We start from the raw sequence: 49,786 nt of genomic DNA on the forward strand, positions 1-49,786 counted from the left end.
AAAGCCGAAGGGAACAATTCAAACCCCGTCTTTGATCGCAGCGAGGCAAATGCCATTTCTACACCAAAAAACAGTGCTGGAAATTCGCCGAGTTGTGCTAATAATTGTTTTTCGCCTAGATGAATATGCTCACAAACCCATTGTAATTTTTCTTCGAATTGCGGAACATCATCATAGCTTAATCCCTCAAACATACCGCATTCTCCGTAACCTCTTTTACCCTGATGTTCAAGTATCAAAAACCAAGTATTTTTGATTTTTAAAACCCCACGAGAAGTGCCTCCTGGGGTTTTAAATTGTAATGAATGTTTTATAAATCTTGCTTTCAATGAGTTTACTTTTAAACGTTTACACTTTCACCAATGGGCAACAAAATCAATTCTTTTTTCTTCATTTTAAATTTCTCAAGCGCTAAGTCATGGTCAATTTTAATCACATCAAAAGTATCATAATGACAACCTAATACTCTGTTGCATTCAATAAAATCGCTTGCTAAAATAGCGTCATCTACGCCCATTGTAAAATTATCACCAATAGGTAAAACAGCTAAATCCACTTGATGCCTCAAAGGGATTAATTTCATATCGGCATGCAATGCAGTATCTCCCGCAATGTAAAGACATTTTTCATTGGCTTCAATGATGAATCCTCCGGGTTGCCCTCCATAACTACCATCTGGAAAAGAACTGGTGTGTACGGCATTTACATATTTTACGGTTCCAAAATCAAATTCCCAGCTACCACCGTGGTTCATAGGGTGTACGTTAATACCTTTTGCTTGGTAATGATTGGCAATCTCAAAATTACTCACCAAGGTTGCCTCATTTTGCTTAGCTATTGCCTCTGCATCTAAGGTATGATCTTGATGCGCATGGGTTAGCAACACATAATCGGCTTTTAAATCTTGTAAATCTACTTTCTCATTTGCCAAAGGATTACCCGTAATAAAAGGATCTACAATGATATGTTTACCATTGATCTCTAATGCGAGGGTATTTTGCCCGTAAAATGTAATTTTCATATTTTTTGTTTTTTATTGTCTTAGCTGATGGCTAAAAATAAGCAATAGCACTTAGAATTTAAATGAATTAAAAAATTTATAACAAATTAAATCCACGCAAGTAACAAATAAATTAGAGCAATTATAAAGGTACTTAAGGCAACTTTCTTTAATTCTGGATCTAAAGTTTTTGGCTCTTCGTGTTGTACCACGGTATATAGATGCTTAAATAGAAGTATAAATGGAATTAAAGCTAAATTAAATTGAATAGGTAAATTGTAATTAAACAACAAAAAGCACAAAAAGGCTAACAAAATTAGACCAATATGGTAGTTTGTTGCTTTACGGATGCCCCATTTAACCACCAAAGTGTTTTTATTGGAATTGGCATCACTCAAACGATCTCGCATATTATTTAGGTTAAGTACTGCTACGCTCAAAGCTCCTACCGCAATGGCTGGTAAAAAATAAGTGAGTTTTATTTGATGCGTAAATAAAAAGGCACTACCTACGACAGCTACCAAACCAAAAAATAAAAATACAAAGACATCTCCTAAGCCTCTATAACCGTAAGCACTTTTACCAACGGTATATTTAATAGCAGCGGTTATGGCAGCTATTCCCAAAAGGAAAAAGAAAATGCTTAAGGTGAAATTTTCACTTCCGAAAGCTGAGTAAATCAGTAAAACTGCAAAAGCTAAAGACAAAAGGCTACAAAAAATCATTCCTATTTTCATTTGCTTGTCGGTAATGATGCCACTTTGTAGGGCTCGCATTGGCCCTACCCGTTCTTCATTATCGGTGCCTTTAACACCATCACCATAATCGTTGGCGAAATTAGAAAGTATTTGCAAGCACAAGGTGGTACACAAAGCGTAAATAAAAATAGAAAGTTGAAAATCTTGTTCAAGGTGGGCCAATACCGCTCCCAATAAAATTCCCGAAATAGATAAGGGCAAAGTACGCAAACGAGCGGCTTTTACCCAAGTGATAGCTTTTTGCATCAGGCTCTTAATTTAATTAGCAGTTCTTTATACAACTCTGCTGCGGGTAAATTTTGTGCTCCTACTCCTTTCGCTTTCAAGTCGAGTTCGCGCAAACTTGCCACAATGGCACTTACACTTTTCATAGAATAAGCTTGAGCTCCCAAAGTAAAATCTTTGACAAAAAAGGGCGAAATACCCAGTGCACTAGCCACCTCATTGCGACTACTTTTATTTTTTAAACCATGAAATAGCAATAATTTTGAAAAGAAATTATATAAAACAGGGATAGTTTTTAATATGGGATGCTCTTTGCTGTTTTGGGCATAGTAATTTATGATTCTAAAAGCTTTTTTTTGGTCCCTACTAATCAGGGCTTTTTGAAGTTCAAAAGAATTAAAATCTTTACTTATTCCTATATTCTCTTCAATTATGGCTGGAGTAATTAAACTGCCTTCTGGCAAAATAAGGCAAAGTTTATCGAGTTCATTATTAATTTTACCTAAGCTAGTTCCTAAAAACTCAGCTAGAAGCATTGCCGATTTGGGTTCTATGCGGTAGCCTCTTCTCGCTACTTCCTCAATTATCCAGCCCGGCACCTTATCTTCATACAAGGGTTTACTTTCAATTACAACTCCTTCTTTTTTAATGTTTTTATATAACGCCTTGCGCTTATCGATGCTTTTGTATTTATAGCAAAGTACCAATATGGTGCTTTCTTGCAGTTGAGGAATAAAACTATCCAGATTATATATGCTCTTATTTAACTCTTGTGCCTCCTTAATAATAACCACCTGATGTTCTGCCATCATTGGGAAGCGTTTCGATTCACTAATGATTTGGTCTACTTCAATATCTCTTCCGTATAAAACCACTTGATTAAATGCGCGCTCTTCTTCCGTAAGGGCATGCTGGGCTATATATTCGCTTATTTTATCAATATAATATGTCTCTTCACCCATAAGCAAATAAACCTTTTTAAACTTTCTTTGCTTTAAATCGCGAAGTACCGCGTTTATTTCTTTCATTCTCTATAAATTAAAATTTGTTGCTGGCTTTCGCCGGATTTATTAAGCGATTAATAAGCAATGCACAGGCAAATTATATATTTTTGCTGCTATGACAGCCTTAAATTTTCCTACCTATTCATTTAGGTTCAAAAATAAACAAAATAAAACAGCTATTTTTGATAGCATTCGTAAAAAGTTTATAATACTTACGCCCGAAGAGTGGGTTCGGCAACATGTGGTTCATTACCTTCACTATGAAAAAAATTATCCCTGGTCAATGATCAATGTAGAAAAGCAAGTATTAGTAAACCAGTTACCAAAACGCTATGATGTGGTAGGTTTTAAAACCACAGGAGACTTACAATTAATTGTAGAGTGCAAAGCACCTAAGGTAAAAATCACCCAAGAAACTTTTGATCAAATTGCTCGCTATAACTTGAGTCTCAAAGCAGACTTTTTGATGGTTACTAACGGGCTGTCGCACTATTTTTGTAAGATGGACTACAATAAACAGCAATATAATTTTTTACCTGAACTCCCTATCTATAAATAAAAGCAATGAAAAAAGTAGCTGTAGCTGTGCTAAACTGGAATGGTCGTGATTTATTAAAGCGGTTTATACCCGATTTAATAAAGTATTCACCCGAAGCCACTATCTATGTTATTGACAATGCGTCTACAGATGATTCTGTAACCTTATTAAAAACCGTTTTCCCTAGTGTAAAATGCATTCAACTCAGCTCAAATTTAGGATATGCAGGTGGTTATAATTTAGGTTTAAAACAAATTAATGAAGAAATCTTGGTTTTGCTAAATAGTGATGTTGCAGTTACTCCAAATTGGTTATTAGCCTTTTTAAGCAGGTTTGATGAGGATGAACGCGTTGGTATTCTACAACCTAAAATTAAAGATTTAAAAAATCCTACTTATTTTGAGTATGCTGGAGCAGCAGGAGGTTATATAGACCAATTGGGCTATCCCTTTTGTAAAGGAAGAATTTTTAATACCCTAGAAAAGGACGAAGGTCAATACAATTCAAATTATCCAATTTTTTGGGCAAGTGGTGCGTGCTTGGTAGTACGCAACAATCTTTTTAAACACCTTGGTGGTTTTGATGAAGATTATTTTGCCCATCAAGAAGAGATAGATTTTTGTTGGCGTGCACAACTTCAAGGATTTTTAGTTGAGTACTGCTACCAAAGCGAAGTATACCATTTAGGTGGAGCCACCTTAGCAAGTGCAAATCCTAAAAAAACATTTTTAAACTTCAGGAATTCTTTATACAATTTATTGAAAAATCAATCCTTGCCACAAGCCTTAATCACCATTTTTATTCGAATGATACTAGACGGATTGGCTGGAATTCAATTTTTAATAAAAGGTAAAATCAATCATTTCAAAGCTATATTACAGGCCCATTTTAGTTTTTATAAAAACTTTAATCACATCAACAAAAAACGTAAAACCATTCGGCACACCCAACAGGTTAAACCTAGTAATTTCTCTATAGTCTACAAGTACTTTGTACAAAAAAAGAAAAAGTTTAACCAGTTGTAAGTTGCCATTAAAAATTTGTTAATCCGCTTAAAAGACTCGGTAAAATAATTAACTTTGGCTTTTAAATTATACACAAACAAACATACTATGAAACGTATTTTTTTAGCTACAGCAGCCATTACATTATTGTTTTCTTCTTGTGTTTCTAAAAAGAAATATGCAGAATTAGAAGCCAAGCAACAAGAAACTAAAGATTTATTAAACACAGCAACCGTAAAACTTAATTCTTGCCTTGAAGATAAAGAGTCTCGAATTAGTTCTTTAAATGAGCAAATTAGCATTCTGAAAAATACTAACTCTGCATTATTAAATAATCAAGGCGATCTTGCTACGCTATCTAAAAAAGGAGCAGAAAACTTAGAGCGATCATTAGAAAGCATTAGAGAAAAAGATTTACAAATCAAGACGATGCGTGATGCAATCAACAAAAAAGATTCTGTCACTTTAGCTTTAGTTACCAGCCTAAAGGGAGCATTGGGCGACTTGAACGATGAGGATATCCAAATCAACGTAGAAAAAGGAGTAGTATTTGTTTCTATATCTGACAAACTTTTATTTAGAAGTGGAAGTTACCAAGTTTCTAATCGTGCAAAAGAAGTGTTAGGCAAAGTAGCTAAAGTGGTTAAAAACAAACCAGATTTTGAGTTTATGGTTGAAGGCCATACCGATACCGACCCTATTAGCAATTCTTGTATAAAAGATAATTGGGATTTGAGTACAAAGCGTGCAACTTCTATTGTAAGAATCTTACAGAATGAGTTTGGTGTAGACCCAGCTAGGATGACTGCTGCTGGCCGTGGAGAATATGTGCCTGTCGCTGGAAATGATACCGCTAGCGGTAAAGCTGCTAACCGAAGAACACGTATTGTAGTACTTCCTAAGTTAGATCAATTCTATAGTATGATTGAAGAAGGAATGAAAAAAGCAAAATAAGCTAGAAAAGCAGAAAACATAAAAATCCTGAGTTTTTCGACTCAGGATTTTTTTTTGTTTTTTTTACATTAATCCGTAAAAGAATAATCGCTCTATTGTTTTTAAAATCTGTTATCTCCGTCAAGCAGATTTCCCAAACCACCTAAAATACTTCCTTCTCCTTTATCTTTTCCTCCTCCTTGAGGTGCTGCAGCAAACACACGACTGGCTAATCTACTAAACGGTAAAGATTGGATGTAAACCGTACCTGGTCCTGTGAGCGTAGCAAACACCATTCCCTCTCCTCCAAATAAAGTATTCCGAATACCTCCAACAAATTGAATATCATAGTCTACACTAGCATCAAAACCTATGATGCAACCAGTGTCGACTTTTAATTTTTCACCCGGAGCAAGTTCTTTAACCGCCGTAGTGCCGCCCGCGTGTACAAAGGCCATCCCATCACCCTCTAATTTTTGCATTATAAAACCTTCACCACCAAAAAAGCCTCTTCCAATTTTTTTCGAAAATTCAATTCCGACTGAAACACCCTTGGCCGCACATAAAAAAGCATCCTTTTGGCAAATAAACTTATGATTAAAACGATTAAGATCTATAGCTATTATTTTCCCAGGATACGGAGAAGCAAAACTTACCTTTTTTTTTCCGGTAACAACATTTTGAAAAGCAGTCATAAATAAACTTTCCCCAGTTAGTAGTCTTTTACCAGCGCCTAATACTTTACCAAAAAAACCGTTATTCTTATCAGAGCCATCACCAAAAATGGTATCCATTTGAATTCCCTCATCCATCATCATAAAAGAGCCAGCTTCTGCGACCACCGCTTCTTGCGGGTCTAGCTCTATTTCGACATATTGCATTTCTTCTCCAAAAATTTGAAAATCGATTTCGTGTGCGTTTCTTATCATAATAGTTAATTTTTAAATATAGAATGGTATTAAAAAAACTTGAGGCTTTTTCAGCATAAATCATAGCAACTTACCAACATCGTTACAAACCTTAATTACCTATAAAAATACAATTAATTTAAAAGAAAATTAATCGTATTTGATATTTAGCTCATAAAATTTAAATTATAAATAAAAAACCCGCCAATAGGTAGGTTTAATTTGAATTATATACTTCAATAGATTATGCTAATTCCAATGCAATTTCAATCATTTGATTAAAACTGCTAGCTCTATCTTCTTGAGAGGTTTCTGCTTTGGTAACCAAGGAGTCGGAAATGGTAAGAATAGCCAAAGCTTGAACGTTAAATTTGGCTGCTATGGTATATAAGCCAGCGGTTTCCATTTCTACACATAAAACCCCGTACTGCGCCCATTTTTTATAATAGTTGGGATCATCGTCATAAAAAACATCACCAGATAACACATTACCGGCTTTAAAAGCAATATTCTTTTGCTTTGCTACTTCAACCGCCTTTAGGAATAAATCGGCGTTTGCTGTAGGAGCAAAAGTTGCCTGACCAAAGTTATTTTTGTTCATTCCAGAAGTAGTAGACGCCGCCATAGCTATTACAATATCACGCAAATCAATGTTTTCTTGATAAGCTCCAGCCGAGCCTACCCGAATAAGTTTTTTAACTCCATAATCGCGAATCAACTCTGTACAATAAATCAAGGCCGAGGGTATACCCATACCTGTACCTTGCACCGAAATTCTTTTCCCTTGGAAAGTTCCAGTAAAACCTAGCATTCCTCTAACTTGATTATAGCATACTACATCTTCTAAAAAGGTTTCGGCAATCCATTTTGCTCGTAAGGGGTCTCCTGGTAGGAGAACAGTTTCGGCAATATCCCCTTCTTTTGCCTCTAAGTGAATACTCATAATTTAAATATCGGTTACTATTTTAATCCCTGAAGAGGTACCTATCCGTGTTGCTCCCGCTTCAATGAATTTTTCGGCGGTGGCTCGATCTCTTATCCCTCCACTCGCTTTTACTTCAGCTTTTTCTCCCACACAAGATTTCATTAGTTTTACGTGCTCTAAAGTAGCTCCTGCGCTACCAAAACCCGTTGAAGTTTTCACAAAATCTGCTTTAGCAGCCACGGCCAACTCACAGGCTTTTGCAATTTCCTCTTCTTCTAGGTAGCATGTTTCTAAAATAACCTTTAACGTCTTATCACCTATAGCCTCTTTTACGGCGGCAATATCTTCTTCTACAGCTGGATAATTTCCTGATTTCAAATCGCCCAAATTCAGCACCATATCAATTTCTTGTGCACCATCTGCCACAGCCTGCTTGGCCTCAAAAACTTTGGCTTTGGTATGCATTGCCCCTAGCGGAAAACCTACAACTGCTGCTACCTTTACATCAGAATCTTTTAAAAAACTTACGGCTTGTTTAACCCAACAACCGTTAACACAAATAGCAAAAAACTCATTTGCTTTAGCCTCTTTACATAGTTGTTCAATTTGCTGTAAGCTCGCCGTTGGTTTTAATAATGTATGATCTATAAATTGTTTCATGCTTATAAGTTAGATTGAATTAATTGTTTTAAGTCGTTTGCAGATACTACCCCAGATTGACGCCAAACCGGATTAGCATTTTTAAAAAGAATTAAAGTAGGTACCCCACGCACTTGAAACTTTTGAGAAAGATTTTGATTCTTGTCTACATCTATTTTTATTATTTTAACCGCTTCACCAACCTCTTTTTTCACCTCTTGTAAAATGGGGTTCAAGGCCTTACACGGCCCACACCATGTGGCATAAAAATCTACTAAAACAAGTTGTTTACCTTGTAGTAGCGAATTAAAATTAGTTTTCATAAATTTACGTGCTTATAGACAAAGTTACTAAATTTAGTAGGTTGCTCAAATGATAAATATCAACTAAGCTTTCTGATTTTTTTCTAATGATATTTTATGGAAAAATTTGCCTCTCAAAACAAAGACATATTTAAATTGCTTTTTGAAACGGTTTCAGAAGGTATTGTTGTTGTTAATAAAAACCGAACCATTGTAGCCAGTAATACTTCTGCCAATGACTTATTTCAATACCAGGCTGGAGAGCTCAAGGGCAAATTACTAGAAGTATTGATACCAGATCGTTATAAACATGCTCATACCAAGTATGCTAGTAATTTCATGAGAAATCAAGAGAAAAGACGTATGGGCTTTGGACGAGATCTATATGGTAAAAAAAGAGACGGAAGTGAATTTCCTATTGAAATTGGTCTTAATCCTATTCAATTAGATGGCGAAACCTACATAATGGCTATGATAATTGATATTAGTGTCCGTAAAAAATCCGAATTAGAGATAAGGGAATTAAATTCCCGTTTAGAAGATATGGTAGCTAAGCGGACTTTACAGTTGCAACAAACAGTAAACAACCTAAAATCTGAAATTTCAAAAAGACTTGAGGCAGAAAATAGAATAAAAAATGCACTGCAAAAAGAGCGAGAATTAAACGATTTAAAAACCAAATTTTTATCTATGGTTTCGCATGAGTTTAAAACGCCTTTAAGCGGTATTTTAACCTCGGCAACTTTAGCGGGAAAGTACACTCTAGAAAATCAGCAGGATAAAAGAGATAGACATCTTAGAACGATAAAGTCAAAAGTGAAGTACCTTAATGATATATTGACTGATTTCCTTTCTCTAGAAAAGATTGAATCCGGTAAGGTAAGTTACTCCTTTACTCAGTTTCCTTTAAGTAAAGTTATCAATGAGGTGATTTATGAATCAAATATGGTTCTTAAGAACGGTCAAAATATCAAGTACCCAGAAAACATCGATGGCATAGAGATTTATTTTGATGAAAAAATTTTAACCCTAGCGTTAACCAACTTGGTAAACAATGCTATAAAATACTCAGAAGAGAATTCTGAAATCAATATTCAGTTCGATCAAGATGAATCAGATTTCTATATAGCTATTATTGACGAAGGTATTGGGATTCCTAAAGAGGAACAAAAGTTTATTTTTGACCGCTACTTTAGAGCAGAGAATGCTTTGATTGCAGAAGGAACAGGAATCGGCTTAAATATAATTAAAAACCACCTCGAAAATTTGCAAGGTGATATTTCATTTAAAAGTATAGAAAATAAAGGCAGTACATTTACCTTAAAAATACCTAAAAACCCACAAAAAGGCAGATGAAAAAAATATTATTAATAGAAGACGATCAAGCTTTAAGAGAAAATACAGCAGAACTTCTGGAATTATCTGGATTTGAAGTTATAACGGCCAAAAATGGAAAATTAGGGCTAGATCTGGCGCAAAAAAGCCTCCCTCAAATTATTGTTTGTGATATAATGATGCCAGAACTTAATGGATATGAAGTTTTAAAAGCCTTAGGAGAGCATGAAGAAACAAAATCAATTCCGTTTATATTTTTATCTGCAAAAACAGATCATACCGAAGTGCGTACAGGTATGAATCTCGGAGCAGACGATTACCTCACTAAACCCTTTGAGGAAGAAGATTTATTAGCGGCCATAAATAGTCGTATAGCTAAATCTTTGCTGCTAGAAAAAAGAAATAAAGACTCTGCAGATTTACCTCAAGAAGCTCTGGATTTACGGAATTTAAATGAACTGAAGAATTACTTTTACGACTTTGGTGAAGAGATAGAAGTAAAACGAAACAGATTCATTTATCAAGAAGGAGAACATGCAAATTTTATTTACCTTATAATTAAAGGTGTGGTAAAAACACAACGCATGGCCGTTAATGGAAAAGAGCTTATTACTGCTCTTTTTCAAGCAGATGATTTTTTAGGCTTCTCTTCTTTTGATGAAAATACCGCCTATGAGGAAACAGCTACTGCTGTAGAAAACTGCCTACTTACCCGAATTTCTAAAACAAAACTTAAAGAAATATTGGTGGTAAATAAGGAGTTAGCTTTAGAACTGATGAATGTTATGAATGAAAAGTTATCAAATACCAAATTACAACTTTTACAAATGGCATACGGTTCGGTGAGAAAAAAAACAGCGCAAACCATCTTACAGTTTTTAGAAGTTTTAAACCCTAAGCAAGAAGAGACCATAAAAATATCGCGAGGTGATCTAGCTAGTGTAGCTGGTATTGCCACTGAGAGTTTAATTAGAACTTTATCACAATTTAAAAAAGACGGATTGATTGATATTGATGGTAGAAATATTAAAATATTAGATAAAAAGGGACTTTCTTGTGTAGAATAATTCAAAACTGATTTTTGTCATTCTTTAACTTGTCTCATCCTCATACTTTTGCTGTCAAATTAATTGAGTGATGAACATTTTAATCCCAACAGATTTCTCTGAAAATTCTTGGAACGCTATACAGTATAGTTTAGCATTCTTTAAGGAGGTAAATGTTGTTTTTCACATCGTTCACGTTGAATCTTCCACTCAAGAAGAAGAAAGCCTTGAGTTTTCAGGAAATATAGCTATTGATAAAAAAATATCTGTTGGTGAAGATAAATTAAAGCAGCTTAAAGAAAAGATTGCCAAAAATTTTCCGCTACAATCAGAACAAATAAATTTTCATATAGAAACTGGTTTTTTAATTGAAACACTACGACAAATCGTAAATCAGTTGAAAATAACCTATATTGTAATGGGTACAAAAGGTGTTTCAAATAATGAAAAGTGTCTTATTGGCACCAACACGGCAGATGTAATTAAGCGTATTCAATGCCCAATCTTGGTGGTGCCTGAAAAAACTAAATACAAAAAACCGAAGCAAATAGTTTTTCCTACAGATTTTTCGAATTTTAGCAAAGAAAGAGTGTTTAGAAATCTAGCCGAAATTCTTCATTTAAATCATTCGGCTTTAAGTGTCCTATATGTAGCCAAAAAAAACGATTCGCTTACAGCTTTCCAAAGTAGTAATAAAGCACGTTTAAAAGAATATATTAGGTACTTGCCCCATAGTTTTCAATTTACCGTAAAAAACTCACTTTGTAAGGCCTTACAAGAGTTCATTAATTTGGAAGACATACAGATGATAGCGCTTCCTGCCAAAAATGTTTATCTTTTTCAAAACTTGCTTTTTCAACCTGTTGAAAAAAATATTACTTACCCGAAAGAAATACCCTTTTTGGTTTTACACGAATAAAGATGAAAACACAAAGCTTAATACAAAAATACAATATTCCCGGCCCAAGATACACCAGTTATCCTACCGTACCTTACTGGGACGAGTCCAGTTTTACTGCTAAAGCCTGGGAAAGTACATTTATAAAATCTTTTAAAGAAAGTAACGCACAAGAGGGAATCAGTATTTATATACATTTACCCTTTTGTGAACAACTCTGCACTTTTTGTGGGTGCCATAAAAGAATTACCAAAAGACACGAGGTAGAAACTCCATACTTAGAAAGTGTTTTAAAAGAATGGCGTTTATATTGTAATTTACTTCCAGCCCAACCAATTATTAAAGAATTGCATTTAGGTGGAGGAACTCCAACTTTTTTTTCGCCAGAGAACTTAAAGCAACTAATAGAAGGTATTTTTAAACTTGCTTCACGAGCTGAAACTTATGAATATAGTTTTGAGGGGCATCCTAACAATACAACCAAAGCACACTTACAAACTTTATATGATTTAGGTTTTAGACGCGTTAGCTATGGGGTACAAGATTATAATCTTAGAGTACAAAAGGCTATTAATAGAATACAACCTTTTGAAAACGTAAAAAAAGTTACAGAATGGGCGCGCGAAATAGGCTATACTTCGGTAAGTCACGATATTATTTTTGGTCTACCTTTTCAAAGTACCGATGCGGTTAAAGAAACTATTTTGAAAACCAAAGAACTATTACCAGACCGCATTGCCTTTTATAGTTACGCCCATGTGCCATGGATTAAAGGGAATGGACAGCGTGGCTTTAATGAGAACGACCTGCCTAAAGCAACGGTTAAACGAGAGCAGTATGAGTTAGGTAAGGCTTTATTAGAGGAAATTGGATACATTGAAATTGGTATGGATCATTTTGCACTGAAATCTGACTCAATGTATATGGCAATGCAAAATCATAAACTGCACCGCAATTTTATGGGGTATACCGCTTCAAAAACACAATTAATGATTGGTTTAGGGGTATCTTCTATAAGCGACAGTTGGTACGGATTTGCACAAAATGAGAAACGCGTTGAAAAATACCAGGCAATGGTTGAAGAAGGGATAATACCCGTAGTAAAAGGACATATATTAAACCAAGAAGACCTAGTAATTCGCAAACATATCTTAAACCTTATGTGTCAATTAAAGACAAATTGGGAAAATGAAGTAGATTATTTTGAAAAACTACCCGATAGCTTGCAACTTCTAGATGAAATGAATAGCGATGGACTAATTCGTATCACTGGAAAAGAGCTAGAAATCACCCCGGCAGGCCGAGCCTTTGTACGTAACGCTTGTATGGCTTTTGATTGGCGTTTGCAACGTAATAAGCCTGACACTAAATTATTTTCTATGACAATATAGTTTTTTAAGTTAAGTTTCTGTTTAATTAGTTTGAAAAAAAGCCAGTTTTGCATAAAACTGGCTTTTTTATTGATTACTTATTTAAGTTATGATTCGATTTCATCAAGCTTTTTGAGTGTACTTTCAAATTGTTTAAGATTTAATTTTATATCTCCATTTTCTAAGTTTCCAACCAATTTCATTAGCTCCCCAACATTCATCTTTTCACCCAAAACCCTTGCAACAATGAATCCCTTGTCACTATCGTTACCAAAAAACACCACCTCATCAATAGCCTTTTCTTCTCCTAAATAAGCAATTCGCATACCTTTAGTAGTATTTCCAATTTTCATAAGTAATTTATACTTCTCTTGGGATAGTATTTTGTTTAAAACAGCCACCTCACTTTCATAATTAGCTGTATTAGATCCGTTTAACGGATAAGCTAAAACGCTAACTTTTTTTATGCTCTCTATGGCTTCTTGGTCTGCATTGGCCAGCTCATCATTAAAGCTTAAAAACATACCAGCTGGTAAATCTACCATAACGTAGTTCTCATTATTTTGGTGGTTCACAAAATACTTTTGCAAGGTGGGTTCTTGATTACAACCGCTGAATTGTACACCTAAAATCAGTAAAAAGAATATTTGAAAAATTGATTTCATATTATTTGATATTTTTTAATTGTTTAGCCCCAGGAACCTTTAAATCATTGGCTAATTTTGAAACTTGTTTTAAATCTATATCTCCTTGAATGCTCATTACTACGGTAATGGGCTCACCCTCTTCTTGCCCGGTCATAAGCATTAATAATTCACTTACAAAACCCTCCTTGCTTCCTGGTTTAGAATAAAACTTTACTTGCAAACTCTTTTCTTTAAAACGCATAAGCTCTTCTACCTGACTAGATTCAACATAGCTGTTAAAATCGGTATTCATATCGGTACCAATTTCTACATTGTTAGTGGTTAACACTTTAATATCCTTAAGATTTTCAATTAAATCAATATAAGCTTGGGTTTCTTGATCTTGCGTATCTAAGTCTATTTCAGATAGCAGTTTAAACATATTCTGGGTAATCACCATGGCGCTTACCTCTTTCATCGATTCATACTTGGTAAAGTTGGCCTGCCCCCAATTTAGGATAGGGTAAAGACAAAAAGCCAATAGAAATACAATTTTAGTTTTCATAGTTTTTTAATTTTTAATTTTAATAATTTTTTCTGTGGTTGTTGGCAATACTTTAATATAATTTAATTTCATTCGACTAGCTTTGAGCGCTTCAGGCAGCAAAGCCAATAAATCCTTAGAATTTTCGTAGGCCAATTTCTGATTAGCATAAGACACTTTTTCTTTTTGTGGCTGTGGCCAGAAAAAAAAGCCTCCCAGCGCCGTAAAACCAATGATAAGCACCGCTGCTATCTGACGGTAATACCACTTTTTCTCTACCTTAGGTTGCGGTAATGGCTCTATATATTCCTCTTGCCTTGCCGCCTCCTGCCAGCTAAAAATAGGCTTATATTTAATTAAGTGTGGCGCAACCGATTCTTGTTTAAAATATGCTTTCAAAACCGATTCTTCTTCACGGCTTGTTTCGGCTTCTAGATATTTATCAATCAATTCTTCTATCCTATTTTCTAACTCCATATTCATGTTGCTTTAGCATTGCTGTTCTTATTTTTTTTCTAGCACGTGATAAACATACGCGCATAGCCGTAGGCTTTAAACCGCTTATTTTTTCCATTTCATCATAGCTATATTGTTCGACATCGCGCAATTGAATTAAGAGTTGCTCCTGCTCACTTAGATTACTAATAATTTTTTGAACCTGCTTGAGTTCATCTTTTGCCTCTATTTGGCGCTGCAAAGAACTCTGTTGGTTGTCTTCATAGTTGGTATGCACTAGGCGCACTTGATTATTGCGTTTAGCCTTTAATTGATCATAACTATAATTCTTAGTCATGGTCATTGCAAAAGCTTCAGGTGAATGATACTCTTTTAATTTGGTCTTGATTTTCCACAATTTCAAAATCACCTCTTGAGTAGCATCGTGAGCGGCATCCTTTGATATTAATAGGCGTAGCGATAGGCGGTACATTTTATCTTTAACGCCAGTAATAAACTCTAAAAATTCTCTTTCGCTCAAAATACTTTGCTTTGTATAGTTGTAACGATTCGCTATATTTTTTGTTACAAAAATCTATTTGTTTTTAATTTGTAGCTATCTTTAGGCATAAAATTAAAGCTAGCTATGAAAAGAAACCTTTATATCCCTCTATTTTTACTAAGCCTCTTCACAAGTTTAACCAGCTGTTTTTCAGATTTAGACGACGAAGTAATTCCAGCTTCTAGTGAAGAGATAAATGACTTTATTTATAAAGGATTAAATCAATTTTACCTATATAAGCCAGATGTGCCACAATTGGCCAATAATTACTTTAATGATAATGCCAGTTACCGCACATTCTTAGAAGGTGAGGCTAATCCTATCCAATTTTTTGAAAGCTTATTGAGTAATAGAGATCGCTTTAGTTTTATAGTTAGTGACTTTAGAGCATTAGAAAAAAGCTTCAACAATATAAGCCTTACTACGGGTATGGAATTCGGTTTAGTAAGAATCTCTGGCACCAGCCGCGTATTTGGATATGTACGCTATGTTTTACCCAATACTCCCGCTGCCAATAAAGGTGTTGCCCGTGGTATGCTTTTTGACAGGATTAATGGAATTGATTTAAGCGAAAACAATTACCAAGAACTGCTAAACCAAGATAGTTACAGTATTGGCTTGGCAGAGTTAAAACAAGGACAGTTAGAACGTTTAGACCAGCAAATAGAGCTAAACATGATTGAGTATACAGAAAATCCTGTTTTTATAAGTAAAGTAATTAATAGTGGACAAACCCCAGTAGGCTATCTTATGTATAATGGTTTTGTTACCAGCTTTGAAAATGAACTAAATACAGCTTTCGCTGATTTTAAAGCCGCTAATATTCAAGAATTGGTGATTGATTTAAGATATAATCCAGGAGGAAGTATTGAAATGTGTAATGATTTAGCCAGCATGATTACCGGTCAATTTAATCAAGAACTTTTTATTACCCAGCGCTACAATAGCAATTTTGAAGATGTACCGCGTTTTTTCAACAACAAACTTAGTAATGGTGCAAGTATAAACAGTCTTAATTTAAATCAAGTTTATGTACTTACTACTTCCAATTCGGCATCAGCTAGTGAGTTATTAATCAGTGGGTTAAAGCCTTATATCAACGTCATACAAATTGGCGACAGTACCAGAGGAAAGTTTGAAGGCTCAGTTACCTTATACGATTCTGACAACTATTCCAGAAATGGTTCTAATCTTTCTATTAATCACAGTTACGCTATGCAACCTTTAGTATTAAAATCTATCAATAAAAACGGTTTTACCGATTATTTTAATGGTATAGAACCACAGCTTTTTATAGAAGAAGATTTCGGGAACTTAGGCGTTTTAGGAGATGAGCAAGAGCCCCTTTTAAAAGCGGCTTTAGATGATATATCTGGTGTTGGAAAACCGACTCCTATTGTTAGAGAATTTGATGTAAAACATTTGTATAATAGTAACCAAAAATTAAACTATTATAATAAGATGTTTATTGGCGCTCAAGAACTCCCTTAACCAACTTTTTATTGCCTTATTTAAGTAAAATCCCCTTCTTAGCCATAAACTAAAAAGGGGATTTTTATGCATTATAATTTACTTGCAAAAGTTATTTAAGCGAACTGGATATTATTAATCGTTGAACTCAACTCCGTTTGCCCCTATTCCTGTGGTTATACTTTGAATAAGTTCACCTTCTAGGTTGTAAATCATCACATCACTATTTTCGGTAAAACCATTAACATCGGTATAAAAAATATGATCTTCTTCTACGGCAAATCCGTAACCAACACCCCAACTTGCTCCATCTGCATTGGTATCAACCAAGGCGGTTTCGGTCATTATATCGGCATTGGCAGCATTTTTATAGATACTGCTTCCCTGGATGAAATAAATAAAATTATCTTCAACATCAAATTTTGAAACTCCAGTGAAACCATCTGCAAAAGGAATGGTAGTAATTTTTTGTTTTGAATTGATATTAAACTTACTTACCCCTGATTGGTGCAAAACATAAAGAATATCGTCTTCCTCTTCTATAGCCTTGATGTTATCGGGTAAACTTATGGCCTGCTCCACACTAAAGTCTGATACTTTTATTGGTGTTATTTCTTTTCCTGTACCAAAAGAAGCGTTTTGAACAAATAAATAGTTGTCTGTCAGTTCTAATTGCTCTACACTCTTGTTCAATTCTATTTTTCGTAATAAACTAAAATCAGTTAAAGAATAAACTGTAATCGATTGTGAACCGCTGTTGCTTATATACAATACATTATCATCTGCCGCAGCAAATCTTGGTAATTCAATTTCTTCACTTATCGTGGCTACTTTTTCAAAAGTAAATCGGTTAACCACCTCTATTTTATTGCTATTGTTAAGTACTAAAAATGCTAAGTCTTCATTAGTCGTAAAATGATTGAGTACATCACCTAAAGGATTCCCATTATTGGCGTTGGCATAAATACCATTTTCTAAGGTAGCAAAATCGGCACTTAAAAAACTTAAACTAGCAGTTGGCGACCCAAAATTACCTTCGTTTGAAATAATATAGCCCAAGTCGTACTTACCTTGCGGGGTAGATAGACCCGAGTTATCGTCGTCGTTATTACAAGAAATAATAGTTAAACTTACTGCAACTAGCAGTATCCAAGATTTAAAAAAATGTTTCATAAGATTTGTAATTATAAAATTAGATTAAAAAAAATTTCAAAATTTCTTCCTGGCATTGGCTTATAATTAACCACAAAATAATTTTCATTGCTAAGGTTACGCACCCGTGCCCCTAACTCCCAATTTAGAGTATTTGATGAGTTATAACTCAAACTGGCCTGGGCAACAGGATAAGCTTTAAGGGCTGTTTCTTGGCTATTATTGGTTTGGGTATATACTTTACCAGTATAAATTGTTTGAGCAATGAAATTCCAGTTTTTATAAATTAGGTCTAATTTAACGGTCAACTTATGCTTAGGAACATAAATAAGCGTATTCCCTGTTTCTAAATTAGTAGCTTCGGTAAAGGCATAGATACTTTTTATTAGAAATTCAAATTTTTTAAAGGTAGTTTTATAGGCTGCGTTTCCTTCAATCCCTCTCGTGCGCACCTTATTTGTATTTAAAGGTTTCCACACCCCAGCTTCGGCTGGCAACCACCTTATCATATCGCTGATTTTAATGTTATATCCGGTTAAACCGAATTGCCATCTTTTGTGTTTAAAACTATAACTCGCTTCAAATTGTCTTGAGGTCTCTGGTTTCAAATCTAAATTACCAGCACCGGGCCAAAATAAATCGTTAAAAGTAGGTATGCGGTAATTTTTTGAAAAACTAGCTTTTATACTATGATTTCTTTTCAATTGGTATTGAGATCCTATTTGATAAAGTACGGGCATATCAAAATCTTTTGTGTGCTGCAAGCTTACTTGAGCTTGATAGATCAAATTTTTTGAAAGATTTTGTTTAAGAAAAAAATAAGCCTTACTAATATCGCGCGAAGCAGTAGTAATAGCTGTACCTTCTGCCCAATCTTTGCGTAAATTTAAACGAACCTCTGTATACAAGTTTTTATTCGGTTTAAAACCAGTTTGAAGTATACTCACTAAAGATTTGGCGGTGCCGTGATCTTTTAAATTTGGCCGCTCTATGTTTTGAAAATAGGTATACTTTTCTTGTAGGTAGGCACTGCGCGCTTTGGCACTCCATTTACCTTTTACATATTCCCAAGCAAGTTGGCTTTTATAATTCTCATCCTGATATTTGGTTCGGATTTGAGTGGATTCTAAAATAGGGAAATGTCGTTCGCCATTAAATGCAGTTGAATAAAAAGTAAGTTTATGAAAATTATTAAGCTTTACAGAAGCATTGAAATAAAAATTTAAATGATTAAAAGCTGCATTTTCATTTTTGGCATTAGAATTAAAAAACGGATAATCATTTTCAGATTGCACGTAATTACCGCCCACTTGAGCACTAATTTTTTGGTTAGACCATTGATAATCTAAACTTTGGTTAAAAGTGGCAAAACTACCTAAGGAAGAGTTTAAGGAGAGTTGATGGCCTTTTTCAAAATCAAGTTGATTCTGCAGTAAGATACTTCCTCCAATTGCACCCGAGCCTAGTTGCGCCGAACCACCACCAGATCGAACCAAAATATCGGAATATCCATGTGCCGAAAGAGTATTAAAGTCCACCTGCCCCAAAAAGGTAGAATTTACGTTTATACCATTCCATAAAACCGCTGTTTGCTGCGCCGTTGTACCTCGAAAACTAGGTGAAGAAACCATACCTAGGCCATTCTCTTTAAAAAAAATAGGCGTTTCAAAATTCAGAACATCTGTGAGTTGTGGTCGGTATTTCTTTATCTCACTACTTTTGATTTCGACAATATTTTGGCCTACAGATTGGGTTCTAATATTGCTTGCTTTAAGCACAACAGAATCGAGCAATTCTCGCTTTTGCGCGTGAACAGTATGACCAAAAAATAAAAGTAATATTAAAAATAAAAATTGCCTCATAACCTATACTTGCTTATCCCGAGCAAATTGATTTAAAAAATTACTTCTGGCAGGTCTCCTGGCTTGCGTCTTTGTAAAAAACCTTCCCATCATAAAGACAGTGGTATTGAAGAAATATTTACAAAGCGTTATAAAACTAAGCTTACAGTTGCGGGAACAGCTTCCGATTCTAACGGAATTCCCTTTTAATAAAATCGGATTGACATCTCGATTTTAACCAAAATTTGGGCAAATATAAACATTTTTTACACCGAGGTGTGGTTAAAATGAAATAATATTACTTTTGCATAAAGTTCAAACTATGCGTCAATTCTTTTTTTGTGTTTTAATTCTTACAAGCTTATTAAGTTGTAAAAAACAAACTTCCGCTTCAGCTACTCATGCCCCACCGCTTCAAAATAATAACGAAGCTTTAAAATTAAAATATGCCAATGGTTTTGCGGTAAACAAATACGATGATTACACTTTACTATCTGTTAGTCAACCTTGGCCAAAAGCTCAAAAAGTTTTTATTTATGCTATAGCCAAAAATAAAACCAAGATTCCAGATAGTGTAACCTATGATGCTTTCGTACCACGTTCTTTAAATCGGTTAATTGTTACTTCTACTACTCATATTCCGGCACTAGAATCTTTAAAACAATTAGACAAGCTCATCGCTTTTCCTAACTTAAATTATATTTCTTCACATACTGTACGTGAAAAAATAAAAAGAGGCGAAGTTTTAGAAGTAGGAAATAAAAATCAGTTAAATACAGAGCTAGTATTAGCATCACAACCAGACGCGGTTGTGGCTTCGGCTATCAATGCCAACAATAAATCATACAGTACTTTAGAACGCAATGGGATCCCTGTTATTTATAACGGAGACTGGGTAGAAGAAACCCCTCTTGGTAAAGCCGAATGGATTAAGTTTTTTGGCGTTTTATTAAATCAAGAGCAACAAGCCGATTCTATTTTTAACCGTATTGAATCAAATTACCTTAATGCCAAGAAAATAGCTAAAAAAGCTCTTTCAAAACCTTTAGTCATTAGCGGTAGTTTATATAAAGATGTTTGGTATGCCCCCGCGGGAGACTCTTGGCAGGCACAACTAATTCAAGACGCTAACGCCAATTACGTTTATAAAAAAACCACAGGAAACGGAAGCCTTTCTCTGGCGCTAGAAGAAGTTTTGGCAAAGGCACAAGAAGCCGATATTTGGATTTCCCCAGGTAGTTTTACAAGCTACAATGCTTTGATTGAAAGCAATCAACATTACAGTCAGTTTAGCGCGTATCAGAATAAAGAAGTATACAGTATTGCTTTAACCACTGGAGAAACAGGTGGAGTGCTGTTTTATGAACTGGGCCCCAACCGACCCGATTTAATATTAAAAGATTTGATTAAAATATTTCATCCCAATTTGGTCGATTATGACCTTACATTTTTTAAGCCTTTAAATCCATAATATTGTGCAAAAACCTAAACGCTTGCTTTTTTTGGGTATTCTACTCGTCATAATTTTCTTCCTGATCAACATTAGTTTTGGTTCAGCCGCTATTCCTTTTGAAGAGGTACTCAAAATTCTTTCCTTTCAAGCCGAAGATTCTGTCGAGAAATACATCGTACTTTCTTATCGCCTTCCAAAGGCAATTACAGCAATTTTAGTAGGATCTGGTCTAGCTTTAAGCGGATTGTTGATGCAAACCCTATTTAGAAATCCACTGGCCGGGCCTTATGTATTGGGATTAAGCAGTGGCGCCAGCTTGGGAGTAGCTTTGGTTATATTGGGAAGCCAATTTCTGGGTGGTTTATTAACCATAAATTTATTTAACAACACGAGTATTATCATTGCGAGTAGTTTAGGAAGCTTTTTGGTTTTATTGGCTGTATTAGTAGTAGCCAGGCGGGTACGAGATACCATGGCTATTTTAATAATTGGTCTTATGTTTGCGAGTTTTACTGCAGCGGCGGTTAGTATTCTTTCTTATTTTAGCGACGCCGAAAAACTGCAACAATATATTTTTTGGTCATTTGGAAGTTTAGGAGATTTAACCTGGGAAGAGGTAATTTGGCTTGCTTCTAGTTGGTTCATAGGACTATCGCTTTCCTTACTTACCATTAAACCATTAAACGCCTTATTATTGGGCGAAGCCTATGCTCAAAGTGTGGGTACACAGATTAAAAAAAATAGGATTTTAGTTATTTTAGCAACAAGTATTTTAGCAGGTTCAATCACTGCATTTGCCGGGCCCATTGCATTTATTGGCTTGGCAGTACCCCATCTCGCAAGACTTATCATAAAACAAAGTAATCACGCATTTTTATTTCCTGCCTGTATAATTCTAGGAAGTTTGCTAATGCTAATAAGTGACTTAATAGCACAAATGCCCAGTTTTCAATTTACCTTACCCATTAATGCAGTAACTTCGCTTTTTGGAGCTCCTGTAGTAATATGGCTATTGGTACGAAAAAAGAAAATGAGTTTTTAAGTTATGAGCAAGCCGATTTTACACACAACAAACCTTAGTATTGGCTACCACCAAGAATGTATCGCACAAGTAGATGATTTAAACATCAACAAAGGTGAGCTAGTAGCTATTATCGGTAAAAACGGAGCGGGGAAATCTACTCTACTAAAAACGCTGTCTGGAAACTTATCTCCTCAATCAGGAAAGGTAAGTATTAATAATACCCCTGTTTGCCAATTATCTGCTCTAGAAATAGCTAAGAAAATTGCCATTGTATTAACCAAAACCGATTTTTCAACCCATCTGAGTGTTCAAGAACTAGTGGCTTTAGGAAGACAGCCCTATACCAACTGGTTAGGGATCCTTACAAACCGAGACAAAAAAAAAGTTATTGAAGCGCTTAATTTGCTCGACATAGCCCATAAAAAGCGTGCTTCGTGTTCTAATTTAAGCGATGGCCAACTGCAAAAGGCTATGCTTGCCCGGGCGATTGCTCAAGACACGCCGCTCATTATTTTAGACGAACCTACCTCCCATCTTGATTTATATCATAAGGTATTTGTTTTAAAAACGTTGCGTTTTTTAAGTAAAAAAACCAATAAAGCAATTGTATTTGCCTCGCATGAGATTGATCTAGCCCTACAATTGTGCGATAAAATTATTCTGGTACATCAAGCCAACGTCAAACAATACGAAACCCATCAAGTTATAGAGAGCAATATTTTAAATCAAATGTTCCCTTCAGAACTTATTTATTTTGACAAGAACAGTAAAAGCTTTAAAATTAAGGATGCTATCATTAAATAATGTACTATGAGTAATGAAATTATTATTATCATTTTCGCTTTAAGCGGATTTTTTTTAGGTGCTTTAATTCTATTCATACTGTATAATCAAATCAGTAAAAGGCAAATAAAAAATTTGGTGAAACAACACCAAACCCAACTTGAAAATCAAGAGATCAATTACAAGAACAGAATAGACAAATATGAAGAGCAAATTATTGATCTGCAGGCCGATTGCAAGAAGGCTGAGAAGGAATTATTTGAAACCAAATCAGACCTGCGCCAGAGTCTTTTTATGGAGCAAAGTTTACAGCAAAAATTAAATACTCAAAAAACAGAACTAACTGATTTACAAGCAAAATTTAAAACCGATTTTGAAAACTTAGCGCAAAAAATTCTAGAGCAAAAATCTGAAAAGTTTACCAAACAAAATCATGATCAAATCAATCAATTGCTCAACCCACTACAAGAAAAAATCAAGAGCTTTGAGAGTAAAGTTGACCAAAGTAATCTAAATGCGGCCAAACAATATACTGCGCTAGAAAAGCAACTGCAGTTTTTAAATCAGCAAAATATAAGGATAAGCGAAGAGGCTACAAATCTAACGCAAGCCCTTAAAGGGAATTCTAAAATGCAAGGTAATTGGGGAGAAATGATTTTAGAACGAGTATTAGAGCGAAGCGGCTTGCAAAAAAACAGTGAATATTTCGTGCAGCAGCATTTTACCACAGATGACGGCAAGCGCTACTTCCCCGATGTGATAATTGCTTTACCAGGGGAAAAGAAAATGGTAGTTGACTCAAAAGTTTCGCTTACCGCCTATGAAACCTATTGCAATACTCAAGAAGAATCTGAAAAAAAAGCTGCACTTAAACAACACCTGCTGTCTGTTGAAAAACACATTTCAAGCTTAAGCGGTAAAAATTACCAAAAGCTATACCCAGAACAAAGTCCAGATTTTGTTTTATTGTTTATCCCTATAGAAGCCGCATTTGCTTTGGCGAGTCAAGAAAATCCGCAACTATACAGTCAAGCCTTTGATAAAAATATCATTCTTGTTACGCCTACTACTCTATTAGCTGTACTGAGAACTATTGATAGTATGTGGCAAAACGAAAAGCAGCAACAAAACGCAATTGAAATAGCTACCCGGGCGGGAGCCTTATATGACTCGTTTCATTTACTAATTGAAGAGTTAGATAAATTAGGCCAACAGATAACTACAGTACAAAGAACTTACGATCGAGGGATGAAAAAATTAACAGGAAAAGGTAATTTGATTTCAAAGGTCGAAAAACTTAAAAAATTAGGGGCCAAAGCCAATAAACAATTAGAAAAACAGTAACTTTCGTTAAATTCAAACTTATGAAGAAAACATTAAGTATTGTACTTTTAGTTATTAGTGTTTTAGCTGTAGCCTACTATGCTTTTATTTATTTTGTGCCTTATAGCGAAGGTACACGAGCGGGTGAACTCATAAAATTCAGTAATCGTGGAGTGATCATAAAAACTTGGGAAGGTGAAATAAGTCAAGGCATAAGCGGAGCTCAGATATTTCAGTTTTCGGTTTTAGATCAAAATACAGAAGTAATTCAACAACTTAAAGATTACCAAGGAGAATATGTAAAACTCACCTATATAGAAAGATTTGGTACTTTTGTATTTTGGGGAGATACCAAATATTTTGTAACTAAAGTTGAACGCTCATCTTCCCCCCATTTTAGACGTTAATTCAGTAACTAAATATGCAAACAAGATATAAAACAATTAAAGAGTCTCAAGTTACCTTTTCAGAACTTATGCTCCCTTCTCACTCCAATTTTAATAACAAAATACATGGAGGCTATATTTTAAATTTATTAGACCAAATTGCGTTTGCTTGTGCCTCAAAGCACAGCGAGGCATACTGCGTGACGGCAAGTGTAGATAAGGTAAATTTTCTAAACCCAATTGAAATTGGTGAGTTGGTCACCATGCGTGCTTCTATTAATTACGTAGGTAGAAGTTCAATGGTTATTGGTATTCGCGTTGAAGCTGAAAATATTAAAACCCAACAGAAAAAACATTGCAATTCATCCTACTTTACTATGGTAGCTAAAGATGAAGCTGGTCAAAGCGTTGAAGTTCCTGGATTAAGATTAAATACTGAAAACGATTTGCGCCGTTTTGCGCGCGCAGTACAGCGCCGAAAAACAAAATCTGAACATAAAGAAAGCTTTAGTGAACAGCACTTTTCTAGTACTCCTTACTTAGAATTATTGAAAGAAGAAAAGGTTCAAATAGCACTTTAAACAAAGGTTGTAACCATTATTAAAGGCTTATAGTGCCGTTTTTAATTGGGTTAGAACTTATAAAAGATATTCTAATCCCAACAAAACCCACCCTACTATTAGAAACAATCCTCCTAAAGGGGTAATTGGACCTAAAAATTTTTTAGGCTTCTGTTTATACCCCAAGTATATTAAACCATAAATACTTCCTGAAAAAAGTAGAATACCTACTGCGAAACAACAAACCAGAGCGATACTAAATCGATCTTCCCACGACAAACTGGTACCGCACCATAGTAGTGCTAGTGCGTGAAACATTTGATACCGAATTGCCGTTTCTAAACTACGAAGCTGGTCTACATTTAGTTTACGTTGAAGTATATGAGCTCCAAAAGCTCCCAATAGTACTGCTATACCACCCATAATGGCAGCAAAACTAATTACAATATCCTGCATATTTTTTTAAACAAAGCTATTCTTTTTTTATTATAAATTACGGTATTTTTAGATTTCTGATGTATAGCTCTAATTCTTAAGATATCGTATTTAAATATGATAATTATAAATATCAATAAATTTAACGATATTTGAATATAAAAATTTAAACTATGGTAGCCATACTAACAGGCGATATTATAAATTCTCAGGATCTAAAAGACCCTCAGCTTTTTATAGCCGGTCTCAGTTCTATATTTACTCGTTTAAATTTAACCTATGAGTTGTTTGGCGGAGATAGTTTTCAAATTGAATTAGATCAACCCGAAAATAGTTTTGCAATAGCGCTGCAGATAAAAGCACACTTAATTGAGATAGGTCAAATTCAAACTCGCATTGCTATAGGAGTAGGCGAAATTACTTTTCAAGGCGATAGCTTGCTAACCCGACAAGGAAGTGCTTATTTGCGTTCTGGTAGATTACTCGACAAGATTAAAAATTCTAAACAAAATCTTGCAATTCGCACGGGAAACGAAAAATTTGATGCAGAAATTAATATAGGTTTTAAACTTTGCGAAATACCCGTATCACAATGGACAAAAAACACGGCCGAGATCGTGAGCCTTCTTTACACTTATCCTGATTTAAACCAAGAGCAATTGGGCAAGAAAATAGGCATAAAGCAAAATACAGTGAGCGAGCGTATTAAGCGTTCACATTGGGGCGTTCTAAAAGAATTTGATACTTTATTTAAAGAAAAAGTAAAGGCTTTAAACCTATGATTTTACTATTTATAAAATTATTACTGGCTCATCTTTTAGGTGATTTTTTACTACAACCTGATGCCTGGGTAGCCAGCAAGGAAAAGAAAAAAATAAAATCGGGTAAATTTTATCTGCACCTGGCGGTACATACTGGTTTGTCTTTACTTTTCCTGGCACATTGGCGTTATTGGTATGTGATTTTACTAGTGGTTTTAAGCCATGGGTTAATCGACCTATTAAAATTATATCTACAGAAAAAACACAATCGGCGCTTTTGGTTTTTTACCGATCAAGCATTACATTTTGTGTCTATATTTCTAGTTTCATTACTTTACGGATATCAACATGATATTTTTAATTGGGAAGATTTTATTTTGCCTGATGTGCTATGGTTATATGGTACGGGCCTATTTTTTCTTAGTTTCCCGTGTGCATTTGCCATTAAAACGGCATTGGCCTATTACACACCTAAAACGGAGGTAAAAAAAGATGAAAGCTTACATAAAGCCGGTTTATATATTGGTATGCTCGAAAGGATTTTGGTCTTTTTGTTTGTTATTACGCAACACTGGGAAGGCATAGGGTTTTTGCTTGCGGCAAAATCAATTTTCAGATTTAGTGATCTTACGAAAGCTAAAGACCGTAAATTAACTGAATATATACTTATAGGCACTTTATTAAGCTACGGGATAGCTATACTAATGGGCCTCCTATGCAATTTTTTAGCTTTTCAACTTTAAAAGTAATTTTGTATTAGGGATTGAACGGCATGTTTGAGCTCTTGTTTTTAAGAAAAAACAAAGCGAGTAGTGAAAGCCCGGCCTGTTTTAAAGTAAAACAGGAATACCCAAAAAAAACCCCAGTATTTAAAAACTAGGGTTATTGTCTTTCTGTAAATATTGATTAGCGCGAATAGTTTGGCGCTTCTTTGGTTATGGTCACATCATGCGGATGACTTTCAAAAACACCGGCCGATGTGATTTTTACAAATTTACCTTCTTCTTTTAAGGTGTTAATATTTTTTGCACCACAATATCCCATACCTGCGCGAAGACCTCCAATAAATTGGTTCATACTTTCAACCAACTCACCTTTATAAGGTACTCTACCTACAATGCCTTCTGGTACTAATTTTTTTATATCGTCTTCAACATCTTGAAAATATCTATCTTTTGATCCTTTTTGCATGGCTTCTACAGAGCCCATGCCGCGGTAAGATTTATATTTTCTTCCTTCATAAATAATTGTTTCTCCTGGTGATTCTTTTGTACCGGCTAAAAGTGAACCTAGCATAACGCAGTCTGCTCCTGCTGCAATAGCCTTAGGGATATCCCCTGTATAACGTATCCCGCCATCTGCAATTACCGGTATACCAGACCCTTTAATGGCTTGTGCTACTTCTAAAACTGCTGAAAATTGTGGAAAACCTACTCCTGCTACAACTCGAGTTGTACAAATAGATCCGGGTCCGATACCTACCTTAATTCCGTCTGCACCAGCCTCTACCAAATATTTAGCAGCACTAGCGGTTGCAATATTTCCTACTACAACGTCTAAATTAGGGAATTTGGACTTTACTTGTTTTAAAACCTCAACCACTCCTTTTGTATGTCCGTGGGCCGTGTCAATAATTACCGCATCTACACCGGCATTTACCAAAGCTTCTGCACGATCTACAGCATCGGGTGTAACCCCTATGGCAGCTGCAACACGTAACCTCCCGTATTTATCTTTATTGGCAATTGGTTTTTGGGTTAATTTTGTGATATCTCTAAAGGTGATTAAGCCAGCTAATTTATTTTGCTGATTTACTACAGGTAATTTTTCTATTTTATTTTGTTGTAATATTTCCTCGGCATCCTCTAGCGAAGTACCCTCTGCAACTGTTACTAGATTTTCACTAGTCATCACCTCCTTTATGGGACGATCAAGGTTTTTCTCGAATCTTAAATCTCGGTTGGTAACTATTCCTATAAGTTCGTTAGCCTCATTCACTATAGGAATACCACCAATACTATGCTCACGCATTTGATTTTTTGCATCGCGAACGGTAGCCCAAAGTGGTAAAGTTACGGGGTCTATAATCATTCCGCTTTCTGCGCGTTTTACCTTTCTAACTTTTAGTGCTTGCTGCTCAATGGTCATATTTTTATGCAATACACCAATACCGCCTTCACGAGCCATGGCTATGGCCATTTGTGACTCGGTTACGGTATCCATCGCAGCGGAAGCGATAGGTACATTTACCTGAATATTTTTAGAAAAATTTGATTGGGTACTTACTTCGCGCGGAAGAACTTCTGAGTAAGCGGGTATCAACAATACGTCATCATAAGTTAATCCTTCGCCTACTATTTTGTTGTTGTGTGCAGTCATCGCAATTAGAGTTTAATTGCATGCAAAAATACGTTATTATGCTTACTTATAATGAATCATGTCTTTTTTTTTCTGAATAAATATCAGCAACCTGAATAAACTGAAATTAATTTTACACTAGCCCTATTGATTTATTATTATTTAAGTACGATATTAATGAATAAGAAATAGGCTTTTTTTTACGGTATTTAATTAAAGAAAATTATAGAATAGTCTTTAAGAATAGTAAATACACTATGCTTCATACCAACTTTAAAAATTTAATTTATTTCTAAACTAAAAGTTAGTTTTATTTCTGTTCCAGTAAAGCTATGGGGTATTATTTCTAAACTTCCGTTATTTTCTAGAACGTATTTTTTAACCAATTTTAATCCTAAACCAAAGCTATTCGCGCTAGGTTTAACATTAACAGGCTCTAAATGATTGATGTTTTGAATAGAATCAATTAAATCTTGATGCATTTCCTCACCTTCATTCAATATCGATAGGGTGATCTTGTCTTTGTCGCTAGTATCATAATTAATAATAATACGGCCTTTCTTATTTGTATACTTAAGTGCGTTTGTTAAAATATTATGCAAGATTACATGAAGTTGAGCCACTTGTATTTTTACAATTGACTTTTGTTCTATACAATTATGAATTAAATGAACCTCTTTATATTTTGCAGGAATTTTATAAACACTTAAAACATCTGTCATCTCTTTCTGAATATCCAGGGGCTCAAATGTGCTTTTTATCTGGCCATTAATCTGACTATTGGCCCAAACCAGTAAATTATTTAGCATACGAGAAGTTTGAGTAAGCTGTAAGCGTATTTCTTTAAATGCCTCTTCCTTCTCATTATAGCTCAGGCTGCTTAACACGGTATCATCCATTAACTGCGTCATGGCAGCAATGGGTGAACGTATATCATGTGAAACAATTGAGAATAGGACATTTTTATTCTCATCTATTTCTTTTAAATGTTTATTTTTTCGATTCAATTCAGTAATAAGCCGTGCTCTTTGCTTACCAATTTTTCTGTATTTAAACATAAAAAACAAAGTCAACAGTAAGAATAGGCCACCAATGATTAATAAACTATTTCTCGATTTTATTTGATTTTGAGATGCCTTATTTTTTTCTTGTAGTAATTGGTTCTCTTTTTCTTTTAAATCTAGCTCTAACAAACCAACAATTTGTGCTTGTTCTTTGTTATAGAGCGAATCGCTCAATTGTGAATGAAGCGTCAAGTTTTCTAAGGCTTTTGGCAAATTCTTTGTTTTCTGATATAATTTAGCCAATAATTTGGTATTGCGTTTCAAATCCCAAGTTGCTTGCAAGGCGCTTGATTCTCTTTTGGCTTGCTCTGCTGTACCAATAGCAAGATCTATTTTATTTTGCTTGGCGTACACTTCGGCTAGACCGTGAAGTACAAAAATGCGTTCATAATTGGTTACCGATGGGTTATTAAGTACTTGAAGATACTTTGTTTCTGCTAGGTTTAATTTACCTTCAACATAATCTAATTCTGCCAACCTATTCAGTGTATTTAGGTAAATATGATTATTAGGATTGGTTAAATTGCTTTTTGTTTCTAGATAAAGTTCCCTCGCCTTTTTATAATCGCCTAAATAAAAATAAGACATTCCTGCATTTAAAGAAAACGCTGGATTCTCTTTGATTTGAACATCTCGAGCCTGGTTAAAATAATCTACCGCCTGTTGATGCCTTCCCAAAGCCTGCTGTACCAAACCCAAACCATTATAAGCTAGCGCCTGATTTTGCTTATCATCAGTTTTTTGAAAAATATAGAGTGCCTGTTGGTTATATTTCAACGACTCTGCATAGTCTCCTCGAATATAACTTATAGAGCCTCTAACTTTGCAGGCAAGTCCCTTTAAACTATCATTAGGGAAACGTTCTAAAAATGTTTCGGCTTTCTGGATTAAAGAAGCTGATTTATATAAGTCGTTTTTATAGATTTTTTTTGCTTCGTTTAAATAAAAACTACTAGAATCTTGAATCTGACTTATACCTTTTGCAGATATAAATAGCGCAAAAAAAAATAGAGTAAGCCGTACACTGTAGTTTTTCATTAGCCAGAAGTTTAGCTTTAATGATAGGTTTTAAAAATTTGAGTAGCCATATTATATGCCGATTCAAAGCTCGTCATCTTAACATTAAACTCGGTCTTTTGTTGATTAAAATAGCTCAACATTTTTTCTGTTGGCATATTTCCCGTTAATTTATCCTTGGCCATTGGGCAGCCTCCAAAACCTTGAATAGCACCATCAAAGCGTTTACACCCCGCTTTAAATGCGGCATCTACTTTATTATGCCAAGCCTCTGGGGTGGTATGCAGGTGAGCTCCAAATTCGATATTAGGATAAGCCGGAATTAAATTAGAAAAGAGATAAGAAATAGTTTCTGAATTAGAAGTGCCAACTGTATCGGATAATGATAAAATCTCTACACCCATCTGGGCTAGCTTTTCGGTCCATTCTGCAACAATTTCAACATTCCACGGGTCCCCGTATGGGTTTCCAAAACCCATAGAAAGATAAGCCACTACTTTTTTATTATGTTGATCTGCCAGGTTAATTATTTCCTGCAAAAGCTCAACAGATTCTTCTATGGTTTTATGCGTATTACGCATTTGAAAATTCTCTGATATAGAGAAAGGATAGCCCAAATAGTCTATCTCTTGATGTTGAACGGCATCTTGCGCACCACGCAAGTTGGCAACAATGGCCAATAGTTTTGTTTTCGTCTTACTCAAATCAAGTCCGGCGAGTACTTCTGCCGTATCTCGCATTTGTGGAATGGCTTTGGGTGAAACAAAACTACCAAAATCTAAAGTATCAAAACCACAGCGAAGCAATGCTTGCAAATAGTCAATTTTTTGACTTGTAGGAATAAACGATTTAATGCCTTGCATGGCATCTCTAGGACACTCAATAAGCTTAATTTCTTTCATACGCCCAAAGATACACGTTCTGTTTAAAATAAATAACTTATGCTACAAATCCATAAAGAAAAATCAGACAAACAAAAATAGGGCTATTCCTACAAATACTGCTATTTGAAGGTAATTAAGGTATATAAAAGTTCTGTTATTTTGATTAATTCGCCTTGAAATAGCGGCCGCAAGGAATGCAAAAGATGAAAAAACTAAAAAAGAAACAACAATAAAAAGCAACCCCAGTATATAAATTTGCAAGATAAAAGTCATCTTTTCACTAAACAAAAATTGAGGAAGTAACGCCAAAAAAAACAACGCCACTTTAGGGTTTAAAATATTCATTATGAAACCTTGTTTAAAAAGTGCCGCTGTTGACTTAAAGCCCACTTTTTTTTCGTTTAGCCGAATAGGTGCATTATGCTGATAAATTTTATAGGCTAGATAAAGCAGATAGGCTGCTCCAAAAACTTTTACCATAAACAAGGCTTGTGGATACTTCTTTAGTAGCCCGGCCAAACCAAAAGCTACTAGACTAGTATGCACTAAGCACCCTATCATTAATCCTAAAACAGTAGCAATACCATATTTACGGCCATAAACCAAGCTTTGTGTGAGTACAAAAATATTATCGGGCCCTGGTGAAAGTGCCAGTAAAAAAACTACCGCGCAAAATGACAGCAGGGTTTCAATCATTATTTTTTAGCGCTTAGTTTTTGGTTTATTTCTTTAATCAAACGCGGCCCCTCATAAATAAAACCGGTATAAAGTTGAACCAAACTGGCTCCGGCTTCTAATTTTTCCAAAGCATCATTGGCAGAATGAATACCTCCTACCCCAATTATTGGGAAAGACTGCTTACTATTTTGAGAAAGAAAGCGTATAACTTCAGTCGATCTCGATTTTAAGGGCTTTCCGCTAAGACCACCTTGTTCTTTTCTATTTTCAGATTGCAACCCTTCTCTAGAAATTGTAGTATTAGTAGCAATTACTCCGCCTATATTGGTTTCTTGTACAATTTCAATAATATCCAGTAACTGCTCGTCGCTAAGATCTGGTGCTATTTTTAGCAATATGGGTTTAGGTTTTGGTTTTTGTTTGTTTTGTTCTTGTAAAGCAAAAAGTATTTTCTTTAATGGCTCTTTATCTTGTAATGCTCTTAAATCTGGTGTATTGGGCGAACTTACATTCACTACAAAATAATCTACATAATCAAAAAGTTGTTCAAAACCTTTTTGATAATCCAAGAGAGCTTGATCATTAGGCGTAATTTTATTTTTACCAATATTACCGCCTATTATAACCCGTTTTTTATTCTTTTTTAATCGCTCTACGGCGGATGCTAAGCCTTGATTATTAAATCCCATTCTATTGATAATAGCAGCATCTTCTTTAAGCCTAAAAAGTCTTTTCTTTGGGTTTCCTTCCTGGGGTTTCGGGGTTAAAGTACCAATTTCAACAAAACCAAAACCTAATGATCCTAATTCATTAAAAAGCTGAGCATCTTTATCAAAACCCGCAGCTAATCCTACAGGATTTTTAAATTTTAAGCCAAATACCTCTCGCTCTAAACTTTTATCGTTTACAGCAAAACGCTTTTTAAAAAATTGCTCTACCCCAGGGATTTTAAAAGCAAACTTTAAAGTCTTAAAAGTGAAATGATGTACTTTTTCTGGATCAAATTTAAAAAGCAAAGGCCTTATTAAAGAGGTATACATGGTAATAATAGGTTTATGCAAAAATAATTTAAATTGAATAAGGGCAAGACTAAATGCAATAAAAAACCAATGTTTTTTTATGAAACTTAAGGAGCTAAAATTGCTTTCGGCTAGTTGATTATGTACTTTTACCAAAATTTATGCTTTATGATTAATAGAGAAGAACTAATAGAAAGATTTGTAAGCTATGTTACCATAGATTCTGAGAGTGACCCAAATTCTGAAACCACCCCAAGCACCCAAAAACAATGGGATATAGCGAATAAGCTGGTTCAAGAATTAAAAGATATGGGACTTAAAGATGTTAGTATCGATGAGCACGCCTACATTATGGCAACATTACCAAGTAATGTGGAACACCCCGTGCCGAGTATTGGCTTCATATCACATTTTGATACCTCACCAGATTTTACTGGTAAAGATGTCAAACCGCAGATAATAGAAAATTATGACGGAAAAGATATCTTACTTAACAAGGAACAAAATATTGTTTTGTCGCCCGATTATTTTGAAGATTTATTGATGTACAAAGGTCAGACTTTGATTACCACAGACGGTACTACATTACTAGGTGCAGACGACAAAGCGGGAGTTACCGAAATTATTACTGCAGTAAAATATTTAGTAGAGCATCCAGAAATAAAGCACGGAGATATCAAAATTGGTTTTACTCCAGATGAAGAAATTGGACGTGGTGCACATAAATTTGATGTTAAAAAATTTGCTGCAGAATGGGCCTATACAATGGATGGTAGCCAAGTAGGTGAACTTGAATATGAAAACTTTAACGCTGCTGGCGCACAGGTTAAAATTACTGGTAAAATTGTACACCCTGGTTATGCCAAAGGAAAAATGATTAACAGCATGTATATTGCTCAAGATTTCATCAATTCCTTACCAAGATTAGAAACTCCAGAACACACAGAAGGACGCCAAGGCTTTTTTCACTTAACCAAAATTGAGGGTGAAGTAGATGAAACACGTATAAATTACATTATACGCGATCACGATAAAGAGCATTTCGAAGCTAGAAAGAAGGTTATGTTAGACCTAGCCAAAGAAATAAACGAGCAACACGGACGAGAAGCAGTAAGTATTGAAATAAAAGACCAGTATTTTAATATGCGTGAAAAGGTAGAACCCGTTATGCATATTGTTGATATTGCTGAACAAGCGATGAAAGAATTAAACATTGAACCGCTTATAAAACCTATTAGAGGAGGTACAGATGGCTCTCAATTATCATATATGGGATTACCTTGCCCTAATATTTTTGCCGGCGGACATAATTTTCATGGTCGTTATGAATATGTACCCGTTGAAAGTATGATTAAAGCTACACAAGTTATTATAAAGATTGCAGAGTTAACTGCCCAGCAGTACAAAAAATAAAACCAGTCAATTCATTCAACACAAAAACAACCAAATTTATAATATTAAATTTGGTTGTTTTTTTATACTAAATTTGAAGTATGTAATTATTTTACCTGAAATGAATCCAATTAAAGAATATATAACCAAGCATAAAAATTGGAGTAAACAACTTCAACAATTACGAATGCTTTTATTAAAGACTCCCCTTGAAGAAACGATTAAATGGGGTTCTCCTGTTTATACAATAAATAATAAAAATGTAATCGGGTTAGGTGCTTTTAAAAACCATTGTGCGCTATGGTTTTTTAAAGGTAGTCTATTGCAGAAAAACCAGTCTTTACTCATCAACGCTCAAGAAGGTAAAACAAAAAATCTGCGTCAGATTCGCTTTAAAGCAGGAGATCAGATTCCTGAAAAGGAAATAAAAGCCTATATCCTGGAAGCCATAGCTATTGAACAAACTGGAGTAAAAAGCCAGACCAGTCTAAAAACAACTATTACGATTCCTCCAGAACTTCAAGCTGCTTTTGATAACAATACCTCACTAAAAACAGCTTTTGAAAAACTAAGCATTGGAAAAAAACGGGAATATTGCCAGTACATTTCCGAGGCTAAACGAGCTTCTACTAAAACTTCGAGATTAGAAAAAATAACTCCAATGATTCTAGCCTTAAAGGGGCTGCACGATAAATACCGAAAGTCATAAAAAAAATCCCAAATTTAAATTTGGGATTTTTTTTACTATAGAAAGCTATAGTTACTTTTTAGTTTCCTTCTCTGGATTTTGAACCAATTTACTTAGTTCCATTGAGATAGAAGCTTTATTAACGGTAATTTTTCCAGCACCAGTTTCGATAATTACCGCATTTAGTTTCTCGCTAAAATCTACAACCTTGCCGTGAATACCACCGCTGGTTACAACTTTGTCACCCTTTTTAAGGCTTTCACCAAAGTTCCTTTCTTCTTTTTGCCTCTTTTGTTGTGGTCTTATCATGAAGAAATAAAAAACGATGATAATCGCAATAAAAGGTAAAAAACTTGATATTTGATCCATTATAAAATATTAGTGGTTATGTCCTTCGTGTCCAGCTGCTGCTTTTCCTGCAGTTTGTTGAGCTGCTCCTCCATTTTTAGGAGTTACAAAAGTTCTAATTCTCAAGGTTTCTTGACCGCTTGCCGTGTTAGCGCTTACGCGGATAGATTTAGATTGATTATTTGGTCTACCCGAAGAGTTAAATTTAACTTTTATTTCTCCAGCTTCACCTGGGGCCACAGGAGTTTTTGTCCATTGAGGTACAGTACAACCACAGCTAGCCTTTGCATTTGAAATTACCAATGGCGCATCTCCAGTATTTGTAAACTTAAAGGTATGTTCTACTATATCACCTTCGTTAATTGTACCAAAGTCATGGGAATCTGACTCGAATTGCATAACTGGTGTTCCAGTAGCTTTTGCATCGCGTTCAGCAACTTCTGTTTGGTTTTCTTCTTTAACTTTGTCTGCGGCATTCTCTTTACAAGAAGTGAAAGTAATTCCCGCTACAGCGGCAAGAATCAATAATCCTTTTTTCATTGTGTTTAATTTTTAATTGTTGAAATATAATTTTTACGGAGCTAAAATTAAGAAAAAAGTTTCAACTACATCAAGCCTCTACCCACTTTATTTAATTCTCCTTTTTCTTTTAATTCTTTAGATAATTTATCTAAAATACCATTGATAAAAATACTGCTTTTAGGCGTACTATATTCCTTAGCTATCTCAAGGTACTCGTTGATGCTCACCTTTACAGGAATAGAAGGAAATTTTAAAAACTCACATAAAGCCATCTTTAATAAAATGCTATCAATATCCGCTATACGGTCTTTATCCCAATTGGGGGTCTTATCTTGAATTAGATTACTATAATATTCCTGATTCAACAAGCATTTTTCGAGCAAATCTATAGCAAATTCCTCATCTTCTTCATTTTTAAATAAAGCTGGAATTCTTACTTGTTCTTGAGTCTCTTTAGTCTTGCTTATCAACTTAAGTACCGCAGTATTTACCAAAGGTAAATCATCTAACCAAGTTAATTTTTTATCTTCTAAATATTCATAAAGCTTATCATTGGGTGCAATTATTTCTTTAAAAAGATAAGTAACAATTTTTTTATCTTCTTTATAGGTTGTTGCTTCTTGATCTAAGTAGGCTATGAAGCGTTCATCTTCTTTGATTAAATCCCACAGTATGGCCACATATTCGTCATCTTGATGCCAATTGTTTAACTTATGGTCTTCTATAAGCTCTTCTAACTGGCCACTTTGCTCTAATTGTTTAAGGAATTTATTGTCTACAAAATTTAAACTAGGATTGATGTCTTTTGCAGTAGGTAAAAATTTCTTTTGTGATTTTTCTATGAAATCTTGGGCTTTGTTTCTTACCTGTAGAAGCAAATCTAAGTTTAGTAAGAAAAGGTCATACATATCTTCCATACTCTTATAGATAAACTTTTTTTCTGCACCCAAATTTTGGTTTTTGGATTGTGTAAATGCGTAGAAAGACTGCATTACTTTTACACGGATATGTCTTCTTGTTAACATAGATAAATAAAGAACTTGATTTAAAAGATTAAAAAAGGGCGAATTAAAATTCGCCCTGCAAAAATAAAACTTATTTGTTGCAAATCGGTATTTGATTTACTTTTCTTGCTTCTTTTTTTCAATGCGCTCTTGCGCAATTTTAAGAGCAGCTTGGTGGGTTGTCATTTTACTCTCCTCGGCTTTATTAAGAATTTCTAGGGTTGTGTTATAGATGTTCTCCGTTTTAGCCATTGTTTCTTGACGATTGTAACCTTTTAACTCGGCGTAAACATTAATCACACCTCCAGCATTAATCAAGAAATCGGGTGCGTAAACTATTCCTTTTTCTTGAAGTAGTTTTCCGTGTTTAGCCTCATTTTCTAATTGGTTATTTGCTGCCCCGGCTATTACCTGTGCTTTTAATTTACCTATGGTTTCATCATTCACTGTGGCTCCTAAAGCACAAGGTGCATAAATATCAACATCTGCAGTGTACAAATCTGAACCAGTATAAATTTTGGCTCCGTATTTTTGTTGTACTGCTTCTAAACGCTCTTGATTGATGTCTGAGATAAATACTTCTCCTCCTTCTTCACGAATATGTTTCACCACGGTTTCACCCACATTTCCTATTCCTTGAACAAGTACTTTTTTACCTTCTAGCTTGTCTGTTCCAAATTTATATTTAGCAGCAGCCTTCATACCCATATAAACACCATAACCTGTAACTGGCGAAGGGTTACCTGATCCTCCTAAATGCTCAGAAATACCGGTTACATATTTAGTTACCTCACGAACGGTATCCATATCTTCGGTTTGCATACCTACATCTTCTGCCGTAATGTATTTTCCACTCAAGGAATCAACAAATTTACCAAAACGACGCATCAATTCTGGAGACTTTTGGGTTTTGGCATCACCGATAATAACTGCTTTTCCTCCCCCAAGATCTAAACCAGAAATAGAACTTTTAAAAGTCATTCCGCGAGAAAGACGCAACACATCATTTAATGCTTCCCATTCGCTGCTATAATTCCACATTCTAGTACCTCCCAAAGCCGGACCTAAAACTGTGTTATGTATTCCTATAATAGCTTTTAAACCTGTATCTTTGTCATAGCAAAAAACCACCTGCTCATGTTCATCAAAAGAAAGCTGACCAAAAACTGGCGCTACCTTTTTAATTTCATCGGCATTTAATATTTCAGCATTCATAGTATAAAATTTAAATTATTAATGTCTTAATTTTGTACTGCAAAAATACATATTGTTTACAGATTAATTAGGTTTTTAATCTAAAAATAAAAATCTTTTAAAATTGACTTTACAAAAAGGAATGAAAGAGTTACGGCACCTGAATAAATATTTTGTCAAGTATAAATGGAGTCTATTACTAGGACTTGTGATAACGGTAGCCGCCCGTATATTCGCGGTTTACGTTCCACAGTTTATAGGAGACTCTACTCACGTAGTTGAACAATATGTGAACGGCGAGGTAACCGATTTAGCATTGGTCAAAAAAGAACTTTTAAACAATATCTTAATAATTCTAGGGGCTACCTTGCTCTCTGCGCTTTTCACTTTTTTAATGCGGCAAACCTTTATTGTGGTCTCTCGCCGAATTGAGTTCGATTTAAAAAACGAAGTGTACACACAATACCAAAACTTATCGATCAATTTCTATAAAAAAAATAGAACAGGAGATTTAATGAACCGCATAAGTGAAGATGTTTCTAAAGTTCGTATGTATGTAGGCCCAGCTTTGATGTACAGCATTACCACTATTACCTTATTTGTGGTGGTTATTACCTATATGATCAAAACCGCTCCTCTACTTACTCTTTATACCTTGGTCCCATTGCCTTTTTTATCAATCGCCATTTATAAAATAAGCCGAACAATCAACAAACGTAGTAGCGTTGTGCAGTTGTACCTTTCTAAACTTAATACCTTTACCCAAGAAAGTTTTAGCGGAATTAGTGTGATTAAAAGTTATGGATTAGAAAATCAAGTCAATGAAGACTTTGTTTCTTTATCCGATTCTAGTAAAAATAAAAACCTTGACCTAGTTCGGGTTCAAGCTTTCTTTTTTCCGTTGATGGTTTTATTGATTGGTTTTAGTAATCTTATAGTAATTTATATCGGTGGAAACCAAGTAATTAGTGGGGAAATTGATAATTTTGGAGTTATCGTTGAGTTTTTAATGTATGTTAATATGCTCACCTGGCCAGTAGCAACAGTAGGTTTTGTGGCCAATATGGTTCAACAAGCAGAGGCTTCCCAAAAACGAATTAATGAATTCTTACAACAAGAGCCATCCATAAAGAATTATAATGAAGGTAAAACTCCCATAGATGGCAATATTGAGTTTAAGAACGTTAATTTCACTTATGAAGAAACCAATATTGAAGCATTAAAAAATATCTCATTTAAAATTAATAGTGGAGAAACCTTAGCTATAATAGGTAAAACTGGCTCGGGTAAATCTACCTTATTAGAATTAATTGCTCGGGTATATGATGCCACAGAAGGAACTATAACCATAGATAATGTTCCTATTGAAAAATTAAATTTAAACAACCTACGCGAAGCCATTGGCTACGTGCCTCAAGATGCTTTTTTATTTAGCGATAGCATTGCCAATAATATTCAGTTTGGAAAAGTGGATGCGACGAGAGAAGAAATTATTGAAGCGGCTAAAAACGCTTATGTACACAAAAATATTATTGGTTTTAGCAAAGGCTATGAAACTGTTTTGGGCGAAAGAGGAATTACTCTTTCTGGTGGTCAAAAACAAAGGGTTTCTATTGCACGTGCCATAATTAAATCACCAGAAATCTTATTATTTGACGATTGTCTTTCGGCGGTAGATACTGAAACAGAAGAAATAATACTAAATAATCTCTACCGCGTTGCCAAAAATAAAACTATGATAATGGTTAGTCATCGCGTATCGACTGCTAAAAATGCCGATAAAATAATTGTGCTAGAAGATGGTAAAATTGTTCAAGAAGGGGTACATCAAGATTTAATGAATCAAAATGGTCCTTATTTAGACCTTTACAACAAACAATTGGCCGAAAAAGAAAAGTAACTTTTATTTGCCGGTTGTTAATTTTTTTAAGATTTTTGACAGCAACTATAACGTATAACCAAATTAAATTTGACTATGAGTGAAAACGGAGCGATGCCGAAAGAAGAAATTTTTTCAAAAGTACTAAGAGCAGGAAGAAGAACTTACTTTTTTGATGTTAGAGCAACCAAAGCCAATGACTACTACTTGACCATCACCGAAAGCAAGAAATTCACGAATGAAGATGGATCTTTTCATTACAAAAAGCACAAGATTTATTTGTACAAAGAAGATTTTGCTGGTTTTGAGGAAATCTTAAAAGAAATGACTCAATACATAATTGATGAAAAAGGTGAAGAAGTGATTAGTGAGCGCCACCAAAAAGATTTTAAGAAAGAATATGAGAACGAGATAGAGAATAATGTAGCCCCAAAGCAATTTACAGATGTAAGTTTTGATGATATATAACAAAGGCTACACCTTTTTAAAAAGAGCATTGGTAAACAATGCTCTTTTTTTATTCTAGCTGCTAGCTTATTTGCCGACAAATTACTTTTTGCCTACGCTACTTTTAATAGCAAATAAATCCTGATTTCATTACGGAGAGACAATAAAATATCTCTAGAAGATTTTTTTAAAAATGTTTATTGTTGTATTTTAAAAAAATGAATGATTCGACTCAATTCGAAACAATTTATACGTTTACAGCAGCCTCAAAACTATATAATTGGAGTACAATTAATGATACCGTTATGGGGAGTGTCTTATAGTCACATCAAAGTCAAAGTAAACGAAGAAGGCAACGGAGTTTTCACAGGTAAAGTCTCCTTAAAAAACAACGGCGGATTCTGTTCGGTGCACTACCCACTTCCCAAAAGGCGAATCGGTAAATTTCATAGCTTCTTATTAAAAGTTTATGGAGATGGCAAAGCATATCAATTCAGAATTAAAGAAAATTCAAAAGACGCACACGTTTACAAGGCAGTGTTCAAAACAACTAAGCAATGGCAGGAAATCAAAATTCGGTTTGATGAAATGTTCCCTAGTTTTAGAGGACGTAAACTCAACAAATCCAATTTCTCGGGTCAATCTTTAGAAGAAATCGCTTTCTTAATTGCCAATAAGTAAGAAGAGCATTTTAAGTTGTTGATCAATCGAATTGAATTAATGTAAGATATATCAAGCCTATATAATTTACGAAAACAAAATTTTGTGATAAAAAATTATTGGCTTAGTTACTATCCTAACAAATTACTTTTTCGATTTAGCAACTTAAATAAAGCATTCATCCCTTATCTGTAATAAGTTAAAAGATTTTGGTTTCAAATTCATCCGATTCGGTTATATTTATCACTTAAATAAGACCGTGAAAAAAACAATTGTATTAATAACTTTCTTCTTTTCAATAATTTTGGTTCAGGCTCAAGAACCAAGCTATTTTTCGCTGCAAACCCTTAACACATTACCCGATCAAACTTTTTATGACATTATTGAAGATGATGAAAAGAACATTTGGCTATCGGCTAATAAAGGACTTTATAAATTAACAGGTAAGAATCTCGACTATATTAATTCTAGTCAACAAAAGGGCAAGACCGTTTTTAGTTTAATTCAATCTAATGGTAGTATTTACGGCATAAATCTTTACGGGCAATTGCTACGCTCACAACACGATAGTTTAATGGTCGTTGCCGATTTAAGTGAAAAATTAAAAGGAAAATTAGCACAACTATACGAGCATCAAGAACATATTTATGCATTGAGTCAAGCCGGCCTCAGCAGTTTACATTTGCCCACTCAAACGCTTGAGCAAATCAATCTAGACTTAGTTTTAACTTCGGCTCAAAACCCTAACACCAGAACGATTTATTACCTCACCAACACCCATCAGCTTAAAGCAATAAAAAACAACCAACTCAAGGTTATTCCTCATTTACCTATTGCAAGTCAACAAAATAATATCAAAAATTTAAATCTGTTTTATATAAATAATAAATTGTATTTGTTTTATGTGCAAAACGGTAAACTCATTTACTTAAGCTATGATGAAAGCCAGCAAGCTTTTATTAATAAAGTGAGTATAGAAGGACTCGAAAATTTAGAAATTCGCCATATAAAAAGCATCGGTAATGATATCTACTTTAGTACAAACCGAGGCTTATTTATTGCTCAATCATCAAATAGTGGATTTAAGCTAAAGCAGCATCTATTTAAAGATTTTTCACTAAGCAAAACCCTGTTTGATTTTCAAGGTAACATTTGGGTAACTACGCTTAAAAATGGGGTATTTATTATTCCGAAGAATCATTATTATCAATATGATTTAAAGTTAAAAAATAGAGAATACATAAGTGCCTTGGCAAAAGGAAAAGGCAACAATCTTTTTGTGGGTACCAATTTTGGGAATATTTTTTATGGTAACGTACAAAATGGATTTAACAGGCTCAACATTAAAAACACGCATAAAGTTGAAGCGATTTTCTATGATAATCTTATCGACAGGCTAGTTATAAGCTTAAAAGATGCAGACGGATTTGTTTATCAACTCAAGCTTGCCCGTAGAGAAGACCTCAAAAACCAAATAAAAAGTTCTAAAGGTTTATTGAAGGCCTTTGGAGGTTTGGTAAACCTAAGTTTTAAAGCTTCATACTTTTATGCAGACATTACTAAACCTGATCAAAGACGTATTTTAAATGACAAACGTGCCAAAAATGCATTTTTTGACAGTACCAACCAGCGGCTTTACATCAGTTATATAGATGGAACAAGAGTTTATGACAACAATTTTAACAGTGAGTACCTCAGTTACAAAAATAATACAATCCCTACATCAGCAATTAATAAATATAAAGACAGCATATTACTGGCTACAAACCAAGAAATATTAAAAGTGAACCATACCCAACTTGAAGCTTTTATAAGCCAAGATCAATTATTTTTTAAGAATGGGATCTTAGATTTTGCGGTAGACAATGAAGACGGCATCTGGGTTTTAAGTCTAGAAGGTTTACAATGTTACCAAAACAAAGAAATTCTTTATGAAAAAACCTTTTTTAATGATTTTCACGGCCATAGCTTAAACAATCTATTTTACCTCGACAATCATCTTTATTTTAAAGGCAACCAAAAACTTATTTACCTACCCACCAATGTAAAAAGCCATTATGCGTCACTGGAGTCTCCCCGCATTAAAAGCCTCAAAATAGATGGAAAAAATCAAGCTATAACCCACGAAATTGAATTAGAACCTGAAGCGCAACTACTCGAAATTCAATTGTATACACCAGGTTTACAACTCACTCAAGAAACCAATTACCTGTACAACCTCAACCAAGAAAAAGCTATTTGGCAGGAAACCTCATCGGGTTCTAGCAATTTGAACTTTAGTAATTTGCCATCGGGCAGCTATCAATTAAGTATTAAATCTAAAGATCAATTCAACCGGACGAGTCAAGAAGAATTATGCCTTAATTTGATTATAAAACCCCATTTTTATGAGCAAAACTGGTTTTATGCATTATGCATTTTGGTTTTAGGATTTTCCCTTTACGGATTACATCATTGGCAATTGAATAGAAAAGCTAAAAAGGCACACAAGGAAATCAAATCTTTAAAAATACAAAACAAAATTAATGCCTTAAGCTTAGAGAATTTGCGCTCGCAAATGAATCCGCACTTTATCTTTAATGCGCTTAATGCCATTCAAGAATTTATCGTATCTAACGAAAAAAAATTAGCCAGCAATTATTTGGTGAAATTCTCTAGGTTAATTCGTTTATACTTAGAGCACGCCCAGCAGGATAAAATCAGTTTAACTGAAGAAATAGAAGCCTTAAAACTTTACATTGCTCTAGAAAAACTAAGGTTTGAGAATGAAATTGACGTACAGATAGAAATTGACTCTAGTCTAAATTTACAAGCCATTCAAGTACCTTCAATATTTATTCAACCTTATGTAGAAAATGCTTTTAAACACGGATTATTACACGTTTCGGGATCAAAAAAATTACATATTGTCATAAAGAAATTCAAAGAATCATTCATTTCTTGTATCATTGAAGATAACGGAATTGGCCGTGATGCTGCCAACAAATTGTATGCGAATAAAACCAAACCGCATACTTCTTTTGCTTTAAAAGCTAACCAGAGAAGAGTTGCCTTATATAACCAAATAAACCCCTACCCTATTACAGTAAAAATAACCGATTTAGGAAGCTCTGCAGTCCCAAAGGGAACGCGGGTAGAAATCCTATTTCCTATAAATAATTAATATGCGCGTATTAATCATAGACGATGAGCCTAGAGCCAGAACCTTATTAGAAAAAATGCTTTTGGGCTTAGATGCTCATACTTTTGAAATACAAACTGCCAAAAATTTACTAGAAGGACTAGAAATTTTAAAACAGCAACCCATTGATTTACTTTTTTTAGATATTGAAATGCCGCAGCACTCCGGATTAGAGCTTTTTGATATGCTGCCTCCTCCCTATGCGTTTCAAATTGTATTTACCACAGCTTATAATCAATATGCTGTAGAAGCTTTTAAAAAAAATGCCATCGATTATTTGCTTAAACCTATAGACTTAGATGAGTTAGAAATAGCGGTTTCAAAGGCCAGTACTGCTAATAAAGGTGCGCATTTAGAAGCAAAATTAGAAGATTTGGCGAAGGCGTTAAAAAAGGTAGCCATAAATAAGATTGCTTTAGAGGTAGCTAAAGGTATTTTATTTGTAGAGCATAAAGACATACTTTATTTTGAGGCAGATGGGATGTATACGAATGTTTCCTTAAGAGATGGCACTAAAAAATGTATTTCAAAACCACTTAAAAATTTCGTGCAACAGTTGCAGCAAGATTCTCTATTTTTTAAATGCCACCGCTCTTTTTTAGTGAATTTGCAATATGTAAAAGAATTTTCACGCAAAGATGGAGACCAGTTGATTATGGAAAATGGCAAATCTGTTCCTATCTCAAAATCTAACAAAGAGTCGTTTTTAAAACTCATTCAACAGGTGTACCAATAAAAAAAGAAGCGGGTTTGTTAACCCGCCTTTTTTTGTATTTAAGCCTAATAAATTCTTACTTATCTTGGTTCATTGCAATCTGAATAAGAATAATTAGTTTGCATATCGCTTATCCAATTTGATCCCGGATTAAAATCTTGATCTATTTGAATACAATTTAAATTAGCATTGCCTTGTGCCTGCATTCGGCTAAAAAAGAAATTATTGCCATTGGCCACATTCAAACTGCTTAAGTTGTTGGTGTGTACTTTTAAATCATCAACCTCGGGTAGCATGCTAATATCTAAAGCAACTAATTTATTATTTTCAAGTAAAATTTGCTTTAATTTAGTATTTTTAGATAAATCTACTTGAGTTAATTGATTATTAAATGCTGATAAGGTTTTTATATTTATGAAAGCCTCTATACCCGTTAGATCTTCAATCCCAAGATTTTCAAGACTCAATATTTCAGTAGCTAATTCTGCTTCTTGATAACTTATTTCTTCATCGTTATTAGTGTTGATAGCCGAGTTGTCGATCAACGCTTGTTTAAAAATCGCATCATTAAATTTTACGTATTGACTTTGATCTACATTTGTGTTTGTATCATCATCAGATGAGCAGCTTGCCAATGTTGCAAAAGCGATTATAGCCAAACTTCTTAATGTTTTTTTCATTCTTTTATTCTTGATTATGGTTGTGCATTTTTACAATCTATTTTTTGACCATAAGGCATTTGTCCGTGTATAACCCCACCAAAGGTGGTATTGCTATAACCACTACCGTTATATTGCTGCTTTAAAATAAAGCCCTGAAGTTTACAATCTCCTTGTCGTGTAGTTTCTGTAAAAGCTCCTTTTATCCAACGGTACAATGGCCTCCCTGTTATTTTATGATGAACAATGCTCCAGTCATTAGATTCAATTCTGTGGTACATCAATTTTGCACCATCTTTATTGATTACTTTATTTATTTCCGCTTTAGCGAAATTCTTTAAACTGGTGTTAGCATCTAACTTACCAGCTTTAGGAATTTTAATACTTGCTAAATTGGCCGCTGCAGCTTCTTCATAATTGGCTTTGAATTTTGCTTCTATCGCTAAAGCCATTTCCTTAGCTTTTTCTTTGCTAAACAAATTTAGTTTTTCGGGAGGTGCAATGATATTGGTGATGGTTAAATCGCCTGGTTTTACGTATGAAGGCACATTGTAGCTGTGACCGCCCTGAAAAGCACCGGCATATAAAACAAATACATCTTCGTCTAGTTTTAGCATACGGGTTAATATTAATCCGCTAGTATCTAAGTTTAGTTGGTGGTTAGGATCTGCTGGGTGCTGAATAGCATAAGATCCGCTTGTCATCTCATATACCCTCACACCATCTAGCGCAAAAGCATCTAAGATTGGGGGAGAAATGAATTCCAACCACGCAAAGTCTAAATCAAAGTCTGGGTAAATTACAACAGCGTGACCTTGTTCTGCTTCTCCTTGACGATAATTAGCGGCTTTTATTATATGATTGCTTCGACCAGAACTGTAGCCTATTATATCTTTAAATTGTAAACTTAAGGTAGCTTTTTCACTACTGGCTTGGGGTCCACGTGGTACGCTGCCTGGCATTCTACTTTTTCTACCCGATGGTCTAGGTTTTGTTGTATTAGCGTCACCACTTGAGGCATCGTTAGATACAGCTTCTTGTGCTGCTTTTTTTACTTTATTTTTTAACATTTTACCCAGTTGCGCTTCCGCCGGAAGGCTAACTGCCAAAAATAAAATGGCAAACAGATAAGTTAATTTTTGTTTAAACATTGTTTTAGATTTTTAGTTGATATTAGTTCGGCGCGTTTTCACAAGCGATATAGGAGCCGTAAGGAACTGGAGCAGTTCTGCTTATTCCAGCAAAATAGGCCTCGTTAAAACCACTGCCATTAAAATCTTGCTTTAAGATATATTGAAACAGCATACATTTACCATTAGAATTTTTCTGTATTAAGGCACCAACAGCCCATTGATATAATACCGCTCCTGTAGTTTTATGGGTGACCACCTTCCAGTCGTCTGATATAATATTAAAGGCTACCAATTGCATACTTTTACTGGCATAATAGTTCTCTAAAGCTTTTGAGGCAACCTGATGCAAATCTGAATCTTTATTAAGTTCTCCAGCTTCAGGGAAAGCAATAGCCTTTGCAGCTTGCTGCTCTTTTTCCTTATTGGCTTTTGTAGGTAGGTTTAAACTTTCTGAAGCTTTTTCTTTTATTTTTTTAAAAAACTGAGCCTGAACAGTTGTACTGCCGCCTAATAAGCATAAGCAGATCAAGCATTGTAATATAAGTCTCATAGATTAAAATGAATTTAAAGAGCGTGCACCCAGCTGGTTAAGCTGAATGCACTGCAAATAGATTGGATTAGTTTTTAATGAATTTAAAAGTTTTATTTTGCTGATTTGCTTTTACTTGAATAAAGTAAACACCAGCTGACAGATGATTTAAATTCATCTTTAATTCTTTAGTGGTATGCACCTTTTTACCGGCCATAGAAAAAACGTTTATTTCATCAACTTTTTCTATTCCATTTAGATTAAGGATACCTGCCGAGGGGTTTGGGTAAATAGAAATGGCATCTAAAATATTTTGCTCAATTCCTAAAGTACAAGTAGTATATCCATAAATGGTGTTTGGGTCTTTATCTGAATCTATCATCCAAAATATACCAGGGCTTGCAGCAGGAGGTGTAAAACCGTTATCTAATTGCACACAAGTAAGATTTGGGCAATTGGTTGCATTAAATCTATAAATTGAAGCATTATTGCCGTTAGCCATATTTATAATTTGTAAGTTAGCGTTATCTTGAACAAACAAAGCACCTAAAGAGGGTAACATCGAAACATCTATATCAGAGAAAAGGTTATCTTGTAGCTCTAGATAATATATGTTTGGATTATTTGTAAGATCCAAAGAAGTTAAATCGTTATCTCCTAAATACAATTGTGAAAGTACCGGGTTGTTAGATAAGTCTATACTGGTAAGATCATTTTCTTCTAATTTTAAACTTGTAAGCTGAGCTAACGAAGAAAGATCTATAGAAGTAAAATTATTAGTATTTGCCTCTAATTCTTCTAAAACGGTATTGCTAGAAAGATCTATCGTGTTAAGATTGGTATTGTTAACTATTAGTTTTTCTAAATTAGTAAAATTACTTACATCTATACTCCCTAATGGGTTATCACTCAAATAAGCAGTGGTAACGCTTGATGTATTGGGTAAGGTTAAGCTAGAAGCAGTTAAATTATTAGAATGTATAGCCAACCAAGTTAAATTTGTTTGATTACTTAAGTCTAAACTGCTTAGGTTATTATCAGACAAGTTTAAGTTTTCAATAGCTGTATTATTACTTAAGTCTATCGTTGTTAATTGATTGAACGAAGCCGAAAAATTGCTCAAATTAATGTTGTTAGAAACATCTAAAGAGGTTAATTGATTGTTATTTAAGTTTAAGACCTCTAAATTTACATTGGTACTTAAATCTATCGAGGCAAGACTATTAGTAAAATCTGCTACTAATGTGGTAAGATTGGTGAGTCCTGTTACATCTAAGGTTGTTAACGGGTTTATGCCTATATTAATTTTAGTTAAAGCTGTATTAGCAGTAAAATGGGCAAAATGAATATCGTTATTAGGCAAGTATACTTCTGTAATATTTGTAAAAGCATCTAAACCAGTTAGATCTTGAATATTTAAATTAGGAGCAGAAATTATACCCGTATAGGCCATTGCTTCGGGATAGCTAATTTCGTAGTCTCCATTGGTATTTATTGCCGTATTAGTAATTAAAGCAATTTTTAAATTTGTATCGGGTATGTATACATTTTGAGCAAAAAGGCTAGCACTAGCTAAGCAAAATAATGAGAGTAATGTTTTTTTCATTTTGAGATGTTTTTAATATTCACCCCAAAAATCTGATAATGATTAGTTTAATTTAATCAAAAATTGCTGAATGCCGTTATTTAGTTGCTGAATGAAGTTTATAATTTTTAAACTACAAGACTAGCCAATTTGCAAGCCGTTAGGTATTTTTGTTTCGGGTTTTAATAAAACAACATCGTCTTTTTGCACTGCCCCCAAAACCAAACACTCGCTCATAAAATTGGCAATTTGCTTTTTAGGAAAATTAATCACGGCTATCACCTGTTGACCCATCAATTCTTCTTTGCTATAGCGCCTGGTAATTTGAGCAGAAGTTTTGCGTGTACCAAGCTCTGGTCCAAAATCTAACATTAATTGATAAGCTGGTTTTTTGGCCTCCGGAAAATCCTGTACATCTATAATGGTAGCCACCCGCATTTCAATCTTTTTAAAATCCTCCCAAACTATAGTTTCCATATGTATTTAAACTTTCAAATTAACTCTAAATGTAGTAATTTTAGATAAAACTTGTCCATGAAAAGAGAATCTTCTACTGTAAAATTAGGTGAAAAATACCACGACTTTTTACT

General features: G+C 34.4%; 52 protein-coding genes and 1 riboswitch (1 of these 53 only partly in view). Of the genes, 23 read left to right on the forward strand and 29 right to left on the reverse strand.

What is annotated here, in order from left to right; translation table 11 throughout:
• The 4 genes from ACFSQ0_RS06465 to holA form a co-directional block, all read right to left on the reverse strand.
• Positions 1-329: the start of an o-succinylbenzoate synthase gene (locus ACFSQ0_RS06465; RefSeq protein WP_379045836.1), read on the reverse strand. It extends 712 nt beyond the left edge of the window; only the first 329 of its 1,041 coding nucleotides appear in the window; its start codon is at positions 327-329; its stop codon lies off the left edge, out of view.
• An 11-nt stretch (positions 330-340) separates the two neighbouring features.
• The gene (locus ACFSQ0_RS06470; RefSeq protein WP_379045838.1) at positions 341-1,021 is read right to left on the reverse strand and encodes a metal-dependent hydrolase; all 681 of its coding nucleotides are present in this window, start codon (positions 1,019-1,021) and stop codon (positions 341-343) included.
• Between the two features lie 86 nt (positions 1,022-1,107).
• A complete protein-coding gene (gene menA / locus ACFSQ0_RS06475) occupies positions 1,108-2,004 on the reverse strand; it encodes a 1,4-dihydroxy-2-naphthoate octaprenyltransferase (protein ID WP_379045841.1) in 897 nt (298 codons plus the stop codon).
• Complete coding sequence (gene holA / locus ACFSQ0_RS06480; protein ID WP_379045844.1) at positions 2,004-3,011, reverse strand: DNA polymerase III subunit delta; 1,008 nt, start codon at positions 3,009-3,011, stop codon at positions 2,004-2,006. The genes menA and holA overlap by 1 nt, the downstream gene beginning before the upstream one ends.
• A 91-nt stretch (positions 3,012-3,102) precedes the next feature.
• Between holA and ACFSQ0_RS06485 the strand changes: the two genes are divergently transcribed.
• From ACFSQ0_RS06485 to ACFSQ0_RS06495, 3 genes are all read left to right on the forward strand, one after another.
• On the forward strand, positions 3,103-3,546 hold the full coding sequence (locus ACFSQ0_RS06485; protein WP_379045847.1) for a type I restriction enzyme HsdR N-terminal domain-containing protein: 444 nt from the start codon (positions 3,103-3,105) through the stop codon (positions 3,544-3,546).
• 5 nt (positions 3,547-3,551) lie between these two features.
• Complete coding sequence (locus tag ACFSQ0_RS06490; RefSeq protein ID WP_379045850.1) at positions 3,552-4,550, forward strand: glycosyltransferase family 2 protein; 999 nt, start codon at positions 3,552-3,554, stop codon at positions 4,548-4,550.
• Positions 4,551-4,637: 87 nt separating this feature from the next.
• A complete protein-coding gene (locus ACFSQ0_RS06495; protein WP_379045853.1) occupies positions 4,638-5,483 on the forward strand; it encodes an OmpA/MotB family protein in 846 nt (281 codons plus the stop codon).
• A 101-nt stretch (positions 5,484-5,584) separates the two neighbouring features.
• Here the strand turns inward: ACFSQ0_RS06495 and ACFSQ0_RS06500 are convergent, their stop codons facing one another.
• From ACFSQ0_RS06500 to trxA, 4 genes are all read right to left on the reverse strand, one after another.
• Positions 5,585-6,391, reverse strand: a complete 807-nt coding sequence (locus ACFSQ0_RS06500; RefSeq protein ID WP_379045856.1) for a TIGR00266 family protein — start codon at positions 6,389-6,391, stop codon at positions 5,585-5,587.
• 223 nt (positions 6,392-6,614) lie between these two features.
• A complete protein-coding gene (gene deoD, locus ACFSQ0_RS06505; protein WP_379045859.1) occupies positions 6,615-7,313 on the reverse strand; it encodes a purine-nucleoside phosphorylase in 699 nt (232 codons plus the stop codon).
• A 3-nt stretch (positions 7,314-7,316) separates the two neighbouring features.
• Positions 7,317-7,961, reverse strand: a complete 645-nt coding sequence (gene deoC, locus ACFSQ0_RS06510) for a deoxyribose-phosphate aldolase (RefSeq protein ID WP_379046200.1) — start codon at positions 7,959-7,961, stop codon at positions 7,317-7,319.
• Positions 7,958-8,257, reverse strand: a complete 300-nt coding sequence (gene trxA / locus ACFSQ0_RS06515) for a thioredoxin (RefSeq protein WP_379045862.1) — start codon at positions 8,255-8,257, stop codon at positions 7,958-7,960. Before trxA ends, deoC begins: the two co-directional genes overlap by 4 nt.
• Before the next feature lie 96 nt (positions 8,258-8,353).
• On the opposite strand from trxA, the gene ACFSQ0_RS06520 reads away from it, so the two are divergent.
• The 4 genes from ACFSQ0_RS06520 (at position 8,354) to hemN (ending at position 12,906) form a co-directional block, all read left to right on the forward strand.
• Entirely contained in the window at positions 8,354-9,592 is a 1,239-nt protein-coding gene (locus ACFSQ0_RS06520; RefSeq protein ID WP_379045865.1) for a PAS domain-containing sensor histidine kinase, read from the forward strand.
• On the forward strand, positions 9,589-10,638 hold the full coding sequence (locus ACFSQ0_RS06525) for a response regulator (protein WP_379045868.1): 1,050 nt from the start codon (positions 9,589-9,591) through the stop codon (positions 10,636-10,638). The genes ACFSQ0_RS06520 and ACFSQ0_RS06525 overlap by 4 nt, the downstream gene beginning before the upstream one ends.
• A 70-nt stretch (positions 10,639-10,708) precedes the next feature.
• Positions 10,709-11,536, forward strand: coding sequence for a universal stress protein (locus ACFSQ0_RS06530; RefSeq protein WP_379045871.1), 828 nt, complete (start codon positions 10,709-10,711; stop codon positions 11,534-11,536).
• 2 nt (positions 11,537-11,538) lie between these two features.
• Positions 11,539-12,906 (forward strand): oxygen-independent coproporphyrinogen III oxidase, encoded by a 1,368-nt coding sequence (gene hemN, locus ACFSQ0_RS06535; protein ID WP_379045874.1) that lies wholly within the window; start codon positions 11,539-11,541, stop codon positions 12,904-12,906.
• Positions 12,907-12,992: 86 nt separating this feature from the next.
• Here hemN and ACFSQ0_RS06540 read toward each other — a convergent pair whose 3' ends face one another.
• From ACFSQ0_RS06540 to ACFSQ0_RS06555, 4 genes are read right to left on the reverse strand one after another with little or no spacing between them, the layout of a single operon-like run.
• A complete protein-coding gene (locus tag ACFSQ0_RS06540; RefSeq protein WP_379045877.1) occupies positions 12,993-13,550 on the reverse strand; it encodes a DUF4252 domain-containing protein in 558 nt (185 codons plus the stop codon).
• Between the two features lies 1 nt (position 13,551).
• Positions 13,552-14,076, reverse strand: coding sequence for a DUF4252 domain-containing protein (locus tag ACFSQ0_RS06545; RefSeq protein ID WP_379045880.1), 525 nt, complete (start codon positions 14,074-14,076; stop codon positions 13,552-13,554).
• A gap of 6 nt (positions 14,077-14,082) precedes the next feature.
• Positions 14,083-14,532, reverse strand: coding sequence for a hypothetical protein (locus tag ACFSQ0_RS06550; protein WP_379045883.1), 450 nt, complete (start codon positions 14,530-14,532; stop codon positions 14,083-14,085).
• A complete protein-coding gene (locus ACFSQ0_RS06555; RefSeq protein WP_379045886.1) occupies positions 14,516-15,031 on the reverse strand; it encodes an RNA polymerase sigma factor in 516 nt (171 codons plus the stop codon). The genes ACFSQ0_RS06550 and ACFSQ0_RS06555 overlap by 17 nt, the downstream gene beginning before the upstream one ends.
• 105 nt (positions 15,032-15,136) lie before the next feature.
• Between ACFSQ0_RS06555 and ACFSQ0_RS06560 the strand changes: the two genes are divergently transcribed.
• Positions 15,137-16,543: a S41 family peptidase gene (locus ACFSQ0_RS06560; RefSeq protein ID WP_379045889.1), complete on the forward strand. Its 1,407-nt coding sequence runs from the start codon at positions 15,137-15,139 to the stop codon at positions 16,541-16,543.
• 114 nt (positions 16,544-16,657) lie between these two features.
• On the opposite strand, the gene ACFSQ0_RS06565 is transcribed toward ACFSQ0_RS06560, so the two are convergent.
• Together ACFSQ0_RS06565 and ACFSQ0_RS06570 are read right to left on the reverse strand one after the other, a co-directional pair.
• Positions 16,658-17,695 carry a YncE family protein gene (locus tag ACFSQ0_RS06565; protein WP_379045892.1) on the reverse strand — a complete coding sequence of 346 codons (1,038 nt, stop codon included), beginning with the start codon at positions 17,693-17,695 and terminating at the stop codon, positions 16,658-16,660.
• 11 nt (positions 17,696-17,706) lie between these two features.
• Positions 17,707-19,536 carry a TonB-dependent receptor plug domain-containing protein gene (locus tag ACFSQ0_RS06570; RefSeq protein WP_379045895.1) on the reverse strand — a complete coding sequence of 610 codons (1,830 nt, stop codon included), beginning with the start codon at positions 19,534-19,536 and terminating at the stop codon, positions 17,707-17,709.
• 31 nt (positions 19,537-19,567) lie between these two features.
• Positions 19,568-19,773: riboswitch (cobalamin riboswitch) on the reverse strand.
• Positions 19,774-19,837: 64 nt separating this feature from the next.
• Here ACFSQ0_RS06570 and ACFSQ0_RS06575 point away from each other — a divergent pair.
• Genes ACFSQ0_RS06575 through ACFSQ0_RS06600 form a run of 6 tightly spaced genes read left to right on the forward strand, consistent with a single transcriptional unit; the run spans position 19,838 to position 25,065 of the window.
• Entirely contained in the window at positions 19,838-20,986 is a 1,149-nt protein-coding gene (locus ACFSQ0_RS06575) for an ABC transporter substrate-binding protein (protein ID WP_379045898.1), read from the forward strand.
• 4 nt (positions 20,987-20,990) lie between these two features.
• Complete coding sequence (locus tag ACFSQ0_RS06580; protein WP_379045901.1) at positions 20,991-22,010, forward strand: iron chelate uptake ABC transporter family permease subunit; 1,020 nt, start codon at positions 20,991-20,993, stop codon at positions 22,008-22,010.
• Positions 22,011-22,013: 3 nt separating this feature from the next.
• A complete protein-coding gene (locus tag ACFSQ0_RS06585) occupies positions 22,014-22,796 on the forward strand; it encodes an ABC transporter ATP-binding protein (protein WP_379045904.1) in 783 nt (260 codons plus the stop codon).
• Between the two features lie 6 nt (positions 22,797-22,802).
• Positions 22,803-24,119, forward strand: coding sequence for a DNA recombination protein RmuC (rmuC, locus tag ACFSQ0_RS06590; RefSeq protein ID WP_379045907.1), 1,317 nt, complete (start codon positions 22,803-22,805; stop codon positions 24,117-24,119).
• A 20-nt stretch (positions 24,120-24,139) separates the two neighbouring features.
• A complete protein-coding gene (locus ACFSQ0_RS06595) occupies positions 24,140-24,505 on the forward strand; it encodes a 6-phosphogluconate dehydrogenase (protein WP_379045910.1) in 366 nt (121 codons plus the stop codon).
• Positions 24,506-24,519: 14 nt separating this feature from the next.
• A complete protein-coding gene (locus tag ACFSQ0_RS06600; RefSeq protein WP_379045913.1) occupies positions 24,520-25,065 on the forward strand; it encodes an acyl-CoA thioesterase in 546 nt (181 codons plus the stop codon).
• A 57-nt stretch (positions 25,066-25,122) separates the two neighbouring features.
• On the opposite strand, the gene ACFSQ0_RS06605 is transcribed toward ACFSQ0_RS06600, so the two are convergent.
• Entirely contained in the window at positions 25,123-25,500 is a 378-nt protein-coding gene (locus ACFSQ0_RS06605) for a DUF423 domain-containing protein (RefSeq protein WP_379045916.1), read from the reverse strand.
• Positions 25,501-25,652: 152 nt separating this feature from the next.
• Here ACFSQ0_RS06605 and ACFSQ0_RS06610 point away from each other — a divergent pair, with 152 nt between their 5' ends.
• Complete coding sequence (locus ACFSQ0_RS06610; protein ID WP_379045919.1) at positions 25,653-26,261, forward strand: SatD family protein; 609 nt, start codon at positions 25,653-25,655, stop codon at positions 26,259-26,261.
• Entirely contained in the window at positions 26,258-26,983 is a 726-nt protein-coding gene (locus ACFSQ0_RS06615; protein ID WP_379045922.1) for a DUF3307 domain-containing protein, read from the forward strand. Before ACFSQ0_RS06610 ends, ACFSQ0_RS06615 begins: the two co-directional genes overlap by 4 nt.
• 163 nt (positions 26,984-27,146) lie before the next feature.
• Here ACFSQ0_RS06615 and guaB read toward each other — a convergent pair whose 3' ends face one another.
• From guaB to ACFSQ0_RS06640, 5 genes are all read right to left on the reverse strand, one after another.
• Positions 27,147-28,619: an IMP dehydrogenase gene (gene guaB / locus ACFSQ0_RS06620; protein ID WP_379045925.1), complete on the reverse strand. Its 1,473-nt coding sequence runs from the start codon at positions 28,617-28,619 to the stop codon at positions 27,147-27,149.
• Positions 28,620-28,879: 260 nt separating this feature from the next.
• On the reverse strand, positions 28,880-30,700 hold the full coding sequence (locus tag ACFSQ0_RS06625) for a tetratricopeptide repeat-containing sensor histidine kinase (protein ID WP_379045928.1): 1,821 nt from the start codon (positions 30,698-30,700) through the stop codon (positions 28,880-28,882).
• Positions 30,701-30,717: 17 nt separating this feature from the next.
• A complete protein-coding gene (locus ACFSQ0_RS06630) occupies positions 30,718-31,581 on the reverse strand; it encodes a hydroxymethylglutaryl-CoA lyase (protein ID WP_379045931.1) in 864 nt (287 codons plus the stop codon).
• A gap of 63 nt (positions 31,582-31,644) precedes the next feature.
• Entirely contained in the window at positions 31,645-32,259 is a 615-nt protein-coding gene (locus tag ACFSQ0_RS06635) for a LysE family translocator (protein WP_379045934.1), read from the reverse strand.
• Positions 32,259-33,281 (reverse strand): quinone-dependent dihydroorotate dehydrogenase, encoded by a 1,023-nt coding sequence (locus ACFSQ0_RS06640; protein WP_379045937.1) that lies wholly within the window; start codon positions 33,279-33,281, stop codon positions 32,259-32,261. Before ACFSQ0_RS06640 ends, ACFSQ0_RS06635 begins: the two co-directional genes overlap by 1 nt.
• Before the next feature lie 147 nt (positions 33,282-33,428).
• Between ACFSQ0_RS06640 and pepT the strand changes: the two genes are divergently transcribed.
• Together pepT and ACFSQ0_RS06650 are read left to right on the forward strand one after the other, a co-directional pair.
• Positions 33,429-34,673, forward strand: a complete 1,245-nt coding sequence (gene pepT / locus ACFSQ0_RS06645) for a peptidase T (protein ID WP_379045940.1) — start codon at positions 33,429-33,431, stop codon at positions 34,671-34,673.
• A gap of 100 nt (positions 34,674-34,773) precedes the next feature.
• Complete coding sequence (locus ACFSQ0_RS06650; protein ID WP_379045943.1) at positions 34,774-35,361, forward strand: YdeI/OmpD-associated family protein; 588 nt, start codon at positions 34,774-34,776, stop codon at positions 35,359-35,361.
• Positions 35,362-35,412: 51 nt separating this feature from the next.
• On the opposite strand, the gene yajC is transcribed toward ACFSQ0_RS06650, so the two are convergent.
• The 4 genes from yajC to ACFSQ0_RS06670 all read right to left on the reverse strand — a co-directional run bounded on the left by yajC (position 35,413) and on the right by ACFSQ0_RS06670 (position 38,429).
• Positions 35,413-35,709, reverse strand: a complete 297-nt coding sequence (yajC, locus tag ACFSQ0_RS06655; protein WP_379045946.1) for a preprotein translocase subunit YajC — start codon at positions 35,707-35,709, stop codon at positions 35,413-35,415.
• A 9-nt stretch (positions 35,710-35,718) separates the two neighbouring features.
• A complete protein-coding gene (locus ACFSQ0_RS06660) occupies positions 35,719-36,228 on the reverse strand; it encodes a DUF1573 domain-containing protein (RefSeq protein WP_379045949.1) in 510 nt (169 codons plus the stop codon).
• A 65-nt stretch (positions 36,229-36,293) separates the two neighbouring features.
• Positions 36,294-37,235, reverse strand: coding sequence for a transcription antitermination factor NusB (nusB, locus tag ACFSQ0_RS06665; RefSeq protein ID WP_379045952.1), 942 nt, complete (start codon positions 37,233-37,235; stop codon positions 36,294-36,296).
• A 96-nt stretch (positions 37,236-37,331) separates the two neighbouring features.
• The gene (locus ACFSQ0_RS06670) at positions 37,332-38,429 is read right to left on the reverse strand and encodes a Glu/Leu/Phe/Val family dehydrogenase (protein WP_379045955.1); all 1,098 of its coding nucleotides are present in this window, start codon (positions 38,427-38,429) and stop codon (positions 37,332-37,334) included.
• Between the two features lie 121 nt (positions 38,430-38,550).
• Here ACFSQ0_RS06670 and ACFSQ0_RS06675 point away from each other — a divergent pair, with 121 nt between their 5' ends.
• From ACFSQ0_RS06675 to ACFSQ0_RS06695, 5 genes are all read left to right on the forward strand, one after another.
• Positions 38,551-40,308, forward strand: a complete 1,758-nt coding sequence (locus ACFSQ0_RS06675) for an ABC transporter ATP-binding protein (RefSeq protein WP_379045958.1) — start codon at positions 38,551-38,553, stop codon at positions 40,306-40,308.
• Between the two features lie 75 nt (positions 40,309-40,383).
• A complete protein-coding gene (locus tag ACFSQ0_RS06680) occupies positions 40,384-40,755 on the forward strand; it encodes a PUR family DNA/RNA-binding protein (RefSeq protein WP_379045961.1) in 372 nt (123 codons plus the stop codon).
• 201 nt (positions 40,756-40,956) lie between these two features.
• Positions 40,957-41,415 (forward strand): CIA30 family protein, encoded by a 459-nt coding sequence (locus ACFSQ0_RS06685; RefSeq protein ID WP_379045964.1) that lies wholly within the window; start codon positions 40,957-40,959, stop codon positions 41,413-41,415.
• A 238-nt stretch (positions 41,416-41,653) separates the two neighbouring features.
• Positions 41,654-44,557, forward strand: a complete 2,904-nt coding sequence (locus tag ACFSQ0_RS06690) for a sensor histidine kinase (protein ID WP_379045967.1) — start codon at positions 41,654-41,656, stop codon at positions 44,555-44,557.
• Position 44,558: 1 nt separating this feature from the next.
• Positions 44,559-45,311 (forward strand): LytR/AlgR family response regulator transcription factor, encoded by a 753-nt coding sequence (locus tag ACFSQ0_RS06695; protein WP_379045970.1) that lies wholly within the window; start codon positions 44,559-44,561, stop codon positions 45,309-45,311.
• A 59-nt stretch (positions 45,312-45,370) separates the two neighbouring features.
• On the opposite strand, the gene ACFSQ0_RS06700 is transcribed toward ACFSQ0_RS06695, so the two are convergent.
• The 5 genes from ACFSQ0_RS06700 to ACFSQ0_RS06720 all read right to left on the reverse strand — a co-directional run bounded on the left by ACFSQ0_RS06700 (position 45,371) and on the right by ACFSQ0_RS06720 (position 49,673).
• Positions 45,371-45,970, reverse strand: a complete 600-nt coding sequence (locus ACFSQ0_RS06700; RefSeq protein WP_379045973.1) for a hypothetical protein — start codon at positions 45,968-45,970, stop codon at positions 45,371-45,373.
• Positions 45,971-45,984: 14 nt separating this feature from the next.
• Positions 45,985-47,100 (reverse strand): hypothetical protein, encoded by a 1,116-nt coding sequence (locus tag ACFSQ0_RS06705; protein ID WP_379045976.1) that lies wholly within the window; start codon positions 47,098-47,100, stop codon positions 45,985-45,987.
• Between the two features lie 22 nt (positions 47,101-47,122).
• Entirely contained in the window at positions 47,123-47,632 is a 510-nt protein-coding gene (locus tag ACFSQ0_RS06710; RefSeq protein ID WP_379045979.1) for a hypothetical protein, read from the reverse strand.
• A gap of 67 nt (positions 47,633-47,699) precedes the next feature.
• Complete coding sequence (locus ACFSQ0_RS06715; protein ID WP_379045982.1) at positions 47,700-49,217, reverse strand: T9SS type A sorting domain-containing protein; 1,518 nt, start codon at positions 49,215-49,217, stop codon at positions 47,700-47,702.
• 120 nt (positions 49,218-49,337) lie between these two features.
• Entirely contained in the window at positions 49,338-49,673 is a 336-nt protein-coding gene (locus tag ACFSQ0_RS06720; protein WP_379045985.1) for a tRNA-binding protein, read from the reverse strand.
• Positions 49,674-49,786: the final 113 nt, after the last annotated feature.

The sequence above is a fragment of the Mesonia sediminis genome, from assembly GCF_042684705.1.
GTDB lineage: Bacteria > Bacteroidota > Bacteroidia > Flavobacteriales > Flavobacteriaceae > Mesonia > Mesonia sediminis.

Bases quoted from the DNA above. Each gene is read 5' to 3' on its own strand.
- ACFSQ0_RS06520 (WP_379045865.1), top strand. From the start codon at position 8,354: ATGGAAAAATTTGCCTCTCAAAACAAAGACATATTTAAATTGCTTTTT.
- ACFSQ0_RS06525 (WP_379045868.1), top strand. From the start codon at position 9,589: ATGAAAAAAATATTATTAATAGAAGACGATCAAGCTTTAAGAGAAAAT.
- hemN (WP_379045874.1), top strand. From the start codon at position 11,539: ATGAAAACACAAAGCTTAATACAAAAATACAATATTCCCGGCCCAAGA.
- nusB (WP_379045952.1), bottom strand. From the start codon at position 37,235: ATGTTAACAAGAAGACATATCCGTGTAAAAGTAATGCAGTCTTTCTAC.
- ACFSQ0_RS06570 (WP_379045895.1), bottom strand. From the start codon at position 19,536: ATGAGGCAATTTTTATTTTTAATATTACTTTTATTTTTTGGTCATACT.
- ACFSQ0_RS06550 (WP_379045883.1), bottom strand. From the start codon at position 14,532: ATGGAGTTAGAAAATAGGATAGAAGAATTGATTGATAAATATCTAGAA.
- ACFSQ0_RS06565 (WP_379045892.1), bottom strand. From the start codon at position 17,695: ATGAAACATTTTTTTAAATCTTGGATACTGCTAGTTGCAGTAAGTTTA.
- holA (WP_379045844.1), bottom strand. From the start codon at position 3,011: ATGAAAGAAATAAACGCGGTACTTCGCGATTTAAAGCAAAGAAAGTTT.
- trxA (WP_379045862.1), bottom strand. From the start codon at position 8,257: ATGAAAACTAATTTTAATTCGCTACTACAAGGTAAACAACTTGTTTTA.
- ACFSQ0_RS06470 (WP_379045838.1), bottom strand. From the start codon at position 1,021: ATGAAAATTACATTTTACGGGCAAAATACCCTCGCATTAGAGATCAAT.
- ACFSQ0_RS06635 (WP_379045934.1), bottom strand. From the start codon at position 32,259: ATGATTGAAACCCTGCTGTCATTTTGCGCGGTAGTTTTTTTACTGGCA.
- rmuC (WP_379045907.1), top strand. From the start codon at position 22,803: ATGAGTAATGAAATTATTATTATCATTTTCGCTTTAAGCGGATTTTTT.
- ACFSQ0_RS06720 (WP_379045985.1), bottom strand. From the start codon at position 49,673: ATGGAAACTATAGTTTGGGAGGATTTTAAAAAGATTGAAATGCGGGTG.
- menA (WP_379045841.1), bottom strand. From the start codon at position 2,004: ATGCAAAAAGCTATCACTTGGGTAAAAGCCGCTCGTTTGCGTACTTTG.
- ACFSQ0_RS06540 (WP_379045877.1), bottom strand. From the start codon at position 13,550: ATGAAATCAATTTTTCAAATATTCTTTTTACTGATTTTAGGTGTACAA.
- ACFSQ0_RS06495 (WP_379045853.1), top strand. From the start codon at position 4,638: ATGAAACGTATTTTTTTAGCTACAGCAGCCATTACATTATTGTTTTCT.
- ACFSQ0_RS06530 (WP_379045871.1), top strand. From the start codon at position 10,709: ATGAACATTTTAATCCCAACAGATTTCTCTGAAAATTCTTGGAACGCT.
- ACFSQ0_RS06710 (WP_379045979.1), bottom strand. From the start codon at position 47,632: ATGAGACTTATATTACAATGCTTGATCTGCTTATGCTTATTAGGCGGC.
- ACFSQ0_RS06595 (WP_379045910.1), top strand. From the start codon at position 24,140: ATGAAGAAAACATTAAGTATTGTACTTTTAGTTATTAGTGTTTTAGCT.
- ACFSQ0_RS06600 (WP_379045913.1), top strand. From the start codon at position 24,520: ATGCAAACAAGATATAAAACAATTAAAGAGTCTCAAGTTACCTTTTCA.
- ACFSQ0_RS06485 (WP_379045847.1), top strand. From the start codon at position 3,103: ATGACAGCCTTAAATTTTCCTACCTATTCATTTAGGTTCAAAAATAAA.
- ACFSQ0_RS06545 (WP_379045880.1), bottom strand. From the start codon at position 14,076: ATGAAAACTAAAATTGTATTTCTATTGGCTTTTTGTCTTTACCCTATC.
- ACFSQ0_RS06490 (WP_379045850.1), top strand. From the start codon at position 3,552: ATGAAAAAAGTAGCTGTAGCTGTGCTAAACTGGAATGGTCGTGATTTA.
- ACFSQ0_RS06660 (WP_379045949.1), bottom strand. From the start codon at position 36,228: ATGAAAAAAGGATTATTGATTCTTGCCGCTGTAGCGGGAATTACTTTC.
- ACFSQ0_RS06650 (WP_379045943.1), top strand. From the start codon at position 34,774: ATGAATCCAATTAAAGAATATATAACCAAGCATAAAAATTGGAGTAAA.
- deoD (WP_379045859.1), bottom strand. From the start codon at position 7,313: ATGAGTATTCACTTAGAGGCAAAAGAAGGGGATATTGCCGAAACTGTT.
- ACFSQ0_RS06560 (WP_379045889.1), top strand. From the start codon at position 15,137: ATGAAAAGAAACCTTTATATCCCTCTATTTTTACTAAGCCTCTTCACA.
- ACFSQ0_RS06500 (WP_379045856.1), bottom strand. From the start codon at position 6,391: ATGATAAGAAACGCACACGAAATCGATTTTCAAATTTTTGGAGAAGAA.
- ACFSQ0_RS06625 (WP_379045928.1), bottom strand. From the start codon at position 30,700: ATGAAAAACTACAGTGTACGGCTTACTCTATTTTTTTTTGCGCTATTT.
- ACFSQ0_RS06615 (WP_379045922.1), top strand. From the start codon at position 26,258: ATGATTTTACTATTTATAAAATTATTACTGGCTCATCTTTTAGGTGAT.
- ACFSQ0_RS06705 (WP_379045976.1), bottom strand. From the start codon at position 47,100: ATGTTTAAACAAAAATTAACTTATCTGTTTGCCATTTTATTTTTGGCA.
- ACFSQ0_RS06630 (WP_379045931.1), bottom strand. From the start codon at position 31,581: ATGAAAGAAATTAAGCTTATTGAGTGTCCTAGAGATGCCATGCAAGGC.
- guaB (WP_379045925.1), bottom strand. From the start codon at position 28,619: ATGACTGCACACAACAACAAAATAGTAGGCGAAGGATTAACTTATGAT.
- ACFSQ0_RS06695 (WP_379045970.1), top strand. From the start codon at position 44,559: ATGCGCGTATTAATCATAGACGATGAGCCTAGAGCCAGAACCTTATTA.
- ACFSQ0_RS06605 (WP_379045916.1), bottom strand. From the start codon at position 25,500: ATGCAGGATATTGTAATTAGTTTTGCTGCCATTATGGGTGGTATAGCA.
- yajC (WP_379045946.1), bottom strand. From the start codon at position 35,709: ATGGATCAAATATCAAGTTTTTTACCTTTTATTGCGATTATCATCGTT.
- ACFSQ0_RS06610 (WP_379045919.1), top strand. From the start codon at position 25,653: ATGGTAGCCATACTAACAGGCGATATTATAAATTCTCAGGATCTAAAA.
- ACFSQ0_RS06685 (WP_379045964.1), top strand. From the start codon at position 40,957: ATGATTCGACTCAATTCGAAACAATTTATACGTTTACAGCAGCCTCAA.
- pepT (WP_379045940.1), top strand. From the start codon at position 33,429: ATGATTAATAGAGAAGAACTAATAGAAAGATTTGTAAGCTATGTTACC.
- ACFSQ0_RS06640 (WP_379045937.1), bottom strand. From the start codon at position 33,281: ATGTATACCTCTTTAATAAGGCCTTTGCTTTTTAAATTTGATCCAGAA.
- ACFSQ0_RS06670 (WP_379045955.1), bottom strand. From the start codon at position 38,429: ATGAATGCTGAAATATTAAATGCCGATGAAATTAAAAAGGTAGCGCCA.
- ACFSQ0_RS06700 (WP_379045973.1), bottom strand. From the start codon at position 45,970: ATGAAAAAAACATTAAGAAGTTTGGCTATAATCGCTTTTGCAACATTG.
- ACFSQ0_RS06715 (WP_379045982.1), bottom strand. From the start codon at position 49,217: ATGAAAAAAACATTACTCTCATTATTTTGCTTAGCTAGTGCTAGCCTT.
- ACFSQ0_RS06575 (WP_379045898.1), top strand. From the start codon at position 19,838: ATGCGTCAATTCTTTTTTTGTGTTTTAATTCTTACAAGCTTATTAAGT.
- ACFSQ0_RS06585 (WP_379045904.1), top strand. From the start codon at position 22,014: ATGAGCAAGCCGATTTTACACACAACAAACCTTAGTATTGGCTACCAC.
- ACFSQ0_RS06680 (WP_379045961.1), top strand. From the start codon at position 40,384: ATGAGTGAAAACGGAGCGATGCCGAAAGAAGAAATTTTTTCAAAAGTA.
- ACFSQ0_RS06675 (WP_379045958.1), top strand. From the start codon at position 38,551: ATGAAAGAGTTACGGCACCTGAATAAATATTTTGTCAAGTATAAATGG.